The 54,573-nt window shown below is 65.6% G+C and carries 60 protein-coding genes (1 of these 60 only partly in view); 19 read left to right on the forward strand and 41 right to left on the reverse strand.

Annotated elements, in window-relative coordinates; genetic code table 11:
* The 6 genes from RBB31_RS12285 to RBB31_RS12310 all read right to left on the reverse strand — a co-directional run.
* Window positions 1-1,272, reverse strand: a 1,272-nt coding sequence (locus tag RBB31_RS12285; RefSeq protein ID WP_371931323.1) for an MATE family efflux transporter, incomplete at its 3' end; no start/stop codon positions are given.
* A 114-nt stretch (window positions 1,273-1,386) separates the two neighbouring features.
* On the reverse strand, window positions 1,387-2,304 hold the full coding sequence (locus RBB31_RS12290) for a nickel/cobalt transporter (RefSeq protein WP_371931324.1): 918 nt from the start codon (window positions 2,302-2,304) through the stop codon (window positions 1,387-1,389).
* Window positions 2,289-2,927, reverse strand: coding sequence for a DUF1007 family protein (locus tag RBB31_RS12295; RefSeq protein WP_306129596.1), 639 nt, complete (start codon window positions 2,925-2,927; stop codon window positions 2,289-2,291). Before RBB31_RS12295 ends, RBB31_RS12290 begins: the two co-directional genes overlap by 16 nt.
* Window positions 2,928-2,955: 28 nt before the next feature.
* The gene (locus RBB31_RS12300) at window positions 2,956-3,954 is read right to left on the reverse strand and encodes a Hint domain-containing protein (RefSeq protein ID WP_306129597.1); all 999 of its coding nucleotides are present in this window, start codon (window positions 3,952-3,954) and stop codon (window positions 2,956-2,958) included.
* Complete coding sequence (locus RBB31_RS12305; RefSeq protein WP_306129598.1) at window positions 3,954-4,451, reverse strand: toxin-activating lysine-acyltransferase; 498 nt, start codon at window positions 4,449-4,451, stop codon at window positions 3,954-3,956. Before RBB31_RS12305 ends, RBB31_RS12300 begins: the two co-directional genes overlap by 1 nt.
* 136 nt (window positions 4,452-4,587) lie before the next feature.
* Entirely contained in the window at window positions 4,588-4,899 is a 312-nt protein-coding gene (locus RBB31_RS12310; protein WP_306129599.1) for an ETC complex I subunit, read from the reverse strand.
* A 136-nt stretch (window positions 4,900-5,035) separates the two neighbouring features.
* Here RBB31_RS12310 and RBB31_RS12315 point away from each other — a divergent pair, with 136 nt between their 5' ends.
* The 3 genes from RBB31_RS12315 (at window position 5,036) to RBB31_RS12325 (ending at window position 8,128) form a co-directional block, all read left to right on the forward strand.
* Window positions 5,036-5,566, forward strand: a complete 531-nt coding sequence (locus RBB31_RS12315; RefSeq protein WP_306129600.1) for a superoxide dismutase family protein — start codon at window positions 5,036-5,038, stop codon at window positions 5,564-5,566.
* Window positions 5,567-5,641: 75 nt separating this feature from the next.
* On the forward strand, window positions 5,642-7,843 hold the full coding sequence (uvrB, locus tag RBB31_RS12320) for an excinuclease ABC subunit UvrB (RefSeq protein WP_306129601.1): 2,202 nt from the start codon (window positions 5,642-5,644) through the stop codon (window positions 7,841-7,843).
* 36 nt (window positions 7,844-7,879) lie between these two features.
* The gene (locus tag RBB31_RS12325) at window positions 7,880-8,128 is read left to right on the forward strand and encodes an aspartate aminotransferase (protein WP_306129602.1); all 249 of its coding nucleotides are present in this window, start codon (window positions 7,880-7,882) and stop codon (window positions 8,126-8,128) included.
* A 45-nt stretch (window positions 8,129-8,173) separates the two neighbouring features.
* Here the strand turns inward: RBB31_RS12325 and RBB31_RS12330 are convergent, their stop codons facing one another.
* Both RBB31_RS12330 and RBB31_RS12335 read right to left on the reverse strand, forming a co-directional pair.
* The gene (locus RBB31_RS12330) at window positions 8,174-8,491 is read right to left on the reverse strand and encodes an antibiotic biosynthesis monooxygenase (protein ID WP_306129603.1); all 318 of its coding nucleotides are present in this window, start codon (window positions 8,489-8,491) and stop codon (window positions 8,174-8,176) included.
* 39 nt (window positions 8,492-8,530) lie between these two features.
* On the reverse strand, window positions 8,531-9,271 hold the full coding sequence (locus RBB31_RS12335) for a hypothetical protein (protein ID WP_306129604.1): 741 nt from the start codon (window positions 9,269-9,271) through the stop codon (window positions 8,531-8,533).
* Window positions 9,272-9,397: 126 nt separating this feature from the next.
* Between RBB31_RS12335 and RBB31_RS12340 the strand changes: the two genes are divergently transcribed.
* Window positions 9,398-9,892 (forward strand): hypothetical protein, encoded by a 495-nt coding sequence (locus RBB31_RS12340; RefSeq protein ID WP_306129605.1) that lies wholly within the window; start codon window positions 9,398-9,400, stop codon window positions 9,890-9,892.
* A gap of 59 nt (window positions 9,893-9,951) precedes the next feature.
* On the opposite strand, the gene RBB31_RS12345 is transcribed toward RBB31_RS12340, so the two are convergent.
* From RBB31_RS12345 to RBB31_RS12370, 6 genes are all read right to left on the reverse strand, one after another.
* Entirely contained in the window at window positions 9,952-10,701 is a 750-nt protein-coding gene (locus tag RBB31_RS12345; protein WP_306129606.1) for a hypothetical protein, read from the reverse strand.
* A gap of 75 nt (window positions 10,702-10,776) precedes the next feature.
* The gene (locus tag RBB31_RS12350) at window positions 10,777-11,727 is read right to left on the reverse strand and encodes an SH3 domain-containing protein (protein ID WP_306129607.1); all 951 of its coding nucleotides are present in this window, start codon (window positions 11,725-11,727) and stop codon (window positions 10,777-10,779) included.
* A gap of 195 nt (window positions 11,728-11,922) precedes the next feature.
* The gene (locus RBB31_RS12355) at window positions 11,923-12,150 is read right to left on the reverse strand and encodes a zf-TFIIB domain-containing protein (RefSeq protein WP_306129608.1); all 228 of its coding nucleotides are present in this window, start codon (window positions 12,148-12,150) and stop codon (window positions 11,923-11,925) included.
* Between the two features lie 113 nt (window positions 12,151-12,263).
* Window positions 12,264-13,178, reverse strand: a complete 915-nt coding sequence (locus tag RBB31_RS12360; RefSeq protein ID WP_306129609.1) for a DMT family transporter — start codon at window positions 13,176-13,178, stop codon at window positions 12,264-12,266.
* Between the two features lie 52 nt (window positions 13,179-13,230).
* A complete protein-coding gene (locus tag RBB31_RS12365; protein ID WP_306129610.1) occupies window positions 13,231-13,629 on the reverse strand; it encodes a DUF4864 domain-containing protein in 399 nt (132 codons plus the stop codon).
* A 60-nt stretch (window positions 13,630-13,689) separates the two neighbouring features.
* The gene (locus RBB31_RS12370; RefSeq protein ID WP_306129611.1) at window positions 13,690-14,133 is read right to left on the reverse strand and encodes a c-type cytochrome; all 444 of its coding nucleotides are present in this window, start codon (window positions 14,131-14,133) and stop codon (window positions 13,690-13,692) included.
* 267 nt (window positions 14,134-14,400) lie between these two features.
* On the opposite strand from RBB31_RS12370, the gene RBB31_RS12375 reads away from it, so the two are divergent.
* Complete coding sequence (locus RBB31_RS12375) at window positions 14,401-14,586, forward strand: hypothetical protein (RefSeq protein ID WP_306129612.1); 186 nt, start codon at window positions 14,401-14,403, stop codon at window positions 14,584-14,586.
* Between the two features lie 63 nt (window positions 14,587-14,649).
* Entirely contained in the window at window positions 14,650-14,940 is a 291-nt protein-coding gene (locus RBB31_RS12380) for a hypothetical protein (protein ID WP_306129613.1), read from the forward strand.
* Here RBB31_RS12380 and RBB31_RS12385 read toward each other — a convergent pair.
* The 5 genes from RBB31_RS12385 to proS form a co-directional block, all read right to left on the reverse strand.
* Complete coding sequence (locus RBB31_RS12385) at window positions 14,937-15,920, reverse strand: Ldh family oxidoreductase (protein WP_306129614.1); 984 nt, start codon at window positions 15,918-15,920, stop codon at window positions 14,937-14,939. The two genes, RBB31_RS12380 and RBB31_RS12385, sit on opposite strands and share 4 nt — an antisense overlap.
* A 35-nt stretch (window positions 15,921-15,955) precedes the next feature.
* Complete coding sequence (locus RBB31_RS12390; RefSeq protein ID WP_306129615.1) at window positions 15,956-16,639, reverse strand: ABC transporter ATP-binding protein; 684 nt, start codon at window positions 16,637-16,639, stop codon at window positions 15,956-15,958.
* Entirely contained in the window at window positions 16,632-17,945 is a 1,314-nt protein-coding gene (locus tag RBB31_RS12395) for a lipoprotein-releasing ABC transporter permease subunit (protein WP_306129616.1), read from the reverse strand. The genes RBB31_RS12390 and RBB31_RS12395 overlap by 8 nt, the downstream gene beginning before the upstream one ends.
* 324 nt (window positions 17,946-18,269) lie before the next feature.
* The gene (locus RBB31_RS12400) at window positions 18,270-18,779 is read right to left on the reverse strand and encodes a DUF2937 family protein (RefSeq protein ID WP_306129617.1); all 510 of its coding nucleotides are present in this window, start codon (window positions 18,777-18,779) and stop codon (window positions 18,270-18,272) included.
* Window positions 18,780-18,900: 121 nt separating this feature from the next.
* Window positions 18,901-20,295, reverse strand: a complete 1,395-nt coding sequence (gene proS / locus RBB31_RS12405; protein WP_306129618.1) for a proline--tRNA ligase — start codon at window positions 20,293-20,295, stop codon at window positions 18,901-18,903.
* 133 nt (window positions 20,296-20,428) lie between these two features.
* Here proS and RBB31_RS12410 point away from each other — a divergent pair, with 133 nt between their 5' ends.
* Genes RBB31_RS12410 through RBB31_RS12425 form a run of 4 tightly spaced genes read left to right on the forward strand, consistent with a single transcriptional unit; the run spans window position 20,429 to window position 26,009 of the window.
* Window positions 20,429-21,496, forward strand: a complete 1,068-nt coding sequence (locus RBB31_RS12410) for an AI-2E family transporter (protein ID WP_306129619.1) — start codon at window positions 20,429-20,431, stop codon at window positions 21,494-21,496.
* On the forward strand, window positions 21,497-22,171 hold the full coding sequence (locus RBB31_RS12415) for a DnaA ATPase domain-containing protein (RefSeq protein WP_306129620.1): 675 nt from the start codon (window positions 21,497-21,499) through the stop codon (window positions 22,169-22,171). It abuts the gene before it with no gap.
* 48 nt (window positions 22,172-22,219) lie between these two features.
* A complete protein-coding gene (locus tag RBB31_RS12420) occupies window positions 22,220-24,394 on the forward strand; it encodes an RNA degradosome polyphosphate kinase (protein ID WP_306129621.1) in 2,175 nt (724 codons plus the stop codon).
* 52 nt (window positions 24,395-24,446) lie between these two features.
* A complete protein-coding gene (locus RBB31_RS12425) occupies window positions 24,447-26,009 on the forward strand; it encodes a Ppx/GppA family phosphatase (protein WP_306129622.1) in 1,563 nt (520 codons plus the stop codon).
* On the opposite strand, the gene RBB31_RS12430 is transcribed toward RBB31_RS12425, so the two are convergent.
* The 8 genes from RBB31_RS12430 to RBB31_RS12465 are packed head-to-tail and all read right to left on the reverse strand — an operon-like array spanning window position 26,006 to window position 32,785.
* Entirely contained in the window at window positions 26,006-26,380 is a 375-nt protein-coding gene (locus RBB31_RS12430; protein ID WP_306129623.1) for a hypothetical protein, read from the reverse strand. The two genes, RBB31_RS12425 and RBB31_RS12430, sit on opposite strands and share 4 nt — an antisense overlap.
* 36 nt (window positions 26,381-26,416) lie before the next feature.
* Window positions 26,417-27,448, reverse strand: coding sequence for an endonuclease/exonuclease/phosphatase family protein (locus tag RBB31_RS12435; RefSeq protein WP_306129624.1), 1,032 nt, complete (start codon window positions 27,446-27,448; stop codon window positions 26,417-26,419).
* Window positions 27,449-27,451: 3 nt separating this feature from the next.
* Entirely contained in the window at window positions 27,452-28,132 is a 681-nt protein-coding gene (locus RBB31_RS12440) for a molecular chaperone DjiA (RefSeq protein ID WP_306129625.1), read from the reverse strand.
* A gap of 10 nt (window positions 28,133-28,142) precedes the next feature.
* Window positions 28,143-28,652, reverse strand: a complete 510-nt coding sequence (locus tag RBB31_RS12445) for a GNAT family N-acetyltransferase (RefSeq protein ID WP_306129626.1) — start codon at window positions 28,650-28,652, stop codon at window positions 28,143-28,145.
* Window positions 28,649-29,260, reverse strand: a complete 612-nt coding sequence (locus tag RBB31_RS12450) for a VOC family protein (protein WP_306129627.1) — start codon at window positions 29,258-29,260, stop codon at window positions 28,649-28,651. Before RBB31_RS12450 ends, RBB31_RS12445 begins: the two co-directional genes overlap by 4 nt.
* Window positions 29,261-29,263: 3 nt before the next feature.
* The gene (locus RBB31_RS12455) at window positions 29,264-29,746 is read right to left on the reverse strand and encodes an MAPEG family protein (protein ID WP_306129628.1); all 483 of its coding nucleotides are present in this window, start codon (window positions 29,744-29,746) and stop codon (window positions 29,264-29,266) included.
* On the reverse strand, window positions 29,746-31,878 hold the full coding sequence (scpA, locus tag RBB31_RS12460) for a methylmalonyl-CoA mutase (protein ID WP_306129629.1): 2,133 nt from the start codon (window positions 31,876-31,878) through the stop codon (window positions 29,746-29,748). The genes RBB31_RS12455 and scpA overlap by 1 nt, the downstream gene beginning before the upstream one ends.
* Window positions 31,850-32,785: a hypothetical protein gene (locus RBB31_RS12465; protein ID WP_306129630.1), complete on the reverse strand. Its 936-nt coding sequence runs from the start codon at window positions 32,783-32,785 to the stop codon at window positions 31,850-31,852. The genes scpA and RBB31_RS12465 overlap by 29 nt, the downstream gene beginning before the upstream one ends.
* A gap of 175 nt (window positions 32,786-32,960) precedes the next feature.
* Between RBB31_RS12465 and RBB31_RS12470 the strand changes: the two genes are divergently transcribed.
* On the forward strand, window positions 32,961-33,416 hold the full coding sequence (locus tag RBB31_RS12470) for a DUF4174 domain-containing protein (protein WP_306129631.1): 456 nt from the start codon (window positions 32,961-32,963) through the stop codon (window positions 33,414-33,416).
* A 13-nt stretch (window positions 33,417-33,429) separates the two neighbouring features.
* Here the strand turns inward: RBB31_RS12470 and RBB31_RS12475 are convergent, their stop codons facing one another.
* From RBB31_RS12475 to RBB31_RS12510, 8 genes are all read right to left on the reverse strand, one after another.
* The gene (locus RBB31_RS12475) at window positions 33,430-33,945 is read right to left on the reverse strand and encodes a hypothetical protein (RefSeq protein WP_306129632.1); all 516 of its coding nucleotides are present in this window, start codon (window positions 33,943-33,945) and stop codon (window positions 33,430-33,432) included.
* A gap of 4 nt (window positions 33,946-33,949) precedes the next feature.
* Complete coding sequence (locus RBB31_RS12480; RefSeq protein WP_306129633.1) at window positions 33,950-35,995, reverse strand: acetyl/propionyl/methylcrotonyl-CoA carboxylase subunit alpha; 2,046 nt, start codon at window positions 35,993-35,995, stop codon at window positions 33,950-33,952.
* A 134-nt stretch (window positions 35,996-36,129) separates the two neighbouring features.
* Window positions 36,130-36,339: a hypothetical protein gene (locus tag RBB31_RS12485; protein ID WP_306129634.1), complete on the reverse strand. Its 210-nt coding sequence runs from the start codon at window positions 36,337-36,339 to the stop codon at window positions 36,130-36,132.
* Between the two features lie 373 nt (window positions 36,340-36,712).
* Window positions 36,713-37,072, reverse strand: a complete 360-nt coding sequence (locus tag RBB31_RS12490; protein WP_306129635.1) for a hypothetical protein — start codon at window positions 37,070-37,072, stop codon at window positions 36,713-36,715.
* A gap of 90 nt (window positions 37,073-37,162) precedes the next feature.
* Complete coding sequence (locus RBB31_RS12495; RefSeq protein WP_201455410.1) at window positions 37,163-37,309, reverse strand: hypothetical protein; 147 nt, start codon at window positions 37,307-37,309, stop codon at window positions 37,163-37,165.
* Window positions 37,310-37,523: 214 nt separating this feature from the next.
* Window positions 37,524-37,925 (reverse strand): DUF6497 family protein, encoded by a 402-nt coding sequence (locus tag RBB31_RS12500; RefSeq protein WP_306129636.1) that lies wholly within the window; start codon window positions 37,923-37,925, stop codon window positions 37,524-37,526.
* Complete coding sequence (locus RBB31_RS12505; RefSeq protein WP_306129637.1) at window positions 37,922-38,254, reverse strand: hypothetical protein; 333 nt, start codon at window positions 38,252-38,254, stop codon at window positions 37,922-37,924. The genes RBB31_RS12500 and RBB31_RS12505 overlap by 4 nt, the downstream gene beginning before the upstream one ends.
* 87 nt (window positions 38,255-38,341) lie before the next feature.
* On the reverse strand, window positions 38,342-39,874 hold the full coding sequence (locus RBB31_RS12510; protein WP_306129638.1) for an acyl-CoA carboxylase subunit beta: 1,533 nt from the start codon (window positions 39,872-39,874) through the stop codon (window positions 38,342-38,344).
* A 263-nt stretch (window positions 39,875-40,137) separates the two neighbouring features.
* Between RBB31_RS12510 and RBB31_RS12515 the strand changes: the two genes are divergently transcribed.
* The gene (locus tag RBB31_RS12515; RefSeq protein WP_306129639.1) at window positions 40,138-41,352 is read left to right on the forward strand and encodes a multidrug effflux MFS transporter; all 1,215 of its coding nucleotides are present in this window, start codon (window positions 40,138-40,140) and stop codon (window positions 41,350-41,352) included.
* 71 nt (window positions 41,353-41,423) lie between these two features.
* On the forward strand, window positions 41,424-42,824 hold the full coding sequence (locus tag RBB31_RS12520; RefSeq protein ID WP_306129640.1) for a short-chain fatty acyl-CoA regulator family protein: 1,401 nt from the start codon (window positions 41,424-41,426) through the stop codon (window positions 42,822-42,824).
* A gap of 140 nt (window positions 42,825-42,964) precedes the next feature.
* Here RBB31_RS12520 and RBB31_RS12525 read toward each other — a convergent pair whose 3' ends face one another.
* A complete protein-coding gene (locus tag RBB31_RS12525) occupies window positions 42,965-44,521 on the reverse strand; it encodes an ABC transporter substrate-binding protein (RefSeq protein ID WP_306129641.1) in 1,557 nt (518 codons plus the stop codon).
* 302 nt (window positions 44,522-44,823) lie between these two features.
* Here RBB31_RS12525 and betI point away from each other — a divergent pair, with 302 nt between their 5' ends.
* The 5 genes from betI (at window position 44,824) to RBB31_RS12550 (ending at window position 49,690) form a co-directional block, all read left to right on the forward strand.
* Entirely contained in the window at window positions 44,824-45,414 is a 591-nt protein-coding gene (gene betI, locus RBB31_RS12530; RefSeq protein ID WP_306129642.1) for a transcriptional regulator BetI, read from the forward strand.
* Window positions 45,411-46,925, forward strand: a complete 1,515-nt coding sequence (gene betC, locus RBB31_RS12535) for a choline-sulfatase (RefSeq protein ID WP_306129643.1) — start codon at window positions 45,411-45,413, stop codon at window positions 46,923-46,925. The genes betI and betC overlap by 4 nt, the downstream gene beginning before the upstream one ends.
* Window positions 46,926-47,573, forward strand: coding sequence for a glutathione S-transferase family protein (locus RBB31_RS12540; RefSeq protein ID WP_306129644.1), 648 nt, complete (start codon window positions 46,926-46,928; stop codon window positions 47,571-47,573).
* Window positions 47,574-47,706: 133 nt separating this feature from the next.
* Window positions 47,707-49,362 (forward strand): choline dehydrogenase, encoded by a 1,656-nt coding sequence (gene betA, locus RBB31_RS12545; RefSeq protein WP_306129645.1) that lies wholly within the window; start codon window positions 47,707-47,709, stop codon window positions 49,360-49,362.
* Window positions 49,363-49,453: 91 nt separating this feature from the next.
* Window positions 49,454-49,690, forward strand: coding sequence for a YdcH family protein (locus RBB31_RS12550; RefSeq protein ID WP_306129646.1), 237 nt, complete (start codon window positions 49,454-49,456; stop codon window positions 49,688-49,690).
* Between the two features lie 147 nt (window positions 49,691-49,837).
* On the opposite strand, the gene RBB31_RS12555 is transcribed toward RBB31_RS12550, so the two are convergent.
* The 5 genes from RBB31_RS12555 to RBB31_RS12575 form a co-directional block, all read right to left on the reverse strand.
* Window positions 49,838-50,743 (reverse strand): DMT family transporter, encoded by a 906-nt coding sequence (locus tag RBB31_RS12555; protein ID WP_306129647.1) that lies wholly within the window; start codon window positions 50,741-50,743, stop codon window positions 49,838-49,840.
* A 158-nt stretch (window positions 50,744-50,901) separates the two neighbouring features.
* Window positions 50,902-52,131, reverse strand: a complete 1,230-nt coding sequence (locus RBB31_RS12560) for an acyl-CoA dehydrogenase family protein (RefSeq protein ID WP_306129648.1) — start codon at window positions 52,129-52,131, stop codon at window positions 50,902-50,904.
* 205 nt (window positions 52,132-52,336) lie between these two features.
* On the reverse strand, window positions 52,337-52,786 hold the full coding sequence (locus RBB31_RS12565) for a CAP domain-containing protein (protein ID WP_306129649.1): 450 nt from the start codon (window positions 52,784-52,786) through the stop codon (window positions 52,337-52,339).
* Between the two features lie 41 nt (window positions 52,787-52,827).
* On the reverse strand, window positions 52,828-53,628 hold the full coding sequence (hisN, locus tag RBB31_RS12570; RefSeq protein WP_306129650.1) for a histidinol-phosphatase: 801 nt from the start codon (window positions 53,626-53,628) through the stop codon (window positions 52,828-52,830).
* 53 nt (window positions 53,629-53,681) lie between these two features.
* On the reverse strand, window positions 53,682-54,053 hold the full coding sequence (locus RBB31_RS12575; RefSeq protein ID WP_306129651.1) for a helix-turn-helix domain-containing protein: 372 nt from the start codon (window positions 54,051-54,053) through the stop codon (window positions 53,682-53,684).
* 305 nt (window positions 54,054-54,358) lie between these two features.
* Here RBB31_RS12575 and RBB31_RS12580 point away from each other — a divergent pair, with 305 nt between their 5' ends.
* Window positions 54,359-54,573 carry the 5' portion of an NADPH:quinone oxidoreductase family protein gene (locus RBB31_RS12580; protein WP_306129652.1) on the forward strand. It continues 748 nt past the right edge of the window, so the window shows 215 of its 963 coding nt (coding positions 1-215); the start codon lies at window positions 54,359-54,361; its stop codon lies beyond the right edge, outside the window.

The following is a 54,573-nucleotide window of genomic DNA, read 5'->3' on the forward strand; positions in this document are numbered from 1 at the left end:
CAGCCAGATGCCCACGCCGCCCCAGCCCAGCCAGAACCCCATGGCGTAACTGACCGGCACGCCGACGACCCAATAGCTGACGGCGGCGATCCACATCGGCACGCGCGTGTCCTGCACGCCCCGCAACAACCCCAGCGCCATCACCTGCGCGGCGTCCACCAGCTGAAACAGCGCCGCCGCCGCCAACAAACCGACCCCCACGGCGATCACCGCCGCCCGATCGGGCTCATCGGGGTTCAGGAACGCCGCGATCATCGGCTCCGGCAGCGCCAGGAACAGCACAACCGTCACCGCCGCAAAGGCGCCCGACAGCGCCAGCACCACCTTCGCGCCGTCGCGCAATCCCGGCCCGTCCCCGCGCCCGAACGCGTTGCCCGCCCGGATCGTGGCGGCGTTGCTCAGCCCCACATGCACCATGAAGGTCAGCGAACTCACCTGCAGCGCGATACCGTGCGCGGCCAGCGCGATCGTGCCCAGCCAGCCCATCATCACGGTCGAGGCGGCGAACAGCCCCACCTCCGCCAGGCTGGTGATCCCGATCGGCCATCCCAGGCGAAACACCTGCCCGAACGCTTCCCAATCCGGCCGCCACACCCGGGAAAACAGCGCGTGCTCGGGCGTCACCTTCGCGGCATAGACCGCCAGCGCCACGAAGCTCGCGCTCGTCACCACCAGCGACGCCACGGCGGCCCCGCGCACCCCCATCTCGGGCGCGCCCCAGTTGCCGAAGATCAGCGCGTAATTCACCACCACGTTCAGCCCCACGGCCGCTACAGTGACCCACAACACCACCTGCGTCCGTTCCTGCGCCGCCAGGTGCGATTTCAGCACCATCACCAGCAGGGCCGGGAACAACGCGAACCCAACGATCTCGGCATAATCCCCCGCCAGTGCCGCGGTCCCCGCCTCCTGCCCCGTGGCCAGGAACAGCGGCCCCGACCAGATCATCACCGGCAGCGCGCAGGCAGCGAACAGCACCGAGGCCCAGCCTCCCATCCGCGTCACCCGCCGCACCTGCGTCTCGTCTCCGGCGCCTTGCGCCGCCGCCACCAGCGGCATCACCGCCCAGGCAAAGCCCGACCCGAAAATGAACAGCACGAAAAACAGCGTGCCCCCCAGCACCTCGGCCGCCAGCGCCTCGACCGAGTACCAGCCAAGCATCAGCGCATCCGTGAGCGTGATCGCCATCTGCGCCAGGTGGCTGCCCACCAGCGGAAGCCCCAGCTTCAGCGCCGCCCGCCCGTGCTCGCGATATGTCATCTCCCCGCTCATGGCAAAGCCATTAGAGGGTTTCCCGCGCCGGCAAAACCCCTTTCACCCGGCCCGCACAACGCCGCGCGGCGTCCCACTTTTTCTTGCCCGAAATACTCATGGCGCAGTGGCGCCCTACGGCACCGCCGCCACCAGTTGCAGCGACACCACCGCGATCAGCGCACCGGCGGCAATCTCGATCACCGGCAGGGCCTTGGCCCCCGCCCCGCCCGTGGCCAACCGCGCCAGCACGCCTTGCCGCAGGCTGACAGCCGCCAGGGCCACCACCATGGTGACGCTCGCCGTACCCAGCCCCATGATGAACGCGCCCGCTATGCCCGCCAGATCGATCCCGAATCGCCATGTCAGGATCAGCAGGAACAGTGCCCCGGTGCAGGGCCGGATCGCCACCGCACCGACCAGCGCCACCGCCTCGCGCCAGCCATGCACGTTGGCCGCTTCCTGCACGCTCGGCCCGTGCCGGTGCCCGCAGGAGGAACACACCCCGTCGTCGTGATCATGTGCATGGTGATGATGATCGTGATCCTGGCTCCGCGCCCTGGCCCGCCACAGCTTCATCGCGCCGCGAAGCACCAGCCACAGCCCCACCAGCGCGATCGCGCCATAGCTTGCCGCAGTCAGCGTCCGGTCCGCCAGACCCGTCACCGCCTCGCGCCCCAGCCCCAGCGCGTAAACCCCCGCATAAACCAGACAAACCGCCGCCGCCGCCTGCGCCAGACTCGATGCCAGCGCAAGGCTTACCAACCGTTTGACCGGCACCGCCCGGCCCACGCCGTACCCGCCGATCAGCAGCTTGCCGTGCCCCGGCCCCGCCGCGTGAAAGAAACCATAGGCAAAACAGATCCCCCACAGACCCAGCAATGCCCCGGCCTCCCCGGCCCGCAACTTCTGCAGATAGCCCGCCATCGACTGCTGCACCTCGCGCTGGCCCTCCAGCGCCCAGGCCTGCAGGTCAGCGGCCCCGCCAAAACCCCACAGCCAGACCGCCAGCGCCGCCACGCCCAGCCCGAGTGCCGTCACGACCCCGCGCACGTCACCTCGGCGGTATAGGCAAAGTGGACACCCACCTTCGCCTCTTCAAAGAACATCTCGTCATCGCTATTGCCCATCTCGGCCACCCGCGCATCGGCGGCCTCCTTGTCCGGCGGCATGATCTGCGCCGCGCAGCCGTCGGGCAGGCCGTCCATTCCCACAAGGCTCAGCGCCGCGTAATAATAGGGGTCGTACGGCTGCAGCCGCAGCGTGTCGCCCGCGCCGATCTCTACCGCCTCGACCGGCCGACGATGCCGCGTGACCAGCGCCCCGTCCTGCATCCCCACCGACAGCGCCTTTGCCGGACCAAGCTCTACCGCCCGGCCCTCGTGAGTGGCAAAAAGCGCGCCGTCAAATCCCTCGGGCCAGTCCTGAAGGTCGAATCCCAGCAGCACCGTTTTCTCCTCGTCCGTCAGGCTCAGATCGGCGTCGGTATCGAGCCCCCGGTCACTCAGTACCAACATGGTGAACAGCGGGTCATACAGCCACGTCACCTCGATTGCATCGACACGCCCTTCCGCATCGGTCTCCAGGGTCAGCGTCACATCGACGAAGACATGCGGATGCGCCCGCGCCATCGGCGCGGCGATCAGGCAGAGAAGAAAGGTCGAGACACGCCACATGCGGACAAGCTCTAGGCCGAAGCGACCGTCACCGCAAGCACGGCTCGCCCGGCCAGCCGACAGGTAGCGGCAGGCTGCCAGCCCCCCGCCCCCGCAAGACATTCAGGAGTTCAGGCACGTCCGGCATCGCCTTGCGCATCAGCCGCGCCTCGTGCCGCTTCAGCACCGGCCGCGCCGTCGGGCCATAGCTCGTCGGCAGGCTCCGCAGCTCGGGGAACAGCGCCAGCACCTCCTGCCGCGTCTCGTCCCCGAACCCGTTCAGCCCCAGCTCGCCGGGAAAGAAGCTTTCGCTGGCGCAACCACTCGACTGCACCACCTGGTGATGGTCGAACAGCAGGTGATGATAGGACACGCGCGGCACCGTCTCCGTGCGCACCCCCTGCCCGTTCTCCAGCAGGCGCACCGGGCACAGCACCTCCTCCGCGCCGGTCAGCAGCGCCACCGACGGATCGCGGATCAGCAGTCGGTGCTGCGGCGATACCAGGATATCGCGCTCCGGCACCCCCGGCGCCAGCGCATCCTTGCAGATCCGCACCGGCCGGAACGCGGCCATTTCCGGTCCGGCGTAAAGGTCGATCTCCCGGTGCCCCGTCCAGGTCAGCGCCTGCGGCCCGTGATCGCGGGTCAGCACCATGTCGCCCGCTCTCAGGTCCTCCACCGGGCGCGGCCCCAGGGGCGTGTCGATCAGCGTCCCTTTCACGAAACAGGGCGGCTCGTCGGCGCCGTTGATGGTGATCGTTATGGTCGAGCTGCCCCGGGTGGAGTTGACCGTGAACACCTCAGTAAGGGTCTCGCCGCTGTCCAGGGCCTGGATCGCCGCGTTTGAATTGTCGGCGCGGTAGGTCCAGTTGCCGTTTCTGTCGATGACCAGCCGGCTGCCATAGGCGCCGTTGATCGTCGCCGGTGTCCACTGCCCCGCATCTCCCAGCAGCCCGCTGAAATCGATATCGCCGCTCGCGGTCAGGAACCCGCCGACAACGCCCTCGTCCTCGGTCACCTCGCCCGTATCCGGCACCGGAAATCCCATCAGGCCACCGATTTTCCGTCGGCGGCTATGCCGAAGGCGCGCACGCGGTCCCGTGCCCCTGCCCGCAAATCGCCGCGTACCACCTTCCGCGCCGCGCCCGCCTTGCCCAGACGGGCATAATAGAAAGGCTCCTGTGGCGGATCGCGGGCGATATGGCGCGCCACGATCCGTCCGTGATCGAACGGCGCCAGAATATCCAGGAACCACAGGTTTCGCCCGGCGGTCCACTCGGCGGCCTCCGGCGGCGTCTGGTCGAACAGCATCCGCTCGCTGACCTCGTCGCTCAGCCGCGCCCAGATCACCGCGGCACAGACCTGCCCCGCGTCATTGTCGAAAAACCGCACGCAATCCGCGTTCACCGCCGGCACGAAGATCCGCGCCAGCCCCGCACCGGGAAACCGACGGTGGAGCGGGCAGAAGCCCGCAAGGAAATGCAACTTGCCCAGCGCCAGCAACTGCCGGTCGAATTCAGTCGATTCGCCTGAGAGACCGCCCATGCGCGGCCTTGCCTGTTCGTTCCTGCCCATTCCGCCGTTTTTCTGTTTATGTCCGGAATGACAAAACCCTAGGCCAAGGCCGCGAATCGCACAACTACAGATTTATTTTGGACACCCCTGCTCGGCGAATGCGTGCTCAGTGCGTCCACGCCCCGCGCCGGTTGGTCGCAAAGTTCTCGCCATATCCGCCCTTGCGGATGTTGGGCTTGCGCTTGTGCGGCTCGGCGACGACCACGTCGATCCCGTGCTCCTTGGCATAGTCCAGCGCGGCCTCCTTGCTGGCGAACCGCAGCTTGACCTGCGCCTGGGTGTCCGATGAACTGGTCCAGCCCATCAGCGGGTCCACGTCGCGCCCGGTCTCGTTGACATGCTCCAGCACCCAGGTGTTGGTCTTGGCCTGCCCCGACTGTGTCGCGGTGCGCGCTGGCTGGTAGATACGTGCTGGCATGGCGTCCCTCCTGAAATGCGCGCCCGTTATCCCAAAATCAACGTCGCGCGGCAAGGCCACAAATTGGCCCGGCCGCGCGATGGAACCACGCACCGCCGCCACTCGTTTGCAACCCATGTGAACCTAGGAGGACACAATGCGATTTCACCCCATAGCGCACACCACTTTCTTCATGGCGGCAACTGCGCTCGCCACCGCTCCGGCCCTCGCCGACACCGATCAGGGCAATGGCTTCACGGCCCAGGTCGAAGGACAGGATGATGCGATCACCGGCACCGTGCGGATCACCCCTACCGCCTCGGGCGTGATGCTCGTCAGCGTCGACCTCGAAGGCGTCCCGGCCGGAACCCACGGCATCCATATCCACGAGACCGGTGATTGTTCGGCGTCCGATTTCAAATCCGCCGGCGGGCATCTTGCCGGCGATGCCAAGCACGGCGTCCTTGTCGAAGGCGGCCCGCACCCGGGCGATCTGCCCAATGCCGAAGTGGGCGATGACGGCAGGCTCGTGGTCAACCACTTCAATGAACGCCTGACGGCAGAGCAACTCACCGACGACGACGGGGCCGCGTTCATCGTGCATTCGGGCGCCGATGATTACGAGTCGCAGCCCTCGGGAGATGCCGGCTCGCGGATCGCCTGTGGCGTCTTCGAACCCGCCAGCTGAGGCACCGTTCCAGGTGGGGTTGAACTGCCCTGCCGACACATCAAGTATGGGGCGTTAACGAAAGGACCTTCGTTCATGCCCTATGCCCACTCCGACAAGACCACGCCGATGCTGCACGCCCCCGCGCCGGACGTTAAGTCCCGCGAGAAACTGGAGGGTGGCAAGCGCTTCGAAATGGTGACGGAGTTCCTGCCCGCAGGCGACCAGCCCACCGCCATCGCCGAGCTGTCGACGGGTGTCAAAGACGGCGAGCGGGATCAGGTTCTGCTGGGCGCCACCGGCACCGGCAAGACCTACACCATGGCATCGGTGATCGAGCAGACCCAACGCCCCGCCATCATCCTCGCCCCGAACAAGACCCTCGCGGCCCAGCTCTACGGCGAGTTCAAGAACTTCTTTCCCAACAACGCGGTCGAGTATTTCGTCAGCTATTACGACTACTACCAGCCCGAGGCCTACGTGCCGCGCTCGGACACCTATATCGAGAAGGAATCCCAGATCAACGAACAGATCGACCGGATGCGCCACTCCGCCACCCGCGCGCTGCTTGAGCGCGACGACGTGATCATCGTGGCCTCGGTCTCCTGCATCTACGGCATCGGGTCGGTCGAGACCTACGGCGCCATGACGCAGGACCTCAAGGTGGGGTCCGAATACGACCAGCGCTCGGTCATGGCCGATCTCGTCGCCCAGCAATACCGCCGCAACGACCAGGCCTTTCAACGCGGTTCGTTCCGCGTACGCGGCGACTCCCTCGAGATTTTCCCCGCCCACCTCGAAGACCGCGCCTGGAGGCTGAGCTTCTTCGGAGAAGAACTTGAATCCATTACGGAGTTCGACCCCCTGACGGGCGAGAAGACCGATTCTTTCGACCAGATCCGCGTCTACGCCAATTCGCACTACGTGACGCCCAAACCGACGATGCAGCAGGCGATCATCGGCATCAAGAAAGAGTTGCGCACCCGCCTCGACCAACTCGTCGGCGAAGGCAAACTGCTCGAGGCCCAACGCCTCGAGCAACGCACCAATTTCGACATCGAAATGCTCGAGGCAACGGGCGTCTGCAACGGCATCGAGAACTATTCGCGCTATCTGACCGGCCGCGCCCCGGGCGAGCCGCCCCCCACGCTGTTCGAGTTCATCCCGGACAATGCCATTGTTTTCGCCGACGAATCCCACGTCTCCGTCCCGCAGATCGGCGGCATGTACAAGGGCGACTACCGGCGCAAGTTCACCCTGGCTGAGCACGGCTTCCGCCTGCCCAGTTGCATGGACAACCGCCCCCTGAAGTTCGAGGAATGGGACGCCATGCGCCCGCAATCGGTCTTCGTCTCCGCCACGCCCGCCAAGTGGGAGATCGAGCAGACGGGCGGCGTCTTCACCGAACAGGTCATCCGCCCCACCGGCCTTCTGGATCCGCAGGTCGAAATCCGCCCGGTTGAGATGCAGGTGGATGATTTGCTCGACGAAGTGCGGAAGGTCTCTCAGGCCGGCTACCGCACGCTGGTGACCACGCTGACCAAGCGCATGGCCGAGGACCTGACAGAGTACCTGCACGAACAGGGCATCCGCGTGCGCTACATGCACTCCGACATCGATACCATTGAAAGAATTGAGATTCTTCGTGACCTGCGCCTCGGTGCCTTCGACGTTCTGATCGGCATCAACCTCTTGCGCGAGGGGCTCGATATCCCCGAATGCGGCCTCGTCGCCATTCTGGACGCGGACAAGGAAGGCTTCCTGCGCTCCGAAACCTCGCTGATCCAGACCATCGGCCGCGCCGCGCGCAACGCCGAGGGCCGCGTGATCATGTATGCCGACCGCATGACCGGCAGCATGGAACGCGCCATAGGCGAGACCAACCGCCGCCGCGAAAAGCAGATCGCCTATAATGAAGAACACGGCATAACCCCCGAAACTATCAGGAAAAATGTCGAGGACATCCTGCAAGGTCTCTACAAGGGCGACGTCGATATGAACCGCGTGACGGCCAAGGTCGACAAGCCCCTCGTCGGCGCCAACCTTCAGGCCCATCTGGACGGTCTGCGCACCGAGATGCGCAAGGCGGCCGAGAACCTGGAATTCGAGGAAGCCGCCCGCCTGCGCGACGAGGTCAAACGCCTCGAGGCCGTCGACCTCGCCGTCCACGACGACCCCCTGGCGCGCCAGTCCGCCGTCGAGGCCGCGTCGGACGCCGCCACGAAGTCACAGGGCCGGTCGACGGCGGGCCGACCGGGGCAACGGGGTGGGAATGTGAAGCGGAAGAAGCGAAGTTAACTTTGTGATAATCTTGCCTATGGCATTGTTCTTTTGATGCACAATCGAAACTCGCCTTTGTCGCCGGAAATATGGCTGAACGACCTGTTTGCGTCCAAAGCCGTACAGCAAGGCGGTGTCATCCGGCGCAAAGCGCGGGATATCGAGCGATTCGCTGGAATGGACAAGTTCCTGCGTGAAATTGATAGGCGTGGTTACCAAGTGGCAGAAAACGCTGGTCAGATTATTATTTTTTGCAATCGCGCGCCAATCAGGTGGATGACCGGAAAAGATCCGCTTTCTTGAAAAGAAAGCGGACCGAAATCTTTTCAAGATTTCGTTCGCCGCCCCTCAAAACACCCCCGCCACCTCGTACATCACCGGCTCGAACCGCGAGCACATGGCCGCAAATTCCCGGTTCCGCCGCCGCATCTCCTCGCTCCGCAGCATCGCCTGGAAATCCTCCCGCCGTTCCCATTGCGAGTAATTGGCGATCCGCGTCTGGGCGTCGTTCACATGCAGCGCGGCGGCGATGAACCCCTTCTGTTTCGAGATGAACTCCGCATAGGCCGCCTCCAGCGCCTCCAGCAAATCCGCGCAGGTTCCGGGCGAGCATTCGAACGTGGTCAAAACGGTCTGGCACGTGGCCCCGGCTTCGATCTTCAACATGGCACATCCTCCTCGACCCAAGCCTAGCACAAAGCGTCTTCAAAACGAGATCGTATCCACCAACCGCACCCGCACACCCTCGATCACCTGCTCCTGCCCCGGCACGCGGGCCGTCCTCAGCGTCTTCTGCTGCTGCAGGATCCGGTTCACCACCGCCTGATCCCGCGCCGACAGCCGGTTCTCGTGGCAGGCATCCGTCCGCGCCCACAGGTTGCGCGAGATCGGCCCCGCGATCGCGCTGGCCACCGTCTCCTGGCTGAAATCGCGCGCCACGATCCGCCGGTCGCGCTCCAGCGTCTTCAGCGTCTCGACGAAAATATCCACTGTCTCCTGAAAGCTCATGTCGCGGGTCTTGAGCTGTTCCGGCGTCGCGCCTGGGTCGTCCACACACCGCCGCGCCGCGAACAACCAGTCATGCACGATATAGACCGGGCCATAGCTCCACGGGGAAAACCCCCGGAACGCCTGCGCCACGCGCGGGATCGACCCGCCATCGGTGTACATCACACCCGGCGCGATCACTGCGGGCACCTCACCCTCGGGTCGGGTGAAGCGCAGTTCGAACCCTGGCACCGGCACATAGACGAACCGGCCGCCGCTGCCCGAAGCGGACGTGCTCTGCTCCAGCCAATAGACCGACACCGCGCCGTCGAACTGCCCCGCGCGGGCGCCTTCGAAATCCACCTCGGCACAGCCCGCGAGCGCTGCCAACGCGAACAATATCGCTCCCATCCGCCCCATCCAGACCCCTTCATTCCAACCGTCGCGCCACGTCAGCATGGCACGTTTCCGCCGATTGCCCAAACGCATCGGAACCTTTCCGGCCCGGACGCGGTTCATTCGCCGACCGCCACGGGGGGTGCGCCATGGGGCCACCCGGCGTTCGCCAAGAAAAGGAGTATAATGATGAAATCGTTTCTCAGAACCACCGCGCTGGCAGCGGTGCTTTCCCTGCCGCTCGCCGCGACCGCCGACGAAACCGCCGTCTCCGACATTTCCGTCGAGGCAGACCTGAGTTCCATCCAGAACGCCACCGCCGCCGGTGTCTGGGCCAACCTGCCCGCCGATCTCGAAAGCACCCTGGCCGTACAACTGGCCGACCAGATCGCTGCCGATGGCGAGGACGGGGCCCAGATCATGATCGACATCACCTCGGTCGAACTTGCCTCGTCGTTCGAGAGTGTCGCCGATCTGGCCGATTCGAGGATCTCCGGCGACGTGGTCATCGAACGGCCCGGCGACGAGTACGACCAGGCCTACAGCCTGACCGTCAGCGCCGAACAGGCCGCCGTGTTGCTTCCGGCCGGCGCGGACATCATGCTGCTCGCCCCCGGCAGCATGGAATTCTACAACGCGATGGTCGGCGCATTCGCCAACAACATCGTCGAGAAGATGCAGTAAAGACCGCCCCGCGTGATGCATCGCCCGCGCCGGTTCCGACCGGGGCGGGCTTTTTCGTGTCAGACCCGCAGCGCGCGCTCCGACAGCTTGCGGAAATAGGGGGCGTGATGGTGCAGGTAGTCCTGCAGATGCGGCACCCGTTCGACCAGCGCCTCGAATTCCATCTCCTTTCGCAGCATCTCCTCGGGGTCGGCCGTGCGAATGCCCGATGACGTGCTGGCCTCCTCGTGCCACGCGCTGACATGCTCCCAATCCTCGGGCGGCGCCTGCCAGTCGAACGCGGCCTCGGTATAGTTCAGCCCGATCCGCGCCCAGAGCGCGCGCATGATCCCCTTGGGATCGGCCCGCACCGCCTCGGCCTCGATCACCACGGGCGACAGCCCTTCGGCCTCCGCCGCCTGGTATAGCTGCCATTGCGCCTCTATGCCAACTTCCTCTCGCGTGAAATCCGGGTCCAGCTTGTGATAGCTCAGAAGCGACGCCACCGGCGGTCGCACCAGGAACACATGCGTGATCCGGCGCAGCATTTCGCGGTCCCCGAGCATCCGTGGCACCACGTAGAACGCCATGTCCTTGAAAAAGACCGGGCCAGCCTCGGCCCGCTCCTGCAGCATGTCGCAGATGCCTTCATAGGTGGTGGGATGCCCCGGCACCGGCTCGAAGCCGGGAAAATCACGGCCCTGGCCCACGTAATAGTCATACATGAACGGCTCGTGCAGCACGTCCAGATCGCCGCGCTCGCGCATGATCCGCTCCGTCGCCGTGGACATCGACCGGGGATGCGCCCAAAGCGCGATGATCTTGTGCATGCGACAGCCCTCCTGCCCCGAGCCTACGTCGCGCGCGGCAGAGTTGCTAGGTCTTTGTCACATCAGGATTTCCCGCTACAGCGCCCCCTCGTCGGTCAGCGACATGGGCCGTGTTGTGGACCCGTCCCTGTAGGCGATGCATTGCCAGGGCGCCTGCCCCGACCCCACGCCCACGATCACCTCTGTGCCAGCCTCGGAAAAGCTCGAACTCAGCACGACGACCTCCGCGTTGCCCGTCTCTTCGGTCACCGCCCGCAGGCAGGCCTGCCCGGCGGCATCCGGCGTGTCTGCCGATGTTGCGGTCGTCCCGGCCGCAGGATCATTGCTGCCTTCCACCAGGTAGTCGCCGGCGGCCCAGCCCTCGCCCCCCGGGTCGGCCAATGTCGCCACCCTGCACCAGCGTCGCGCCTCCTCCATCCGGCAGCCCAGGTTGCGAACGTTCTGCCCGTTGGCCAGCGTCGTCACCACAACCGCGCCGCCCGACGGGGCCGCGCGCAGGTTCAGCACGCCGCCGCCCGAGGTCGCCACGCGCAAGAAATCCGGCCCGCCCTGCAGCCCGTCGGCATAATCGTTCTGGACCGTGTCACCGGTTGCACCGTCGATGCTGATGGAAAGCTCGTAATCCGAGACCTCCGCGCGCCGCGCCGCGCTGCGCATCATGTAGACCGAGATCGTGTATTCTCCCGACCCCGGCAGCACTCCGTCAAACCGGTTCAGGTCGGGCACCATCTCGCCCATCATTCCGGCATTGGCCAACGCTTCGTCACCCGGTCCCTTGCCGGGCGCATAAACGTTGAAATACGTGGCCAGGTTGGACGGCTCCAGCCTCACCTGCATCCGCTGCCCGGCCTCTGCGCCCAGGGTGTAAAGCACGGTTTCATATCCGGTGATCCTGTCGGAGATCGTCGTGCCGTTGGTGCCAGCGGCAAAGCGGACTTCCTCCGTCCGCATTTCATCCTGCGCCCAAAGGACCGCCGATGTTCCGAAGGTCATCGCGATCGCAACGGCTAGAACTCGTCCGTTCATCCGGGGTCTCCCTCATCCCATAACTGTGCAGTCAAAGGCCCTGAAAACCGGAGAAAAACACCTTTTGAAAACCAAGGAGCCCGCACGCCGGACGGCGTGCAGGCCCACTATAGCACATCTCATGCACCAGCGGCCAGAATCCGGGTCGCTGATCGTTGCTGATCCTATCCCGCCCGAAGGCGGCGCCCCGAAGCTTCAGAAATCGAACAGATCTTCCAAAAAGCCGCCACGCTTCTTGCGCTTCTGCGGGCGGCCATCGGCCTGCCAGACGCGGGCGTCGGGCGCCTCGGGGGTGGTCCGCTCGATGATCTTGTCCAGTTCGCCACGGTCCAGCCACACCCCGCGGCATTGTGGGCAATAGTCGATCTCGACACCGGCGCGGTCGGTGATCACCAGCGTTTCTCCGTCAACCGGACATTTCATCGGGCAGTCCTCCTGTAATCCTACTCATGGCGTTTCAGATGGGCATCACCCGCCGGTTTCTCAAGCCTCGGCACCATGCATCGCCCGCACCGGCGGTCCGCCGCACACCCGGATCACCCTCGCCGCAGCACACGTCCGTCCGTCACCAACAGCCCCAGCGCAATCAGGCCGAAGCCGCCCCAGGCCACCGCTCCCAGCCGCTCGTCCAGAAAAGCCGCGCCAAGCCCGGCGGCAAAGGGCGGGATCATCAGCGTCACCAGCATCAGGTTCGCCGCCCCCGCGCGCCGCAGGATGGCGAAGTACAACAGGTAGGCCAGCGCCGTCGACAGCGCCGCAAGCGACAACAGCGCCGCCCAGACATGCACCGGCAAGTCGAACCGTGGCACCCCGTCCACCCACAGGGCCACCGGCAGCATCAGCAGGCTCGACCCCGCCAGCATTCCCAGCGCGTTCATCTGCGGCGGCTGCCCCGCCAGCGCCCGCTTGGCCCAGACGCTGGCCAGCGCATAGCTCAGCGCCGCGCCCAACACCGCAAGCTGCGCAAGGTTTCGCAGGTCCACGCCGCGCAACAGGTCCGGCCCCATGATCGCAGCCACCCCCGCCAGCCCCAGCAAGGCGCCCACGATCTTGCGCGGCAACAACGGCTCGTCACGCAACAAGACCCCCGCCACCACCGCGCCGAACACCGCCGTCGTGCCATTGAGGATCGAGGCCAGGCCGCTCTGAAGCTCCACTTGCGCCCAGAAGATCAGCGAGAACGGAATCGCGTTGTTCAGCGCCCCCATCACCAGATACGCGCCCCAGACCCGCGGCTCACGCGGCAGGCGCAGTCCCAGCGTCCGCACCACCACCCACAGGATCGGGACGGCCCAGACCACCCGGTGCAGGGTGATGGTCAGCGGCGGCACTTCGGTCAGCGCAATTTCCGCAAAGAAAAAGGACCCGCCCCAGACAGCGGCAAGTGCCAGCAGCATGAACGCGGAGACGGACGATATCGACGGGCTGACCTGCATGCCCCTTGCTGACATGAAGGCTGTTCATGCACGACCCGTTTCTTGCGGCAAACGCCACGCGGCCGGCTCAGACCACGCCGTCGCCGGTGCGCTTCAGCTGCACACCGTTGATCTTCCAGCCGCCGGGGCCCTGGATCATCTCGTATTCCAGCTCGTAATAGACCCCGTCCGCGCCCCGGATCAGCACGTCCTGCATCAGCGCATCGCCCTCGTCCCGCTCGCCCAGGAACTCGACCTCCGCAGGGCGCCAGACCATCGGATAGCCGTTGCGCACCATCTGTCCGAACCGTTCGGACGAGCCGAAGATGCCTTGAATCATCGGGCTGGCATAGGTGAAGGCGGTTTCGAAATCATCCTGTTGAAACGCCTCCATCTGGTCCGAGATCACCTGCCGCGCCGCATCGTCCGCGCGCGCCGGCAGGGCCAAAAGGAAAATCAGTACGAGAAAAGACAGAAAGCGGGTCATGAGAAAACTCCTTTGGCCACCAGATAGCCCGCCCCGCCCGCGCATCAAATACCGCCGCGTCTACTCCGCCTGGATCGACTGCAGGAACATCACGAGGTCCGCCACCGGCTGCGACATCATCACCGGCTGACCTGCCTCGGTGCGCACCGCCACCTGCGCGGTCGTGTCGAAGAATTCGCCGTAGACCGGCATGCTCGACCCGTGCGACACCAGCGGGTCGCGCCCGTCAATCCGCCGTGCCACGCGCGCCACCGGAAAGGTGCCGCCATGGCGGGCGGTCAGCGACGTCAGGTCCGACGGCTGCACCAGCAGCACCTCGCGCATCGGGCCGTGGCCATCCGCCTCGACCCCGTGGCAACTGACACAGTGCCGCGCGTACAGCGCGGCGCCGGCTCCGGCATCCCCTTCTGCCAGAACCGGCCCCGCGCCAAGGACCAGACTTGCAACCACCCTCGCCAGCCGCGGGCGTCCGGCCCCTCTCCCTTGCGAACTGACTGCGCTCATGTGCTCCTCCGGGCGTGCAACGATACCGCGTTCCGCAGTCCGGCATCTGTTCCGGTTGGGCTCAAGCGGCATCGCGGGACCAATCTGCACCGTCCCGGCCAGCCGCGCCTTGATCTGGATCATGTCGGCGCAGACGATATCCGCGCCGGGATCGTGCTGTCGGTGTCATCGTTGTCGCCCGACACTCTCGCTTCGGGCATGATTGAACGCCTCCGCCTGCCGCGCCGACGTATCTGCATCCCACACGAGATCAAAGGATGCTGACCCATGCCGCCGCTTCTAGCCGTTTCCTGGAAACCCGCCCTGCGCCTCGGAGCCGGCCTGCTGGTCATGGCGCTCACCACCCCACAGGCCGGCGGCGCCGCCATGTCCTGCGATCCGCGATTCGACCGGCTGCCGCCCCCGGCCCACGCGGTGCCGCCAACCATCGCAGCCTGCGCTCAAGCGCGCTGACATCACTCTTCAGTTTCCGCCCGAACGTCCTATATCTTTTCTGTCAGACAACAGGAGGTTCCGATGTACCGAGCTTTAACCGTGACAGCCCTCTGCGCCGCGCTGGCCACCCCGGCCCTTGCCCTCGACTTCGAGGAGCCCGATCCGGCCGATCTGGTGCCGGCCCACTTCAGCGCCGCCGATTTCGCGCGGCTCGACCAATACGACCTCTACGACGTGACGCTGGCGCTCAAGCGGGGCCGCAACATCCGGCTGGCCGACTGCACCCCGTCGCAAAGCCGCGCCATCTTCGAGGCGTCCTACGACCAGCGCGCCCCGGCCTTGGACATGTTGCGCACGACCTGTGCGGGTTAACCCGCCCCCGCCAGTCGCCGCGCCAGATCCCAGGCCTCGGGGTCGACCGTCGCCGGGTCGCTGACCGCCCGCGCCTGTCCCGGCATCCGTGCGCCTTCGTCCCGCTGCACGGCCTCCGAGACTTGGGCGAGCCTGTCAAAGAACGCCCCACCGGATACGTCAGGGTCCATGATCAGGTAGAAATCGCCGATGTCGTGCGGCGCCCCCTCGGGCGCCTTCAGCGGCCCAAGGTCCACACCCGCCCGGCTGCCCGTCATCCCAGCCGCCAGCATCTCCGCCATCAAGCCGAATCCCCAGCCCTTGTAGCCCCCCATGCTGACAAGCGAGCCCTTGAGGGCCGCCTCGGGGTCGGTCGTCGGCCTGCCATCCGCATCGACGGCCCAGCCTTCTGGGATGGCCGCTCCGGCGGCCTTGGCCATGGTGATCTTGCCCAGCGCCACGGTGGTGGTGGACTGGTCGAACAGCATCGCCACGCCGCCCTCGCCATCCGGCACGGCAAAAGAGATCGGGTTGGTCCCGATCACGCGGGATTTTCCTCCCGGCGGCGCCACCACCGGTGTCGCATTGGTCATGCCCAGCACGATGAACCCTTCCCGCGCGATTTGCGCCGTGAAGTACCCCAAACTGGTGCAGGTATGCGCATGACAGACCGCCAGGCTGATCGTGCCCATCTCGCGCGCCGCGCGCACAGCCTCCGGCAGCGCCCTGGAGAACGCCGCCTGCGCGAAACCGAACTTCGCGTCGACCTCCACCACACCGGGCCGCGGCTTGCTGACCTCCGGCACCGCGTCGCCCTTCACCCGGCCGGTCTGCAATTGCTGACAATAGCTTTCAAGGTAATACAGCCCGCAGATCCGGTTCCCCAGGCCTTCCGCCTCGCGCACCGCCGCCGCAACCTCAGCCGCGATCCAGTCCTCGGCACCATGCATTACCAGCGCCGCCTTCGCCGTCGCCTCGATCTCGTCCAACGTCACCTGCATGGCACCCCCCGTTTTCGCTCGCGTAGGGTGGGGTTTCACCCCACCACGATCCGCCCGGCTTCCAACTTCACCACCCGGTCCATCCGCGCCGCCAGCTCCATGTTATGCGTCGCGATCAGCGCCGCCAGCCCGGTGCCCCGCACCAGCTCCATCAGCGCCGCGAAGACTTGATCCGACGTGCCTGGGTCCAGGTTCCCCGTCGGCTCGTCCGCCAGCAGCAAGCGCGGCGAATTGGCCAGCGCCCGGCAGAACGCCACCCGCTGCTGCTCGCCGCCCGACATCGCGCTCGGTCGATGCCCCGCCCGGTCGGCAATACCGACCTGCGTCAGCAACTCGGTCGCCCGCGCCTCGGCCACCTTGCGGCCGATCCCGTCCGCCAGCTGCGGCAGCACGATGTTCTCCTTCGCGGTGAACTCCGGCAACAGGTGATGAAACTGGTAGACGAACCCCACTTCCTGCCGCCGCGTGATCGTGCGCCGCCGGTCCGAGCGGCCCACCATGTCCTCGCCGCCGATCTCGACCGTACCGGCATCGGCCGTGTCCAGCAGCCCCGCGATATGCAACAGCGTCGACTTGCCCGCCCCCGAGGGCGCCACCAGCGCCACCATCTCACCCGCGCCGATCGTCAGGTCCACGCCCGACAAAACCGTCACCGCGTTGGAGCGGCCCTTGTTATAGGTCTTTTCGACCCCCGCCAGCCTCAGCATCGCTTCACTCATAGCGCAGCGCCTCCACCGGGTTCATCCGTGCCGCCCGCCGGGCGGGGAAAATCGTCACCACGAAGCTCAGGAAGAGCGACAGGCCCACCGCACTCATCACATCCCAGAACTCCAGCTTGGCGGGCAGGAAATAGATCCCCCGCGTGTCGGGCGTCCAGATCGGCTGATCGCTGAAACTGTCCAGAATGGCAAAGATCTGGTCGATATAAATGGCAAAGAGACACCCCAGCACCGTGCCCATCACCGTGCCGATGATCCCTATAAAGGCCCCGCACATGAAGAACACGCGCAGCACCGACCCTTCGGTCAGCCCCATGGTGCGCAGGATGCCGATGTCCCGCCCCTTGTTCTTGACCAGCATGATCAGGCCACTGGTAATGTTCATCGCCGCGATCAGCACGAGGATCGACAGGATGATGAACATCACGTTGTCCTCCACCTCCAGCGCCCGCAGAAACCCGCTGCTGGAATCCCGCCAGGTCCAGATCTGCGTATTCTCCCCGGCGGCGTTGAGCAGCTCCAGCGCCATGTCGTTCACCCGCTCCGGCTCCTCGATCATCACCTCGATCTCGTCCGCCTTGCCCTCGCTGTTGAAGAAGCTCTGCGCCTCTTCGAACGGCAGGTACACGCGCACCCGATCGATATCGTACCGACCCGCGCTGAAGACATAGACCACGTCATAAGCGTTCACCCGCGGACTGGTGCCCAAGGCGGTGCGATTGCCGGTGGGGTTGATCACCCTGATCTTGTCGCCCACGCCGATGCCCAGAGTGCTGGCCACACCAGACCCGATAGCGATGGGAAAGACCCCTGTCTCGGCTGCGTCCTGCGCGAAATCCTCGATGCTCCCCTGCGCCGTTTCCGGGTCCGCGATCCGTGGCAGGCCCTTGAGGTCCTCCAGCGTGATCCCCCGCACCTCGACGCCCGCATTCCGGTCGCCCACGGTAGCCAGAACCTGGTTCTTGATCAACGGCGCGGCGCGCGTGACGCCCTCGACCTGCCGCAACCGCTCGGCCATCGCCTCGTAATCCGTGATCTGCCGGTCGATGCGGCCGGTCTGCTGATCCACCGTGCCTGCGTTGTAGACCGTCACATGCGCGTTCGACCCCAGGATCGTGTCCACGAACTCGGCCCGAAAGCCGGCCCGCACAGCCAGCGTGGCAATCAGCGCGAACACCGCCAGCGTGATGCCGATCAGGCTGATCCACGTCATCACGCTGACCCCGCCCTCGGCCCGCTTGGCCCGCAGGTAGCGCCACGCGATCATCGTCTCGAAGGCGGAAAACGGCTTGGGCTGAACTGCCACGATGGGGACCTCGGGGTACGTTATGCGTCTCTGCGGTGTATCCGGTGCCGGGATAAGGTCAACCCCGGTTTCGCAAACGAACCCAACGGAGGAACCAAGCCCCGCGCGGAATCAAGGCCGAAGGCCGCCGCGCGATCGCCAGACCGCCCCCCGGGCTGGCGATTGGGTGACGTTAGTGCTTCGATCCGAGGTTTTCTGGATGTGGCAACAATAAAGTGCATTGAGCACCACTCGGGTCGCCAGCCCGCGGTCTGGCAATCGCGCGGCTCGTGTTCGTCTTGGCCGCACCGTTCCCGGACTAATCCGTCAGAGTTTTCGCCCAACCTACTCCGCCGGTGTCGCCACCGGCCTGCGCCGCACGATCCGGCCCAGGCCGCCCAGCAGCATCCCAATCAGCGTATACCCCGCCAGGAAACCGCCCAGGCCAAAGCCCGCTCCCGCCACCGTCGCCGGCACCGCAGGCTCGAAATCGCCCCAGGTCTTCTGCGCCAGTTCCGGGTCCAGGTACTGCCACCCGATCAGCGCCGCGCTGACCGAATTGGTCGTGCGCAGATGCTCCAGATGCGCAGACAACCGCTCATGCCGGATCAGGACCTGCCCCATGCTCTCGCTGCGCGCCCGCGCCATGGCGGTTCCGCGCGCCAGATCGCTCAGCGCCGCGTCGCGGCTCAGGCCAAGCGCCGCGGCATCCGCATCGAACCGCTCCACCACCCATGCCAATTCATCCACAGCGCCCGACAGGCGCTGCTTGTACTGTTGGGAAAACTCGGGAAATTGCGACGCGGCCAGTGCACAGCACAGCCCGCCCGCCAGGGCCAGTCCCTTGATGATCATTGCTCTGCCTCGTTTTGTCGTCTTTTGTTTTGAGGCAAGTATAGCGCGTTTCGCGCAAATCCAGAAACAAGATTATCGTGACCGGGCGCGGCACCGGCTCAGGCCCCGCGCCGCAGGCCCGTCACATCCAGGTATGGAACGCCCGATCCGCCATCGGCTCCACCGTGCCGGCCTCACCGCGATGCGACGCGTAGATCTCCGCGATCTTCTCCACGGCGGCCTCGGGCGCCATCTCCTCGCTCTCACCGGTGCGGCGGCTGGTCAGTTCCACCACGCCATTCTTCAGCCCGCGCGGCCCCACGGTGATCCGCCACGGCAACCCGATCAGGTCCATCGTGGCGAACTTGCCGCCCGCCCGCTCGTCCCGGTCATCGTAAAGCGGGTCCAGCCCCTTGCCCTTCAGCGCCGCATAGAGCTTTTCACAGGCCGCATCCGCCTCGCCGTCGCCCTGTTTCAGGTTCACGATCCCGGCATGGAAAGGCGTCACGCCCTCGGGCCAGATGATGCCCTTGTCGTCATGGCTGGCCTCGATGATCGCGCCCACCAGACGGCTCACGCCGATCCCGTGGCTGCCCATATGCACCGGCACCGGCTTGCCGTCCGGCCCCTGCACCGTGGCGCCCATCGGCTCGGAATACTTGGTCCCGAAATAGAAGATCTGCCCCACCTCGATCCCCCGCGCCACGCGGCGGCGGTCCTCGGGGATCTGGTTGAAGACCGCTTCGTCGTGCGTTTCATCCGTCCGCGCGTAGCGGCTCGTGAACTCCTCCAGCACCGCCTGGCACTGCGCCTTGTCACTGTAATCGATCTCGCGCGCGCCAAACTTCAGGTCGGTGATCTCGCTGTCATAGAACACCTCCGACTCGCCCGTTTCGGCCAGCACCAGGAATTCATGCGTGTCGTCGCCCCCGATCGGGCCACTATCCGCCCGCATCGGAATCGCCTGCAAACCCATCCGCTCGTAGGTCCGCAGGTAGCTCACCAGGTGGCGGTTATAGGCGTGCAGCGCGTCTTCCTTCGTCAGGTCGAAATTGTACCCGTCCTTCATGAAGAACTCGCGCCCCCGCATCACGCCAAAGCGCGGCCGGATCTCGTCGCGGAACTTCCACTGGATGTGATACAGCGTCAGAGGCAAATCCCGGTAGCTGCCCACATGGGCGCGGAAGATATCCGTGATCAGCTCCTCGTTCGTCGGACCGTAAAGCATGTCCCGGTCCTGCCGGTCGCGGATGCGCAGCATCTCGGGGCCATAGGCGTCGTAGCGCCCGCTTTCGCGCCACAAATCCGCCGATTGCAGCGTCGGCATCAGCATCGGGATATGACCGGCGCGCACCTGCTCCTCGTGGACGATATTCTCCAGCTTGCGCAACACCTTGAAGCCCAGGGGCAGCCACGAATAGATCCCCGCGCTGGCCTGCTTGATCATCCCCGCCCGCAGCATCAGGCGGTGGCTGGCGATCTGCGCCTCCGAGGGCGTCTCCTTCAGGACCGGCAGGAAATACTTGGACAGGCGCATGGGGAACCTCTGGTCATTGCGTGCTCCCGCCCCGTTTATGGCCTCAACGCCCGCCAGACAAGCCGGAAGGCGCTTGCAACGCTGCCCCCCTTGCGCGAAAAGCAGGTGACGCATTTCGTTCTCCCGAGGTGGCATGGCCCTTCCCGTCCGGACACAAATTCAATTCTGGGGCATCGCCATCGCGATGTTCCTCGTTGTCATGTGGTTCCTGGGCGACGTGATCCTGCCCTTCGTGCTGGGCGGAGCGGTGGCCTATTTCCTCGACCCCGTGGCCGACCGTATAGAAAGCATGGGCGCCTCGCGGGCGGTGGCGGTCGCGCTCATCACGCTGGTGGCAATCTGCATCTTCGTGATCATGGCGCTCTTGGTCATTCCAACCCTGGTGAACCAGACCGCCAACCTGATCGACATCGCGCCACAGCTCTTCAACGATCTGCAAAACTTCCTCACCGCCCGTTTTCCGGATCTCGTCGACCAGGATTCCACCCTGCGCCAGTCGCTGGCCACCATCGGCACCACCATCCAGGAACGCGGCGGACAGGTGGTCGAAACCGTGCTCGCCTCCCTTGGCTCGCTCGTCAACGTGGCCGTCCTGCTGGTCATCGTTCCGGTCGTGGCCTTCTACCTGCTCTACGACTGGGACCGCATGATCGCCGAGATCGACCGCCTGCTTCCGCGCGAGCACGCGCCGATCATTCGCCACCTGGCCCGCGACATCGACGCCACGCTTGCCAGCTTCATCCGCGGCATGGGCACCGTCTGCCTGATCCTCGGCACCTACTATGCCGTCGCTCTCATGCTGGTGGGCCTGCAATTCGGCCTCGTCGTGGGGGCCATCGCCGGCCTCATCACCTTCATTCCCTATGTCGGCGCCCTGATCGGCGGAGTGCTGGCCATCGGCCTCGCGCTCTTCCAGTTCTGGGGAGACTGGCTGTCCATCGGACTCGTCGCCGGCATCTTCGTGCTGGGCCAGGTGGTCGAGGGCAACATTCTCACGCCCAAGCTGGTGGGCGACTCCGTCGGCCTGCACCCGGTCTGGCTGCTCTTCGCGCTGTCGGTCTTCGGCGCGCTCTTCGGCTTCGTGGGCATGCTCGTGGCCGTGCCCGTGGCTGCGGCCATCGGTGTGCTGATGCGCTTTGCCGTGCGGCAATATCTCGACAGTGCCCTATATCAAGGGCAGGAGTCACGGGACACTGAATAAATGGCACAGCAGCTCAGCTTCGACCTGCCCGCCAAACCGGCACACGGGCGGGAGGACTTCTTCGTTTCCGCCGCCAACGCCCAGGCCGTGGCCCTGATCGACACGTGGCAGGCATGGCCCGCCCGCAAGCTGGTCCTGCACGGCCCGCCCGGCTCGGGCAAGACCCATCTCGCCCATGTCTGGTCGGCGCAAAGCGGCGCCACCATCGTGCCCGCGGGCGACCTCGCGCAGGCCGACATCCCCGCCCTCGCCCGCACCCATGTCGCGGTCGAGGATTGCGAGACCATCGCCGGCGATGACACCGCCGAAACCGCGCTCTTTCACCTGCACAACCTGACGCTGGCCGAGGGGCATTTCCTGCTGCTGACGGCCCATGCCGCGCCCAAGTACTGGAACCTCGCGCTGCCCGACCTTGCCAGCCGGATGCAGGGCACGCCCGCGGTCGAACTCGACCTGCCGGACGACCGCCTGCTGACCGCGATCCTCGCCAAGCTCTTCGACGACCGCCAGCTCACCCCTGCGCCGGACGTCATCCCCTACCTCGTGAGCCACATCGACCGCTCCTTCGAAGCCGCCCGCCAGGTCGTCGCACTGCTCGATTCCGCCGCACTTTCCCGCAAACGAGCCATCACCCGCCCCTTTGCCCGCGACGTGCTGGACAAGGCAGGTCTCTGACGGCACAGTCGTCACCTTATCGTTACGTCGCAATCGCATAAGGGCCCTATGACAAACGCCGATTTCCTCAAGTCAACTGCCCCGGCCCCCGTGACGATCGACGGCCTCGACATCACCGGCCCCGGGCGATTCTTCAACCGAGAGCTCAGCTGGCTGGGCTTCAACTGGCGCGTCCTCGAAGAGGCGCAGAACCCCCGCGTGCCTCTGTTGGAACGCCTGCGCTTTCTGTCGATCTCGGCCAACAACCTCGACGAATTCTACAACGTCCGCGTCGCGGGCCTGCGCGAACTGGCCCACGCCGGCAACACCACCCCCGCCGCCGATGGCCTCACCCCCGCCGAACAGCTTGTCCTGATCGACGAGGACGCGCGCAAGCTGTTGGCCCAGCAACAGGGCACGCTCGAAGACCTGCGGCAAGAGATGGAGGCCGAGGGCATCATCATCCTCGACATCGACAGCCTCACGAAAGAGGACCGCGCCCATCTCAGCGAGATCTTCCTCGAACAGGTTTTCCCGGTCCTGTCGCCGCTGGCCGTCGACCCCGCGCACCCGTTCCCGTTCATCCCCAATCTCGGCTATTCTCTGGCGCTCCAGATGCAGCGCAAGTCCGACAAGCGCCCGCTTCAGGCACTGCTGCCCATCCCCAACCAGATCGACCGCTTCGTCACCGTCCCGTCCGAGCCGGGCCAGTACCGCGCCCTCCCGCTCGAAGACCTGCTGCTTTTGAACCTCGATCACCTCTTCCCGGGCTACACCTACAAGGCCCACTGCAACTTCCGCGTCCTGCGCGACAGCGACCTCGAGGTCGAGGAAGAGGCCGAGGACCTCGTGCGCGAGTTCGAGGTGGCCCTGAAACGCCGCCGCCGCGGCGAGGTTGTGCGCCTGAAAATCTCCTCCGGCGCGCCCGAGGAATTGCGCCGCACCATCATGCACAAACTGGAGGTCCGCCCCGAGGAGGTGGTCGAGGTCGACGGCATGATCGGGCTTGCCGATCTCAAGGAAATGGTGCTCGACAGCCGCCCCGACCTGCTGTGGCCCAGCTTCACGCCCCGCGTGCCGGAACGGGTGCAGGACCATGACGGCGACATGTTCGCCGCCATCCGGCAAAAGGACATGCTGCTGCACCACCCCTACGAGACCTTCGACATGGTCATCCGCTTCCTGACGCAGGCGGCCCGCGACCCCGACGTGGTGGCGATCAAGCAGACGCTCTACCGCACCTCCAAGGACAGCCCCATCGTCGAGGCGCTGTGCGAGGCTGCCGAGGACGGCAAGTCCGTGACCGCGCTGGTCGAACTTAAGGCCCGCTTTGACGAGGCCGCCAACATCCGCCAGTCGCGCCGGCTGGAACGCGCGGGCGCCCACGTGGTCTATGGCTTTCTCGATCTCAAGACCCACGCCAAGATCTCCACCGTGGTCCGGCGCGAGGGCGACAAGCTGGTGACCTACACTCATTACGGCACCGGCAACTATCATCCCATCACCGCCAAGATCTACACCGACCTCAGCCTTTTCACCTGCGATTCCTCGCTGGGCCGCGATGCCACCAAGGTATTCAACTACCTTTCCGGCTACGCCCAGCCCGAAAAGCTGGAAAACCTCGCCATCTCGCCCACCACGCTGAAACCTCGCCTGCTGGAAATGATCGAGGCCGAGTGCGAGCACGCCAAATCCGGCAAACCGGCCGAGATCTGGGCCAAGATGAATTCCATCATCGAACCCGATGTCATCGACGCGCTCTATGCCGCCTCGCAGGCCGGCGTGAAGATCTGCCTTGTCGTGCGCGGCATCTGCGGCATCCGCCCGGGGATAAAGGGGCTTTCGGAAAACATCCGCGTCAAGTCCATCGTCGGGCGCTTTCTGGAACATTCCCGCATCGTCTGCTTCGGCAACGGCGCCGGCCTGCCCTCGAAAAAGGCCAAGGTCTACATGTCCTCCGCCGACTGGATGGGCCGCAACCTCAACCGCCGGGTCGAGACCCTGGTCGAGATCACCAACCCCACCGTCAAGGCCCAGATCGTGGGCCAGGTCATGGCCGCCAACCTCGCTGATGTGGCACAAACCTGGGTGATGTCCCCCGACGGCAGCTTCCACCGCGAGTTGACCGAGGAAGGCACCTTCGCCTTCAACTGCCACCGCTTCTTCATGGAAAACCCGTCGCTATCGGGCCGTGGCTCCGCCGGGGCGGCGGACGTGCCCAAACTCACCCATACCGACGATTGACCCTTGCGGCCCCCTGTCGCATATAAAGGGTCGTTACCAAGCCGGGGATGTCATGGACGGCACGACCGATCCTGAACACAGCGAATGGGGCCCCTTCGGGCGCCCGCTCTTCGACAAGGACGCGGCCAAGGCGCTCAGCCGTGTGGGCGTGGTCGACGTGGGCTCGAACTCGGTCCGCATGGTGGTGTTCGACGGCGCCGCCCGCAGCCCGGCCTATTTCTATAACGAGAAAATCATGTGCGGGCTGGGCCAGGGCCTGTCGGAAACCGGCCGGCTGAACCCCGAGGGGCGCGAACGCGCGCTGGCCGCCATGAAACGCTTTTCCCGTCTGGCCGAGAACATGGGCACCGGCCCGCTCACCGCCGTCGCCACCGCCGCCGTGCGCGAGGCCACCGACGGCGACGCCTTCCGCGAGGAAATCGAGCGCGAGACCGGCGTCCATCTCTGGGTCATCGACGGCCCCGAGGAGGCGCGCCTCTCGGCCCAGGGCGTGCTTCTGGGCTGGCCCGGCTCTTACGGCCTCGTCTGCGACATCGGCGGCTCCTCCATGGAACTGGCCGAAATCAACGGCGGCCAGGTCGGCCGCCGCCTGACCTCCCGCCTCGGCCCCTTCTCCCTGCAGGAGGTCAAGGGCGGCAAGAAGGCCCGCAAGGCTTTCATCAAGGACACGCTGGAGCGGATGCACGACGAACTGGGCGAGCAGAAGAACCGCCTCTTTCTCGTCGGCGGCTCGTGGCGGGCCATCGCCAAGATCGACATGGAACGCCGCGGCTATCCGCTGCACGTCCTGCACGAATACCGCATGACGCCCAAGGACGTGCGCAAGACCGCAGACTACATCGCCGACAGCGACCCCGAGGATCTGCGCAACCGCGCCGGCGTTTCCTCGCAACGTATGGCGCTTGTGCCCGACGCCGCCGAGGTGCTGCGCCGCCTGGTCAAGACCTTCGGCCCCCGCGACATCGCCATCTCCAGCTACGGCATCCGCGAGGGGCTCTTGTACGAACAGATGCCCCAGCAGCTACGCGACCGCGATCCCCTGATCGAGGCGTGCCGCTTTGCCGAGGCCAAGGATGCCCGCCTGCCCGGCTATGGCCGCGCCATCTATCACTTCGTCGAGCCGCTTTTCCGCAGCGCCCGCCCCGACAAGCTGCGCATCATCCGCGCCGCCTGCCTGCTGCACGACGTCAGCTGGCGCTCGCATCCCGACTACCGCGCCGAGGATTGCTTCGACAACGCCACCCGCGCCAATCTCGGCGGGCTCAAGCATTCCGAACGGGTGTTCCTGGGTCTCGCCCTCCTGCACCGCTATTCCAACAAGCGCGAGGGCACCCGGTTCGAGAAATTGGCCGGACTTCTGGACGAGCGCGGCCAGCATCAGGCCGAGGTTCTGGGCAAGGCGATGCGCTTTGCCGCGATGTTCTGGCTGCGCAAGGACACCCAGCTGGGCGAGTTGACATGGCATCCCAAGAAGAAACAGCTGGTCCTGCGCCTGACCGAAGAGGCCGTGCCGCTCTACGGCGAGGTGGCGCAGACGCGCCTCGCCTCGCTGGCCGACACGCTTCAGGCCGAGTTCGAGGTCAAGCTGCTGCGCCCGCGCCGCGCCCGGACCTAAATCTCGATCTCGCCGTCGCCATCCGGATCGACGTCATCTTCCAAAGGCATCTTGCGCCGGATGATGATGTCACCGTTATCAAGGATTTCGGGCGCATGATAATTGCTCAGGTCGTCGATCTCGCCCAGCAGGTCGGCAAAGGCCGGGCCCATCTCCTGCACGAAATTGCGCACGGCGGGCTCCATGTCCTGCGCCAGCCCTTCCAGGTCGCGCAACGCCGGCTCCATCTCGCGCATGATGCCTTCCATGAACATCTGCGCACCGCGTTCCATCAGGTTCATGCCCTCACTCTCGCCCTCTTCCTGCGCCAGAACGGGCGAGGCAGTGGCAAGGGTCAGCGACAGGGCGGCAATGGACAGAGTCTGTTTCATACTCCCAATATAGCGCGTTCGGTGACAATTTTAAGATCATAGGTCGATATCCAGCGTGACCGGAAAGTGATCGGACGCCGCCAGCAGCGCATCGCGCAGCTCCGGCACCTTCCAGCATTCGGGATCCTCGAACGGATGCCAGATGCGCCATATCGGCGCCTTCGCCCGCAACCCCCTGGAAATCATAATGTAATCCAGCAACGCCTGAAGGTAACGCCCCTCGTCCTTCAGATAGAACCGCGCCGAACTGTGCTGCGCGCCAATCCGCTGGTTCAACGCCCGCCGCGCGTGCGGATCGTAAAGCCGCAACTCGCCCGCCTCGGCGCTCCCCATGATCACCTCGATCGACGAGCGGCCAAACACGTTCTCGTACTCGTCCAGCCCCGGACCGTCGTTCAGGTCCCCAAGGAGCATCAGGTGCTCGCCCTCTTCCAGATGTGCCCGCACCCGCTTGCGCAACCACACCGCCTGCGCCTGCTGCTTGCGCCGGTTTGCGATGGCCAGCCGCATCACCTCGTCCCGCGTGGTGGCCCCGTGCGGTGCCTTCGATTTCAGATGCGCCCCGATCATGCGAAAGCTGAACCCGCCCCGCACCTCCACCGCAACCTCCAGCGGCGGCTTCGAGAACACCACCAGATCCTCGGTCGCGTCGATATCCAGGTCGATCCGGAACACGCCGTCGAACCGCGGCGCCTCGCTCGACCCTTTCTTGCCGGTCTCCTCGCCCCGGGGATCATGCCGGCACGTCATCACGTCCGGGTCATAGAGCAGCGCGATCTCCTGCTGCGTGTCGTTCACGAACCCCATCAGCGCCTTGCGTGCCCGCAGGTCCATCATCTCGGCGAACGCTTCAAGCGCCTTGACGGTATCGCGCTTGCGGCCACTGTCCGGCGCCTCGATCACCATCACCGCATCGGCATCCATAGCCGCGAACACCATCCCCAGCGCCGCCAGCTGATCGCCCCGCGTCACGCCATACCGCGCCGAGGGGCCGTCATCGTCCAGCACCGCGTCATGCGCATCGAACAGCGCATTGAACCACTCGACGTTATACGTCGCGAACCGCATCGCTCAGGCCGCCTCGCGCTGGATCTGCTCCCACGCGTCGTTCACGTCCGTCAGCCGCTTCTCGGCCAGCTTGATCGCCTCCTGCGGCACGCCGCGTGCCACCATCCGGTCGGGATGCATCTCGCGCACCTTGTTGCGCCAGACCTTGCGGATCTCGGGCAGCGGCGTCTCGGGTGTCACCCCCAGCACGGCATAGGGGTCAGGCTTGGCATCCGGTACGAAACGGCTGCGCAGCGTGCTGAACTCCCGCTCCGGCAGGCCGAATATCGTCGCAACCTCCGACAGGAACACGTCCTCGTTCGGATGATACACCCCGTCCGCCACCGCGATGTGGAACAGCCCTTCCAGAAGATCGTTCAGGGTCGCTTCATCTCCGCCGAACATCGCCTTGATCCGGCGCGCATACTCCTCGAACCCCGCCACGTCCTGCCGCGCCAGGTTGAACACCTTCGCCGCGCCCGCCTCGTCGTCTCGGGCGATCTGGAACACCTCACGGAACGCCGTCACCTCGTCGCGCGTCACCTGCCCGTCCGCCTTGGCCATCTTGGCCCCCAGCGCGATCACGGCAATCGCGAAGGCCACCGTCCGCTCGGGTGGCGTGCGCAGACGGTCGAACACGCTGGCCAGCGTCTCGCCACTGGCCAGCGCCGACAGCGCCTCGGATATGCGACTCCAGATCGACATGGCGATCAACCTAAGCCGCGCGGCCTTCGGGGGACAGGAGTTTCTGCATCAGGACAAGGTCGATGCGCCGCCCGAATTTCAGCCCGGCCTGCGCCACACGCCCCACCTCGGTGAACCCGATCTTGCGGTGAAAGGCGATCGCACCTTCGTTCTCCGCACTGATCCCGCCGATCAGGGAATGCACACCGCCCCTGACCGCGTGATCCTCCAGCGCTTCCATCAGCGTCCGGCCCACGCCCCGGCGCTCGGCTCCGGGGTGCAGCAGCACCGTATGCTCCAGCGTCTCGCGATAGCCCGACCCGCTGCGAAACGGCCCGTAGGTGGCATAGCCCAGCAACCCGCCCGCGTCCTCGGCCACCAGAAACCCGTGCCCCGCCTCGTCGCGCGTCTTCACGGCCAGCGCAACTTCCAGAATGGTCTTTTCATCTTCGGTAAAGCTGACGGTGGTCTCACGAATGTAGTGATTGACGATCCCGGCCAACGCCTTGGCGTCGCCGGCTTCCGCCGCCCGCACCTTCATGCCAGCACGCACGCCCCGCGCGGCGTGGTCAGCTCGGCCACAAGCGCCGCGGCCCCCGTCTCATAGACGACGCGGCCGTCGCTCAGCACCGGCGCCAGCGCGTCCTCCAACGCCCTCGCTTCGGGGTGCGTCACCACCAGCCGGTCCAGCCGGCATCCCGAGGCCGGCAACATCTGCGCCGGATGCTGCTCGCATTGCCATTCGATCACCGCCGGAAAGAGGTTGTCCCACGGCAGCCGCCCATCCTGTGGCACCGCCATCTGCCAGCGCAGATCTCCTCGCGCCAGCGGCACCGGTACGCCCGCCTGCGGAAAGCGCTCCACCACAGCGCCAAGGTCCGGCGTGTTGCAGATCCAGTTCGTCGGCCTCGGCCGCCCCACGAACCGGTCCAGATCGAACCACCGCGCGTACCCCGGCTTGGGCGCGTCGGGGTCGATCGCGATGACCTCCAGGTAGAGCCCCTCCTCCAGCCCCAGCAGCATGTTATGCGTGCCGAAATGCGCGTGTTGCCCGCCGGGCCGCAACGCCACGCCCAGCGCCTCCTCGGCATAGGCGCGGCCCTCGTCCAGCGTCTCGGCCGCCACCGCGAAATGATCCAGTCTCAGCATGTCCTACCCCAATGTCAGCCGGTACAGCACCCAGAGCGCCGCCAGCACCGTCGGATAGAACGTCGCCGCAAATCCAAAGGCCCGCAAGGCCGGCGCGACATGATACCCCACCCAGAACGCCAGCCGCGCCACGGCAAAGCCGATCCCCAACGCCAGCACCGTGCCCGCGCCCAGGAAGAACCCCACCAGCGGCCAGATGCACAAGGCCAGCACGACCTGCTCGACCGTGTTCTGCAACACCTTCGCATCCACCGCCGCCCCGCCGGTCAACGGCTGCCCGTCAATCGACTCGCCATCGAAGAACCGCCGCTGCGCCAGCCGGCCGATCATCATCGCCAACACCACGCCGGGGCCGAACGCGGCGCCCATCAGCGTCGGCTGCATCATCGCCATCGGCACAGGGATCTGGCGGCCGATCCACAGCACCGCAACCGCCCAGACCAGCCCTGCCGCCATGCCGACCAGGATCTTGGAGCGCTTTTGCATCAGCCCGCCCGCGCCTCGCGGATCAGCCGCAGGATATCCTGCGCCGCCTCGGGGATGTTGGTGCCGGGACCGAAGATGGCCTTCACGCCCGCCTTGGTCAGGAACTCGTAATCCTGCTGCGGAATCACCCCGCCGCAGATCACGATGATGTCGCCCGCGTCCTTCTCCTTCAGCGCGTCAATGAGTTGCGGCGCCAGCGTCTTGTGCCCCGCCGCCTGGCTGGAGATACCGATCACGTGCACGTCGTTGTCGATGGCGTCCTGCGCCGCCTCGTCCGGCGTCTGGAAAAGCGGGCCCACGTCGACGTCAAACCCGATATCGGCGAATGCCGTGGCGATCACCTTGGCGCCCCGGTCATGCCCGTCCTGCCCCATCTTTACGACCAGCATCCGCGGCCGCCGCCCCTCCTCCTCGGCAAAGGCCTCCACCGATTTCTGGATCGCGGCAAAGCCCTCGTCCCCCTCGTAGGCCTTGCCATAGACCCCCGCCAGCGTCTTCACCTCGGCGCGGTGCCGCCCGAATTCCTTTTCCATGGCCATGCTGATTTCCCCCACAGTAGCCCTTGCGCGGGCCGCTTCCACCGCGGCCTCCAGCAGATTGCCGCCGTCCTTGGCGCGGCGCGTCAATTCATCCAGCGCTTTCGTGCAGGCATCCTCGTCGCGTTCCGCGCGAATGCGCTCCAGCGCCTCGACCTGCCCATTGCGCACCTTGACGTTGTCCACGTCCAGGATGTCGATCGGGTCTTCGCGGTCCTTGCGGTACTTGTTGACGCCGACGATCACCTCGTCGCCCCGGTCGATCATCGCCTGCCGCGTGGCGGCGCTTTCCTCGATCCTGAGCTTGGGCATCCCGCTGGCCACGGCCTTGGTCATGCCGCCCATCTCCTCGACCTCTTCCATGAGCTCCCACGCCTTTTCGGCCAACTCTGCGGTCAGGCTCTCGACGTAATAGGACCCCGCCAACGGATCGACCACCGCCGTCACGCCGGTCTCTTCCTGCAGGATCAACTGCGTGTTCCGCGCGATCCGCGCGCTGAAATCCGTGGGCAGCGCAATCGCCTCGTCCAGCGCGTTGGTGTGCAGGCTCTGCGTTCCCCCCAGAACCGCGCTCATCGCCTCGTAGGCGGTGCGCACCACGTTGTTGTAGGGATCCTGCTCCTGCAAGCTGACGCCGCTGGTCTGACAATGCGTCCGCAGCATCTTCGAGCGGTCGTTCTTCGCCCCGAACTCCGTCATGATCCGGTGCCAGAGCAGGCGCGCGGCCCGCAGCTTCGCCGCCTCCATGAAGAAATTCATGCCAATGGCGAAAAAGAACGACAGCCGCCCGGCAAATCGGTCCACGTCCATCCCCGCCTCGATCGCGGCCTTCACGTATTCGCGCCCATCGGCCAGCGTATAGGCCAGCTCCTGCACCAGGTTCGCGCCGGCCTCCTGCATGTGATAGCCGGAAATACTGATCGAGTTGAAGCGCGGCATCTCGTTGGCGGTGAACTCGATGATGTCGCTGACGATCCGCATGCTGGGTTCGGGCGGATAGATATAGGTGTTGCGCACCATGAACTCTTTCAGAATGTCGTTCTGGATCGTGCCCGACAGGGCGCTGCGGTCGTGCCCCTGCTCCTCGCCCGCGACGATGAAACTGGCCAGCACGGGGATCACCGCGCCGTTCATCGTCATGCTGACACTCACCTGGTCCAGCGGGATGCCGTCGAACAGCACCTTCATGTCCTCGACGCTGTCGATCGCGACGCCGGCCTTGCCCACATCGCCCACCACGCGCGGGTGGTCGCTGTCGTAACCGCGATGCGTCGCCAAGTCGAAAGCCACCGAGACGCCCTGCTGCCCGGCCGCCAGGTTGCGGCGATAAAACGCGTTCGATTCCTCGGCTGTCGAGAACCCGGCATATTGCCGGATCGTCCAGGGCCGCCCGGCATACATCGTCGCCTTCACACCCCGCGTGAACGGCGCCTGCCCGGGGATGGTGCCAAGGTGCTCCATCCCCTCGACATCTTCCTCGGTATAAAGCGGTTTGACGTCGATCCCCTCAAGGGTCTTCCACGTCAGGTCCTCCAGCTTGCGGCCCTTCAGCTCGCCTTCCGCGATCTTACGCCAATCGTCGGTTTTCGATCCCATCGTCTTGTCCTCTTTTCCTCTGGTCCGGGCGCGGGTTTGTCCCCGTCTTCACCGGTCCGGTTTCCTCTGTCAGCTGCGCCAATCCCTCCGCCCCGGCACGCAGCCAGTAGAGGTCGTCGGCATAGGCCTCGCGCATGTCGCGCAGGGCGGTGTCGTCGAACGGCTGCCACTTGCCCGGCCCCTCGGGCAGGCCGGCCGGTGCGCCGCCGCGGTCCTTCACGATCCGGCGCAGCTGCGGCAGGTTGGGCGCCTGGTTCATCCATTCCCGCGCGTGGGCACGCGGCATCGGGCCAAGACCGGTCATGTGTTCCAGCATCCGCTCCGGAAGTCTGCCGAAAATTTCGTAAGGCATCACGGTCAACTTCACCCCCGGCAGTGCGCAGGCCACGTCCAGAACCACATCGCGCCACAGCCGCGGAGACGCGGCCAGCGCCTCCAGCGTCGCGGTGTCCGGAACGCGGTGGCCGCGTGCCACGCCATAGGACAGAACCGAGGCCCAGAAACTCTCGTGGCTGCGGATCGACAGGTAGGCCCGCGTCACCTGTCCGTCCAACGCATGAGCGAACCGCGCCATGCGCTGCCCGATATCGGGATAGAGCCGCCCCTGCCGCAAGCACCGGCGCGGCGCGCCGATCATGTTCTCGTCGGTGATCACCAGCACCTTGGCGCCGGCCCTGCGTTCGCGGGCGATGTTGATCGCCACGCGCGCCCGGGCGCGGTCCAGCTGTTCCTGCGGCGGGCGCGGGCTGTCCACCGGGATCACACCGGTCAAGAGCCCGTCGCGGGTCTCTTTCGGCCCCCAGACGATGACGCCCGTACGCTTCAACGCGCCCCGGTTTTCGGCCAGGTAGGCCTGAAACGTGGTGGTGGCCGTGCGGTGGGCCCCGATATGCAGAACAACGTCCATGATCCCGCGCCTTTCCCGTCTGGCCCGCGTCATGCGGGCGGTCGACCTTGCGTCGCGCCACCCTGCAGCGTGGGACCTGACCATGGGATTAACGGTAAAATTTTCGCGGCCCTGCGGCCAAACGGCCTTCGCATTCGGCGCATTCGCGCCTATATCTGGTCCAGCAGGAGGCCCGATGCGAAAGCTGTTATTCATTACTTTTCTGGCACTTACCGCGTCGGCACTGACGTGGAGCGCGGCCCGTGCGACCGACGGAACCCCGCTCGACGGCATCATCCTGCCGGGCGAAAATGCGGATTTGAGTGAATTTCTCTGGATAAAGCGGCCCGTCGTGGTCTTCGCCGACAACGCCTCGGACCCGCGCTTCGTCGAACAGATGAACTTCCTCACCGCCCGGCTCGAGGATCTCGAGCGCCGCGACGTGGTCGTCCTGACCGACACCGATCCGGCCGCTTCCAGCGCGCTGCGCCGGCAGTTGCGCCCGCGCGGCTTCATGCTTGTGCTGATCGGCAAGGACGGCGAGGTCGAACTGCGCAAGCCCGCCCCGTGGAGCGTACGCGAGTTGTCCCGCGTGATCGACAAGATGCCCATCCGCCAGCAGGAGATCCGCGACCGGCTGGGCGAGAACTGATCCCCCGCGCGGCTCATGCCCGTTCCCCCGCCGCGACCACCAGAACCCGGTTGGCGCGGTCCATCAGCATCAGCGTGCCCTCGGTCGTCTCATAGGCCAGCACGGTCTCGGGGCGCATCAGCAGGCGGCGGAACTCCACCCCCACCTTGCCGTCCATGCAGGGCCGGGCCTCCAGCCCGGCGCGACGCATCTGCATCCCGAACGTGCGCTGCATGTTGACCGCGTCGACCATCGCCGCATCCGGCGTCATCTCCGGGTCGTCCAGCGCCGCCACGCCCCTCAACGGCAGCGCGCGCAGCATGTCGGGCACGTTGCGTTCCACCGGCACCGCGGCGCCGATATCCGCACTTACCAGCCGAAACGCCGCCGCAGCGCAGTGCGCCCTGGACGAAAACGCCAGCGTCTCGCCCAGGCTGAACCACGGCGCCAGCCGCGCCCGCATCGACGCCTCGTCATCGCGCGCGCAGGCCCCCAGCAGGACCGCGCCCGCCATGGCCGCGGGCAGGATATGAGATCCGCGCAGGGTCACCGCGTCATTCGAACTCCATGATCACGTCATCCACCGCCAGGCTGTCGCCCGGTCCGGCGTTGATCTTGGTCACCACGGCTTTTCTCTCGGCCCGCAGGATGTTTTCCATCTTCATCGCCTCCACGGTGCACAGCGCCTGGCCTTCCTGCACCTCGTCGCCCTCCTGAACGTTCACGCTGACGATCAGGCCCGGCATCGGGCACAGCAGCATCTTCGATGTATCAGCGGCGAGTTTCTCGGGCATTAACAGCGCCAGTTCCGCCTGACGCGGCGTGCGCACATGCACCTTCAGATCCGCGCCCCGGTTGCGGATGCGGAAACCGCCCGAGACCTTGCCGACCTTCAGCACCAGCGTCTCGTCATCCACGTTCAGCACCGCCAGCGCATCGCCCGGAGTCCAGCCGCTGGACACCCGGTGGCTGCCGCCATCCGCGAAGATCACGGTCGCGCCGTCGCGATCCGCATCGATGCTGACCTCGAAACTGATGCCTTGCAGGCTGACGACCCAGTCCTCGCCCACGCGGCGCTCGTGGTTATCCATCCGGCCCGACACCCGCGTGCGCCGGATTTCGGCCACCCGGTGCATCGCAGCACAGCTGGCCGCGATCCGCCGCAGCGCCGCCTCGTCCAATTCCACGCCCTCGAACCCGTCCGGGTACTCCTCGGCGATGAACGCCGTGGTCATGTCGCCCGACACGAACTTCGGGTGATCCATCACCGCGCTCAGGAACGGCAGGTTATGCCCGATCCCTTCCAATTCGAAACTGTCCAGCGCCACGCGCATCGCCTCGATCGCCGCGCCCCGGCTGGGCGCCCATGTGCACAGCTTGGCGATCATCGGGTCGTAATACATGGAAATCTCGCCGCCCTCATAGACGCCGGTATCATTGCGCACCGCCGTCTCGCCGGCCTCGGCCTCGTCCTGCCACTTGCCCTTGTCCAGCAAGGGGCCAGCCGCCACCTCCACCGGCGGACGATAGCGCACCAGCCGTCCGATGGAGGGCAGGAAATTGCGATACGGGTCCTCGGCATAAAGCCGGCTTTCCATCGCCCAGCCCGTCAGCGTGATGTCGTCCTGGCTCAGCGACAGCTTTTCGCCCGCCGCCACGCGGATCATCTGCTCCACCAGGTCCACGCCGGTGATCAGCTCCGTCACCGGATGCTCCACCTGAAGCCGCGTGTTCATCTCCAGGAAATAGAAGTTCTTGTCGCCATCGACGATGAACTCCACCGTGCCCGCGCTGGAATAGCCCACAGCATGGGCCAGCGCCAATGCCTGCTCGCCCATCGCCTTGCGCGTCGCCTCGTCCAGGAACGGGCTCGGCGCCTCTTCGATCACCTTCTGGTTCCGCCGCTGGATCGAGCATTCCCGCTCGCCCAGATACACGCCGTTGCCGTGGCTGTCGCACAGCACCTGGATCTCGATATGGCGCGGCTGGGTCACGAATTTCTCGATGAACATACGGTCGTCACCAAAGCTGCTGGCGGCCTCGTTCTTCGACGCCTGAAAGCCCTCACGCACTTCCTCGGCATTCCACGCGATCCGCATCCCCTTGCCGCCGCCGCCAGCGGACGCCTTCAGCATCACCGGAAAGCCGATCTCTTCCGAAATCTTCAGCGCCTCGTCGGCATCCTCGATCAGGCCCATATGGCCCGGCACGGTGTTCACATCCGCCTCGGCGGCGATCTTCTTCGAGGTGATCTTGTCTCCCATCGCCTCGATGGCCTTTTTCGGCGGCCCGATAAAGGCCACGCCCGCAGCCTCCAGCGCCTCGGCGAACTTCGGGTTCTCGGACAGAAAACCATAGCCCGGATGCACCGCCTCGGCGCCGGTCTGCTTGATCGCCTCCATCACCTTGTCGATGACGATATAGCTCTCGGATGCGGGCGACGGCCCGATATGCACCGCCTCGTCGGCCATCTCCACGTGCAGCGCGTTGCGGTCGGCGTCCGAATAGATCGCCACCGTCTGAATGCCCATCTTGCGCGCCGTCTTGATGACCCGGCAGGCGATCTCGCCCCGGTTGGCGATCAGGATTTTCTTGAACATCTCACGTCCCCTTTTTTCTTGCCCGCCCCGGCGCGGCCGCCGAACGGGGTGATACGAAAAAGACCACCGCCCCGCTGCCGCGAGGGGTGGTCTCATACAGGTTGAACCGCCCGTGGCCGGGCGCTGAATTCAGGTTACAGGCATTTGTTCGGATAGACCTGGCAGAACGCCACGTTGCCCGCGGCCCCGACGGCCGCGCCCGTGACAAGCGATCCGCCGACGACCGCCGCGGTGCCCAGCCCCGCGGCCCCGCCGAACAGGGCCTGTTCGGGCACGGTGTCGCCGCAGGCCGCAAGCGGACTCGAAAGCCCAAGCAGAAGAAGCGTGGATTTGAAGAACTGCATCGGATTTTGCCTCGCGCGCGATTGTTATGACTGCGCGCACTCAAAGCGATGACGGGGTCGGCGTCAAAGCCGTCTTTGATCCGCCCCCGAATTTGGGCGACCTCTCGCCTATCTCTCGAAGGCCTTGATGTCGCGGCAAAAAAGGGCGGCCTTTGCGTCGCTGCAAAAGGCCGCCCATCAGGGGAAGGGTAACGGTTTAGACGGTATGTCTCGGCCCATTGGGGGAAGGCCGCCACTACGAAGTTCACGCTGCCCGCAATCTGCCGTTGCGCCAAGTGGCTTTGCTCATCTTTCGCTTGATCGGCTGTAATTTGCGTGAATTCGCAAGGCGTCGGCGGAAACGTGCCTAAATAAGGGACCGAAAAACAGGCACTCATCCTCGTCCTCCCTCGTCGAAGGCGTCGGGAAAGGCGCGCTGTGCCGCCGCGACGTCCAGAACCAGCAGGGCCTCGTAACTTTCCGAATCGAAAGGATCTTCGGCCGGCAGCACTTCGCGGCCGAAAAGCCAGCTCAGCCGTCCCGCGTCCAGGTTGCCCCGCTCGAACGGCTGATCCCCGAAATGCTCCCACAACGCGCGGACAAAGGCCGTGTCCGCCCGCTTGTCGGCCGGGCGCCGGTCGCGATAGCGCTCGCGCCGCACGATGGCGGTGGCGCCCTTCGGATTGGCGCGGCGAATGGTGAACTGGAAATCGCTGCCCGGCAGTCGACCCGGGAACCCGCGGTGCTTGATCATGACCCGCCTCCGCAACCGCGCAGGGACCGCCGGGTCTCGTTCTTGGTCAGGACAGGCCCGAAGGCCTGTCCCTGTCGTGTCTCCGGGCTCTTACTTGAGCTTGCCGGTGTAGGTCGGCTCGGTCGAGATCGGCTCGGGATCGACCACGACGAATTCTTCTTCCTGTTGCTGCTGGCCGCAGGCTGCCACGAGGGCAACCAGACCAACCGCGAGGATGCTCTTGATGCTGTTCGACATTCTAGTCTCCTGTCTCTGTACTCCAACAGATGACGCGTATTACGCCCCATCTGTCCCTCGTTCAAGGGATGGGTCACGGGGTTGTAACCAATGCCGAACATAGCCGAATCCGCAGGACATTCATACGTGGCCGGCGCAATCCCGCCCGCCTGTGTCTGGAAAGCCTCAAACCGCTCAAGCCCCGAGCTTTGATCCGCAAGATATTGTGCTTCCATCAGAACAGCTCCAAGATACAGGCGTCGTCATCGACCGAGAAACTCTCGAAAATCTGCGCCACATCGGGGTCGAACCGGCCGAATTCCGAAGGCCTGTCGGCCAGCGAAATCACCACGCGATCGGGGGCCTTTTCCGCCAGGTCGATCCGTCCCAGGGCGAAATCGTTGCACAGGTATTCCAGGTCGGCGGTCTGGGTCTCGAAATCCTCGGCCCCGGTGAACCCTTTCGCGACAAAGCGAAAGCGCACGGTCAGCCCGAGCGCCGCGTCGCCCACGATGACCTCCTGCAACTGGGCCTCCAGCCCCGACGGCAGGACAAGGCGCTCCTCCTGCGCCTCGCCCTGCACTGGGGCGGCCTGCGCCATCAGCGCGGCCAGCAAACCTGCGATCATCCCTCTCATCGCGCCCACCTCGTCCAGCGCGCCACGTGGCGCGGATCGGCCAGCAGCGACGCGATGATTTCCTCCAGCCGGGCGCGGTCATGCCGCCCCTCGATCTGCCCGCCCGCGGTAACGGTCACCCCCTCGCCGGTCTCGGCGACCCGCACCACGGGCGCAAAGCCGCGCACGTTCTGCAGCGCGCGCCACAGGTCCTGCCGCACCTGGCTCGCCAGCGCCAGCTTGCGCACAGGGCCAAAGCGCGCCTCGGCACTCACGTCCATCCGCACCGGCACCCGCCGCGCCACCGTCACCACGCCCGCTTCGCGCAGGATGTGAAATCGCTTGCTCATTCCTTTTCGCCGCATCGACCGTCCTCGTAGGGTGGGTGAAAACCCACCATCCGCGCCCCGTGGGCTTTCGCCCACCCTACGCCATCCTCAAAGCGGAATATTGTCGTGCTTCTTCCACGGCAGCTTGCGCTTCTTGTTGCGCAGCGCTGCAAAGGCCCGGCTCACCCGTTTGCGCGTGCTGCGCGGCTGGATCACCTCGTCGATGAACCCGCGTTCCGCCGCCACGAACGGGTTGGCAAACCGTGCCTCGTAATCCGCCGTGTGCTTGGCGATCTTCTCGTCATCGCCCAGATCCGCGCGGTGGATGATCTCGGTGGCCCCCTTGGCGCCCATCACCGCGATCTCCGACGTGGGCCAGGCATAGTTGATGTCCCCCCGCAGATGCTTGGACGACATCACCACGTAAGCCCCGCCATAGGCCTTGCGCGTGATCACCGTCACCTTCGGCACCGTCGCCTCGCCATAGGCGAACAGAAGCTTCGCGCCGTGCTTGATCACGCCGTTGTGCTCCTGGCTGGTGCCGGGCAGAAAGCCGGGCACGTCCACGAAGGTCAGGATCGGGATCTCGAAACAATCGCAGAACCGCACGAACCGCGCCGCCTTGCGGGAACTGTCGATGTCCAGGCAGCCGGCCAGCACCATCGGCTGGTTCGCCACCACGCCCACCGTGCGCCCCTCAAGGCGGATGAACCCCGTGACCATGTTCTTGGCGAAATCCTCCTGGATCTCGTAGAAATCGCCCTCGTCGGCGACCTTCACGATCAACTCCTTCATGTCATAGGGCATGTTGGGGTTGTCTGGGATCAGCGTATCAAGGCTCGTCTCCGCCCGGTCCGGGTCGTCGAAGAACGGGCGCACCGGCACCGGCTCGCGGTTGTTCAGCGGCAGGAAATCCACCAGCCGCCGGACCTCGGCCATCGCCTCCACGTCGTTCTCGAAGGCCGCATCGGCGACCGAGGACTTTTTCGTGTGGGTCGAGGCTCCGCCCAACTCCTCCGCCGTCACCTGCTCGTTGGTGACGGTCTTGACGACGTCCGGGCCGGTCACGAACATGTAGGAACTGTCGCGCACCATGAAGATGAAGTCGGTCATCGCGGGGCTATACACCGCCCCGCCCGCGCAAGGCCCGGTGATCACGCTGATCTGCGGCACCACGCCCGACGCCTCGATATTGCGCTGGAACACCTCGCCATAGCCCGCAAGGCTGTCCACGCCTTCCTGGATCCGCGCGCCGCCCGAGTCGTTGATGCCGATCACCGGCGCGCCGTTCTGCATCGCCATGTCCATGATCTTGCAGATCTTCATCGCGTGGGTATGCGACACCGACCCGCCCAGCACGGTGAAATCCTGGCTGAAGACGTAAACCTGCCGGCCATTGATGGTGCCCCAGCCGGTCACCACGCCATCGCCATAGGGCCGGTTTTTCTCCATCCCGAAATCGGTACAGCGATGGGCCACGAACATGTCGAACTCTTCGAAACTGTCCTCGTCCAGCAGAAGGTCGATCCGCTCCCGCGCGGTCAGCTTGCCCTTCTCGTGCTGCCCGTCGATCCGCTTCTGCCCGCCGCCCAGCCGCGCGTTGCCGCGGCGCGTGTCCAATTCCTGCAGGATATCTTTCATCGAGGCCCCCTTGGTTGACTGGCGCGACCCTACTGGTTGGGCGCACCCCATCCAAGACAATTTCCGCAAATTTGCCAAATCTCGCGAAGTCCGGCCTGCTAAATTGCAAATCTGCAAATCCTGCTTCGTGAGAACTGACCATATAGCACGGGTCGCTGTCGCCTGCGCGTCCGAACAAGCCTTGCACGCAACTCGGCCAGCATGACCGGCGTCGGAAGTTCGCATATCTGGACATCCCCCGCCCGCCGGGATAGCGCAATTGCATGCCCACAGTCCGCTTCCTCGACCGCACCACCCCGCCGCACATCTTCACCCTGATCGTTCTGGCCGGGATCTCGACGCTGGCGCTCAATATCTTCCTGCCGTCCCTGCCCGGCATGACCGCCTATTTCGAGACGGACTACGGCGTGATGCAACTCGCCGTGGCGGGCTATCTCGGCATCAACGCCATCCTGCAACTGCTGATCGGACCAATCTCCGACCGTGTCGGGCGCCGCCCGGTGATCCTCGGCGGGCTGGTGATCTTCCTGCTGGCGACGCTGGGCTGCCTGATGTCGACCAACATCTGGGTCTTCCTGATCTTCCGCATGTTCCAGGGCGGCATCGTCGCCGCCATGGTCCTGTCGCGCGCCGTGGTGCGCGACATGGTGCCGGCCAACCAGGCGGCCTCGATGATCGGCTACGTCACCATGGGCATGTCCGTCGTGCCGATGACCGGCCCGGCCATCGGCGGCGCGCTCGACGCGGGCTTTGGCTGGCACGGCAGCTTCTGGGCGCTCATTGCCATGGGCGCGGCCGTCCTCTGGTTGGTCTGGCGCGACCTGGGCGAAACCGCCCCCTTGGAAGGCCGCACCTTCCGCGACCAGTTCGCCGAATACCCCGAGCTTTTCTCCTCCTACCGCTTCTGGGGCTACGCGCTGGCCGCCGCGCTCTCCTCCGGCGCGTTCTTCGCCTATCTCGGCGGCGCGCCCTTCGTCGGCGCACAGGTCTTCGGCCTCACGCCATCGGAACTCGGTCTCTTCTTCGGCGCCCCCGCCGTGGGCTACTTCACCGGCAATTTCCTGTCGGGCCGCTTCTCTACCCGGATCGGCATCAACCGCATGGTGTTCTACGGCTCGGTGGCCAACGCCATCGGCCACGCCATCAACCTCGCCACGCTCTATGCCGGGATAAGCACGCCCTACACATTCTTCGGCCTGATGACGCTGATGGGCTTGGGCAACGGCATGACCATCCCCAACGCCACCGCCGGCGCGCTTTCCGTCCGCCCCAGCCTCGCCGGCACCGCCAGCGGCCTTGCCGGCTTCCTGATGATCGGCGGCGGCGCGGGGCTTTCGGCTCTGGCGGGCGCCCTTCTCGGCCCCGGCACCGGCGCCTTCCCGCTGGTCTGGCTGATGTTCCTGACGGCGCTTGGCGGCATTCTCGCCATCACCCTTGTCATCCTGCGCGAGCGACAAGTGGGCGTATCCTCGATCTGAACGCCGCCCTTGCGCGGATCGCTTTGCAAACCTAAACCTGTGCAGACGCAAACCTGCAAAGCGAGCCGCCCATGGCCACCCAGAAACTCTATGCCGGCGCCAAGCTGCGCGAAACGCGCCAGCGCCTCGCCCTGACGCAAAAGGATTTCGCCGCCAAGCTCGGCATTTCCCTGCCCTACCTGAACCAGATGGAGAACAACAACCGCCCGGTCTCCACCACGGTGATCCTCGCCCTGGCGCAGGAATTCGGCTTCGATGTGACCGAGCTTGCCACCGGCGACGCCGAACGGCTGGTGACCGACATGCGCGAGGCGCTGGCCGACGCCGTCTTCGCCGACGACACGCCCAGCCTCAGCGATTTGCGCCTCACGGCCTCCAACGCCCCCGCCATGGCCCGCGCCTTTCTCGAACTGCACCGCGCCTACCGCGACACCCATGAACGCCTCGCGTCGCTGGACGAGGCCCTGGGGCGCGAGGATTCCCGCCCCCAGACCTCCCCCTGGGACGAGGTGCGCGACTTCTTCCATTACTGCGACAACTACATCGACGCCGTCGACCGCGCGGCGGAACACTTCGCCGGCCCCGCCTCCGGCCCCCGCCGCATCACCGATCTGGCCGAGTCCCGTCTCGACGCACTTGGCATCAAGGTGGTGGACAGCGACGACGCGCGCCTGCGCCACTACGACCGCAACGCGCGCATCCTCTACCTGTCCAATCACGCCGAACCCGAAACCCGCCGCTTTCAACTCCTCCTGCAAGTGGCTCTTCTCACTCAGGAAAAGCTGATCGAGGCCACGCTCGATTTCGCCCGCTTCCAGTCACCGGCGGCGCGCGACATCGCCAAGATCGGCCTTGCCAATTATTTCGCCGGAGCGGCCCTCATGCCCTACACCGCCTTCCTGCAAGCGGCCCAACACCACCGCCACGACCTCGAACGCCTCGCCACCCGCTTCGGTGCCTCCATCGAGCAGGTCTGCCACCGGCTTTCCACGCTGCAGCGCCCCGGCGCCAAGGGCGTGCCCTTCTTCTTCGTCCGCGTCGATCAGGCCGGCACGATCACCAAGCGCCACTCCGCCACCCGCCTGCAATTCGCCCGCTTCGGCGGCGCCTGCCCGCTCTGGAACGTCCACCGCGCGTTCGAGACGCCCGGCCGCTTCCTGCGCCAACTGGCCGAAACCCCCGACGGCGTGCGCTACATCTCCCTCGCCCGGGACGTCTCCAAACGCGGCGGGCACTATGGCGCCCCCGTCCGCCGCTTCGCCATCGCCCTGGGCTGCGAGGTGAAACACGCCGATGCCCTGGTCTATGCCGACGACCTCGACCTGACGCGCACGCAAGCCTTCGAGCCCATCGGCATCTCCTGCCGCATCTGCGAGCGCACGCATTGTCACCAGAGGTCTGTGCCTCCGCTGGAACGCCGGTTGCAAGTCACGCCCGACGAACGCGGGGTCTTGCCCTACAAGGTAGGATAGCCGCGCGGCAGCCCTAACATACGTCCGTCCCGGACTTGATCCGGGACCTCGTAGGGTGGGTGTCCAACCCACCCGCCGCACAAAAGAAAACCCCCGGCCGAAACCGGGGGTCCTCCGTTTCAAACGCAAGGGCCGGGCTATCAGGCCATCCACCAGCGCTCCATCCAGCGCTCGCCGTCCATGTCCCAGTTCGACGCCATCTCGCCATGCGCGACGTTTTCGCTCAGCGCAAAGACATAGTTGGCGAACATCGGGATCACGACACCGCCCTGGTTCGCCACCAGGTCCTGCATCTCGTAATACATCTCCCGGCGCTTGTCCTCGTCCAGCTCCGCGCGGGCCTTGACCAGCAACTCCTCGAACCGGTCATTGCACCAGAAGCTGTCGTTCCACGCCGCCCCGCACTTGTAGGCGGTCGCGAACATCTGGTCCTCGACCGGACGACCGCCCCAGTAGACGGCGGAGAAAGGCTTCTTCATCCACACGTCCGACCAGTAGCCGTCCTTGGGCTCGCGCACCACGTTGATGTTGATGCCCGCTTCCTTGGCCGACGCCTGGAAGAGGATCGCCGCATCCACGGCCCCGCTGAACGCCGCGTCCGACGACGACAGGTTGATGTCGATGCTGTCCATCCCCGCTTCCTTGAGGAAGAACTTCGCCTTGTCGGGGTCATAGGTCTTCTGCTCCAGCTCGGAGTTGTAGAACCGCTGCCCCTGCCCGATCGGATGGTCGTTCCCGACCGAGCCATAGCCGAACAGGATCTTCTCCACCAGTTCCTCGCGGTTGATCCCCCATTTCAGGGCCTGCCGGATGTTGTTGTCCGTATAAGGATCGGTGTTGGTCGACATCGCAAAGGTATAGTGCTGCGTGCCTGCGACCGACTCGATGCTCACGCTCGGGTTGCGGCCCAGCAGGCCCGCGGCCTTCAGATCGACCCGGTCGATCGCCTGCACGTCGCCCGACACCAGCGCCGTCGTCCGCGCGTTCTGGTCCACGACCGCCAGCATCTCGATCGTGTCGAACCATGCCACGTCGTCGCGCCAGTGGTTGGGGTTGCGCTCGAACTGGCTGCTGACCCCGGCGTTGAAGTTCTTCAGGATGTAGCTGCCGCAGCCATTGCCCGACTGCCAGTCGATGCCGTCCTCCGTCGCCGGGCAGATCACCAGGTGGTAATCCGACAGGATGAACGGAAAGTCGGCGTTGCCGCCATCCAGGGTGAACACGACCGTGTCGTCGCCCTCGGTCGCGATGTCGGTGATCGGCGCCACGATCGGCCCCGCGGCCGAGGTCGAATCCTCGCCCCGGTGATGGTTGATCGAGGCCACCACGTCGTCCACGGTCAGCGACTTGCCGTCATGGAACGTCACGCCCTGGCGGATCTTGAACCGCCATTCGCTGGCGTCCTCGGACGCTTCCCAGCTTTCGGCCAGTTCCGGCACCAGCGATCCGTCGGCGGCCACTTCGGTCAGACGACCGTGGACGCCAAAGGACAGCGCGATCATGTAGCCGTTCTCCCACTGGCCCGGGTCCAGCGTGTCCGTCGTCTGGCCGTGGCCCTTGGCCACGCGCAGGTCGCCCCCGCGCTTCGGCGTGCTCTGGGCGAAGGCGCCCATCGGCAGGGCCGCCGCGGCACCCGCCGCAACGGTGGTTTTCAGAAATCCGCGACGGTCCAGAAGTCCGCCCTTGATCAATGACATGTCATGTTCTCCCTTGTTGACACTATCCTGTAATACGTTCTGCGCATGACGCGCATATGTCCCTGAGGATCCGATGCGTATCGGCGCACGCAACTCCCCTGCGCCGCGCCGCGCGTCGTTCCGGATCGCCCGAAAACGACATTGCATCAATCTTAGACGCCACGTGCGGCCACGTGCAACGCGAAAGGTCCGGACCTTTTCTTCTCATTCCCCGTCTCCTGTCGATGCAGACAATACGTTTCTTGATTGACGAGTCAATTAAAACTCAATACCCGTTCCCGCCACCACCTGCGGAGGACCAAATGCCCAAGATCGGAATGGAACCGATTCGCCGCTCGGCCCTGGTCGAGGCCACGATCGTCGAGATCGGCGCCCGCGGCTCGCTCGACGTCACGGTCAGCCAGATCGCGCGGCGCGCCGGCATGTCCTCGGCACTCGCGCATCACTATTTCGGCTCCAAGGAACAGATCTTCGCCGCCGCCATGCGCCACATCCTCACCCTCTACGGGGCCGAGGTGCGCGGCGCGCTCATCATGGCCAAAACGCCCCGCCAGCGGCTCGAGGCCATCGTCCGTGCCAGCTTCGCGCCCGGCCAGTTCCGCGACGAGATGATCGCCGCCTGGCTCAACTTCTACGTCCAGGCCCAGAAATCCGACGCGGCGCGGCGCCTTCTGCATGTCTACCAGCGCCGCCTGCGATCCAACCTCCATCACGCCTTCCGACAGCTTGCCCCGGCGGACGAGGCCCGCACCCTCACACGTGGGCTGGCCGCGATGATCGACGGTCTTTATATCCGGCAGGCGCTGCACAGCGCACCGCTTTCGGGCGAGAACGCCATCGGTGTGCTGTTGCACTACATCGACACCTCACTTGCCAAAGGCGCACCCGAATGACACGTCCCAACATCCTCATCTTCATGGTCGATCAGCTGAACGGCACGTTCTTCCCGGACGGCCCCGCCGACTGGCTGCACGCCCCCAACCTCAAGGCGCTGGCCGAGCGGTCCACGCGCTTCAAGAACGCCTACACCGCCTCTCCGCTCTGCGCGCCGGGCCGCGCCAGCTACATGTCCGGCCTCCTGCCCTCTCGCTCGCGCGTCTACGACAACGCCGCCGAGTTCGCGGCCGACATTCCCACCTATGCCCACCACCTGCGCCGCGCCGGCTACCAGACCTGCCTCTCGGGCAAGATGCATTTCGTCGGTCCCGACCAGCTTCACGGCTTCGAGGAACGCCTCACGACCGACATCTACCCCGCCGATTTCGGCTGGACGCCCGATTACCGCAAACCGGGCGAACGGATCGACTGGTGGTACCACAACATGGGCTCGGTCACCGGCTCCGGCGTGGCCGAGATTTCCAACCAGATGGAATATGACGACGAGGTCGCCTACCACGCCACCCGCAAGGTCTATGACTACGGGCGCGGCCATGACGACCGCCCCTGGTGCCTGACGGTCAGCTTCACCCACCCGCACGACCCTTACGTCGCGCGCCGCAAATACTGGGACCTCTACGAGGGCTGCGAACACCTCCTTCCGCAGGTCCCCGCGATGGATTACGAAGACCACGACCCCCACTCGCAGCGCATTTTTGATGCCAACGACTGGCGCAGCTTCACCATCACCGATGAGGACATAAGCCGCTCCCGCCGCGCCTATTTCGCCAACATCTCCTATCTCGACGACAAGATCGGCGAGGTGATGGAGGCCCTGCGCGGCACGCGGCAAGAGGACAACACCATCATCCTCTTCGTCTCCGATCACGGCGACATGCTGGGCGAGCGTGGCCTGTGGTTCAAGATGTCCTTCTTCGAAGGCTCGTCGCGCGTGCCCCTGATGATCTCCGCCCCCGCGATGAAACCCGGCCTCGTCACCGAGCCGGTCAGCAATATCGACGTCTGCCCCACGCTCTGCGATCTTGCCGGCGTCGACATGTCCGAGGTCATGCCCTGGGTCGCCGGCGAAAGCCTTGTGCCCTCCGGCCAGGGCGCGGCCCGCAAAAGCCCCGTTGCAATGGAATACGCCGCCGAGGCCTCCTACTCCCCGCTCGTCTGCCTGCGCCACGAGCACTGGAAATACACCAACTGCGCCCTCGACCCCGAACAGCTCTTCGACCTCGACGCCGACCCCCATGAACTCACCAACCTGGCCGAGGATCCCGCGCACAAATCCACCCTGGAGCGGTTTCGCGTCGAGGCCGCCGCCCGCTGGGATCTCGAGGCCTTCGACGCCCAGGTCCGTGAAAGCCAGGCCCGCCGCTGGGTCGTCTACGAGGCGCTGCGCCAGGGCGGCTACTACCCGTGGGACTACCAGCCCCTGCAACTGGCCTCGGAACGCTACATGCGCAACCACATGGACCTCAACGTGGTCGAGGAGAAACAGCGCTACCCGAGGGGGGAATAGATGCTCACCGTCTATGGCCGCGCCACCTCCTCCAACGTGCAACTCGTCATGTGGACCCTCGCCGAGCTTGGCCTCGGCTGCGAGCGGCTCGATTACGGCCACGTCCACGGCGGCCTCGACACGCCCGAATTCGGCGCCATGAACCCGCACCGCAAGGTCCCCGTCCTGCGCGACGGCGACCTCACCGTCTGGGAAAGCACCGCCATCCTGCGCTACCTCGCGTCCCGCTACGGCGGCGGCGGTGCCTTCTGGCCCGCCGATCCCGCCGCCCGCGCGCCCGTCGACATGTGGGCCGAATGGGCCAAGACCACGCTGGCCGCAGGCTTCACCCATCCCATCTTCTGGCCCCGCGTCCGTACACCCGCGAACCAGCGCGACGAGGCGGCCCTCGCCGCCGCCATCACCGCCTTCGATGGCCACCTCGCACGCCTCGCCGACCAACTCGCCGACCGCGATTACATCTGCGGCGATCACCTCACTGCCGCCGACATCGTCGCGGGCCACCTGCTCTACCGCTGGTTCACCATCGACGTCCCCCGCGCGTCCAACCCGACGGTCGAGGCCTATTACGAACGCCTCAGCCGGCGCCCCGCCTACCAAACCCACATCATGGTTCCCTACGACGCCCTGCGGGTGGAAGGCGCCTGATGCCTCTTCTTCTGGCCATAAATATCCCGGGGGGAGCGGCGAACCAAAGGCTCGACGCCGGGGGCAGCGCCCCCCTCCATCCCGCAGCGGGCAGCGCCCCCCTCTCCCGCACCCCAAGCTTCGGAGGTCCCTGATGCAAGCCGATTACGTCATCGTCGGTGCCGGCAGCGCCGGCTGCGCAATGGCCTACCGCCTCTCCGAGGCCGGCCATTCCGTGCTCGTCATCGAACATGGCGGCACCGATGCCGGCCCCTTCATCCAGATGCCCGGCGCGCTCAGCTACCCGATGAACATGAAGATGTACGACTGGGGCTACCGCACCGAGCCCGAGCCGCATCTGGGGGGCCGCCGCCTCGCCGCCCCGCGCGGCAAGGTCATCGGCGGGTCGTCCTCGATCAACGGGATGGTCTACGTGCGCGGCCACGCCCGTGACTTCGACCACTGGCGCGACGAGGGCGCCACCGGCTGGGGCTATGCCGACGTGCTGCCCTATTACAAGCGCCTGGAAAACTGGACGGACGCAGGCCATGGCGGCGACCCCGACTGGCGCGGGCACGATGGCCCCCTGCACGTCACCCGCGGCCAGATGGCCAACCCCCTCACCCGCGCCTTCATCGAGGCCGGGCGGCAAGCGGGCTATCCCGTCACGCCCGACTATAACGGCGAACAGCAGGAAGGTTTCGCGCCCTTCGAGATGACCGTCCACCGCGGCCAGCGCTGGTCGGCGGCAAACGCCTATCTCAAGCCCGCGCTCAAGACCGGCAAATGCGACGTCGTCCGCGGCCTCGCGTCACGCGTGGTCTTCGAGGACGGCCGCGCCACAGGTGTCGAGGTCACCCGCAAGGGCCGGCAGGAGATCATCCGCGCGAATGCCGAGGTGATCCTCTCCGCCTCCGCCTTCAACTCGCCCAAGCTCCTGATGCTGTCGGGCATCGGCCCTGGCGCGCATCTGCAAGAGCACGGCATCGACGTCATCGCCGATCGCCCCGGCGTCGGCGCCAACCTGCAAGACCATCTCGAGGTCTACGTCCAGATGGCCGCCTCCCAGCCGGTCAGCCTCTACAAGTACTGGAACCTGCCCGGCAAGGCGCTCGTCGGCCTCACCTGGCTATTGGGCCGCACTGGCCCCGGCGCCTCGAACCAGTTCGAATCCTGTGGCTTCATCCGCTCGGCGGCGGGCATCGACTATCCCGACCTGCAATTCCACTTCCTGCCCATCGCCGTGCGCTACGACGGACAGGCGGCGGCCGAGGGACACGGCTACCAGGCCCATGTCGGCCCCATGCGCAGCGAAAGCCGCGGCACCGTGACGCTCAACTCCGCCGATCCCGCCGCGCCGCCCAGGATCTTCTTCAACTACATGAGCTGCGACAGCGACTGGCGCGATTTCCGCCGCGCCATCCGCCTCACGCGCGAGGTGTTCGCCCAGGACGCCTTCGCCCCCTTCTCCAAGCACGAGATCCAGCCCGGCGCGGATGTCCAGTCCGACGACCAGATCGACGGCTTCATCCGCGAACATGCCGAAAGCGCCTATCACCCATGCGGCACCTGCCGCATGGGCCGCGCCGACGACCCGCGCAGCGTCGTCGATCCCGAGGGCCGCGTCATTGGCGTCACGGGCCTGCGCGTCGCCGACAGCTCGGTCTTCCCGCGCATCCCGAACGGCAATCTCAACGCGCCCTCGATCATGGTGGGCGAGAAGATGGCCGATCACGTCCTCGACCGCTCGCTTCCGGCAGACAACGCCCAGGCCTGGATCCACCCCGACTGGCAGACCGCACAGCGCTGATCGTGACTTTCGTTTGATCCGCATCAAGGTGCGTGCCCCGGCGCGCGCCTAAGCTCTGCGTCGACACACGAACACCAAGGAGGACCCCCTGATGTCACACACCCCGCACGAGCTGCACGAGGAATTTCCCGACATGGCCGACCGCATCACCGCGCTCAAGACCTCGGACGCCCACTTCGCGCGGCTGATGGACGAATACCATTCCGTCAACCGGCAGGTCCACGCGGCCGAAACCAACGTGACCCCGGTCTCGCCCGCCGCCGAGACGGACATGCGCAAAAAGCGCGCCCGGCTGAAGGATGAGCTCTACGTGATTCTCACCGCCTGACACACCCGGGTTAACCACCCCTTGCCGCGCCGCCCGGTGCGGTAAGGCCGCCGCGCGCGAAAAAATGCACCGTCGCGATACCACCCGGATACCGACGCGATACCGACATGCCGTTTTGGGGCTTCCTGTCGAAATTAGCCAAGTGATTCAATACTTGGTCTGATGCGCAGCCGGCGTCACCTCCCGGCGCTTCAGCACCGCCTCGCGCCAGCTGATGAAACTGACCGATCCCACGATCACCAGTCCGCCCAGAATCACCCACGGATCAAAGGGTTCCGCGAAAAAGGTCACGCCCAGCAGCACCGCCCAGACCAGTTGCAGGAAGGTCACAGGCTGGGTCACCGCCAGCGGCGCCGCCCGAAAGGCCAGCGTCATGGTGTAATGCCCGCCCGTGGCAAAGGCCGCCACCCCCATCAGTATGGCCAACTCCCACAGCGTCGGCGTCACCCAATTGCTCAGCGCCACGGGTGCCAGCCCGATCGTCACCGTGATCGACAGCATCGCCACGACCAACCCCGGACTGCACCTGTCCGACAACAGCTTGGCCAACAGGTAGGACCCGCCAAAGGCGACCGCCGTGAACAGCATGGCGAAATGCCCTGGGCCAAGGTCGCGAAACCCCGGTCGCAGAATGATCACCGCCCCGATCAGCGCCACCACGATGGCCAGAACCCGCCGAAGCGCCAGCCTTTCGCCCAGGAAAAGCGCCGCGCCCAGGGTCACGTAGATCGGCGACAGATAGTTCATTGCCGTCACGTCCGCCAGCGGGATCCGCGCCATGGCAAAGAACCACAAGCCCACCCCGGCCGAATGCGCGATGCCCCGCAAAGCAAAAAGACCCCACGTCCCGCGATCCAGCCGCAGCCGGCTCAGCGTCCCCAGCATCGGAACCAGAAAGATCAGCCCCAGCAAGTAGCGCAGGAACGCCGCCTCCGTGGCGGGAATCCGCGTCCCCAGAAGCTTCACCATGGCGGTCACGCCGACGAACAGCACACCGGTCACGACCATCCAGAAAACACCCCAGCCGGGCCGCGCATTCAACTCTGAACTCATGGCCGCATAAAGCCTCCGCCCCGCCGGGATGTCGAGCGCAAAAGCACGGGTTTTTCAGAGCTTGTTAACCACCGCCTGCGAGGATTGCGCCAAGGCACGCCTTGTCGCGGTGGCAAAATTTTTTCGAAGAATTTTGCGCCCGGCGGCGCGGCAGGCGCTCAGATCTTCTCCTGCGTATATTTGCGCAGTTCCGCCCGCGCCACCTGCCGCCGATGCACCGCGTCCGGCCCGTCCGCCAGCCGCAGGGTGCGCAAATGCGTCCACATCGCCGCCAGCGGCGTGTCCTGGCTGATGCCCTGCGCACCGAACATCTGCACGGCCTCGTCCACGACCTTCAGCGCCACCTTGGGCGCCACCACCTTGATCTGGCTGATCCAGGGCGCCGCGGCCCGCACATCGCCCTGGTCCATCATCCACGCGGCCTTCAGGCACAACAGCCGCGCCTGCTCGATCTCCATCCGGGCCTCGGCGATGTAGTCGAAATTCGCCCCCAGCTGCGCCAGCGGCTTGCCAAAGGCTTCACGCTGCAAGGCCCGGCGGCACATCAGTTCCAGCGCCGCCTCGGCCTGCCCGATCGCGCGCATGCAATGATGGATCCGCCCCGGCCCCAGCCGGTTCTGCGCGATCTCGAACCCGCGCCCTTCGCCCAGCAGCATGTTTTCCGCCGGCACGCGCACATTGGCAAAGCGAAAATGCATGTGCCCATGCGGCGCGTCATCCGCGCCATAAACCTTCATCGGCCTAAGCTTTTCAATGCCTTGGCTGTCGGCCGGCACCACGATCATCGAATGCCGCCGGTGCTTGGGCGCGTCGTCACCGCCGGTCTTGACCATCACGATATAAACCGCACAGCGCGGGTCGCCCGCCCCCGTGGCCCACCATTTCTCACCGTTCAGAACATACGCGTCCCCGTCCCGCTCACAGCGCAGCGAGATGTTCGTCGCGTCGGAACTCGCCACATCGGGCTCCGTCATCAGGTAGGCCGACCGGATGTCCCCCTCCAGCAGCGGCTGCAGCCACCGCGCCTTCATCTCCGGGGTGCCGTATTTCTGGAACACTTCCATGTTCCCGGTATCCGGCGCATTGCAGTTGAAGACCTCTGCCGCCATGGGCGTCTTGCCGATCTCCTCAGCGAAATAAGCGTACTCGACGGTGCTCAGCCCCGCCCCACCGTCGCCGTCGGTCAGCCAGAAGTTCCACAGCCCCGCCGCCTTGGCCTGCGCCTTCAACCCCTCCAGGATCTCGGCCTGCCGCTCGGTATAGGTCCAGCGATCCCCCTTCTCGATCTCCTCTTGATAGGGGGCCTCCATCGGCATGATCTCGTCGCGCACCATGGTCCGCACCCGCTCCAGCAGGTCGGCAATATGCGGTCGCATCTCGAAGTTCATCGTGGTCCCTCCCCGGTGGTGGCGCCATTGCGCTGGCGGTGTGATGCCACGCGACCCCGGCCTCGTCCAGACTCGTACGCCATATGCGCATGAAACCGGCACGTTCCCTGTGTATGTCCAGCCAGGCTGACCGACCGCCCGCCCGTGTTTGGGTGTGTTTCAGAGTGCTCGTGAGGCTCCGGCGCCACCCGCCCCGGGGGCCGCGCTAGCACCCGTCGCGGCCCAGCACCATCACCCAGATCCGCCCCGGCGCCTCGACCAATGCGACGCTTTCGGCCTCGGGCGCCAGCATGTTCTTGCGATGACCGGGCGAGTCGGCCCAGCCGGTCAGGACAGCGTCCAGCCCCTGCTGACCCTCGGCGATATTTTCCGCAATGAAACAAAACCCATAGCCGACGCGGCGGGCGCGGTCCGCGACGCTGCTCCCGTCCGAGCCGGTATGGCTGAAATAGTCCTTGCGCGCCATGTCTTTCGCATGCGCCGCCGCAACCCGCGTCAGCGTGCTGGAGACATTCAACGGCGCGCGGCCCTCCTCGGCGCGGAAGTCGTTGATCCAGTCCAGAGCGTCCCGGCCACGGTCGGTCACGTCCTGCCCTGCCGCCGCCTGGGCGACCAGGGAGACAAAACTTGCCAAAAGTATCGCACGCAATCGCATGGCGCGATCCTAGCGCCGTGTTCCGTCCCGCGCCAGAGCCATTAGACAGATCGGGCAAGGATCTCCAGTGCCGCCTCGTGCTGTTGTCGTCCCGCCGCGGCCACGACGCGCCCGCCGTCATGCGCCGGGTCGCCAGTCCAGTCGGTGACGAACCCGCCCGCGGCCTCGATCACGGCGATGGGGGCCTGGATGTCATAGGCGTTCAGACCCGCCTCGATCACCAGGTCCACCTGGCCGCTGGCCACCAGCGCATAGGCATAGCAATCCAGCCCGTAGCGCGTCAGCCTCACCTGGTTCGAGACCGCGCGAAAGGCCGCGCCCTCGGCCTCGGTGCCCACTTCGGGAAAGGTGGTCAAGAGCGTGGCGTCGGCCAGTGCGCGGTTGCCCCGCGTCTTCAGCAGGCGCTCGCCTCGCGGCCCGGTCATGATTGCGCGGCCGAAACCGCCTTCGAACCGCTCGCCGATATAGGGCTGGTCAATCAGGCCGTAGATCGGGCCGGTCTCATCCGACACTGCAATCAGCACGCCCCAGGTCGGCGCCCCCGCCACGAAAGCGCGGGTACCATCGATCGGGTCCAGCACCCAGGTCAGACCGCTGCTGCCCGGTTGCGTGCCGAACTCCTCGCCCAGAATGCCGTCGTCCGGCCTCAGGTCGGCAAGCACGCCGCGCATCGCCTGCTCAGCCGCCTTGTCGGCAAGCGTGACCGGGTCGTACGCATCCTGGGAACCCGCCTTGTTCTCGACCCCGATCCTGTCGCCACGAAACAACGGCAAGATCGCACGCCCCGCGGCGTCGGCCAGCGCGTGCGCGGTGTTAACGATGTTTGAACTTCTGAACGCCATCCTGCCCTCGCCGCGTGTTTACACGGCATGGATAGACGGCTTGTCAGATCGGCTCAAGCGACGTCGCTCAGAACCCTGGCAAGGTCGAACAGGCGGCGGCGCTGGTTTTCCGGAATGGCATAGTAGGAGCGGATCAGGTCCAGCGCTTCCTTGTCGCCCAAAAGGTCAGCCGGTATCATGTCGCCGACTTCCTTGTCGCCATTCTCGTGATCAAGACCTTCGAAGAAAAAGCTGACCTCGACGTCCAGAGCATCCGCGATATCCCAAAGCCGCGATGCGCTGACGCGGTTGGCGCCAGTTTCATATTTCTGAATTTGCTGAAATTTGATGCCCACGCTTTGAGCCAATTGCTGTTGCGTCATACCGACGAGCCAGCGGCGGTGGCGAATACGTTTCCCGACATGCACGTCTACGGGGTGCGGCATGGGTAATCCTTTCCTCATATGCCCTGCCGGACGTCAACAACAATATCTCCGACAGGCGTTCCATAAAATTCGGCCGCGCATCCCAGCGACACTGGGCAGAAAGTAAGCGGAGCGAGTATGCATAGCAAGAAGTATTGCACCCCGAATAAGGGATCGGTCCCTTATACCTACAATCTAAGCGAGCAGATACTTCTTTCGTATAGTATGCGCACAACCACAAGGGGCAATTTGACTTCTTTTCGGCTTATCGTTTATTCGGTCGAAGTGCCGGGCACGCCCCGGTTTTTTGTCCGGGGAGACTTGCCATGCGCGCGTTCAGGATCGATTCGCACGATACAACCGCAACCCTGCAAGACATCGCGCGCCCGGTTCCCGGCGCGGGCGAAATCGCCATCCGGATCAGCGCCTGCGGCCTGAACTTCGCTGATCTTCTTATGCTCAAGGGCGAGTATCAGGACACGCCCCCTACGCCGTTCACCCTCGGAATGGAGGTGGCCGGCACGGTCGAGGCGCTTGGCGA

The sequence above is a fragment of the Roseovarius sp. MMSF_3350 genome, assembly GCF_030733425.1.
Classification (GTDB): Bacteria; Pseudomonadota; Alphaproteobacteria; order Rhodobacterales; family Rhodobacteraceae; genus Roseovarius.

What these genes read in the sequence shown, in the direction of transcription:
- RBB31_RS12295 (WP_306129596.1), bottom strand. Translation starts at nt 2,927, where the DNA reads ATGTGGCGTGTCTCGACCTTTCTTCTCTGCCTGATCGCCGCGCCGATG.
- RBB31_RS12300 (WP_306129597.1), bottom strand. Translation starts at nt 3,954, where the DNA reads ATGGGATTTCCGGTGCCGGATACGGGCGAGGTGACCGAGGACGAGGGC.
- RBB31_RS12305 (WP_306129598.1), bottom strand. Translation starts at nt 4,451, where the DNA reads ATGGGCGGTCTCTCAGGCGAATCGACTGAATTCGACCGGCAGTTGCTG.
- RBB31_RS12310 (WP_306129599.1), bottom strand. Translation starts at nt 4,899, where the DNA reads ATGCCAGCACGTATCTACCAGCCAGCGCGCACCGCGACACAGTCGGGG.
- RBB31_RS12315 (WP_306129600.1), top strand. Translation starts at nt 5,036, where the DNA reads ATGCGATTTCACCCCATAGCGCACACCACTTTCTTCATGGCGGCAACT.
- uvrB (WP_306129601.1), top strand. Translation starts at nt 5,642, where the DNA reads ATGCCCTATGCCCACTCCGACAAGACCACGCCGATGCTGCACGCCCCC.
- RBB31_RS12325 (WP_306129602.1), top strand. Translation starts at nt 7,880, where the DNA reads ATGCACAATCGAAACTCGCCTTTGTCGCCGGAAATATGGCTGAACGAC.
- RBB31_RS12330 (WP_306129603.1), bottom strand. Translation starts at nt 8,491, where the DNA reads ATGTTGAAGATCGAAGCCGGGGCCACGTGCCAGACCGTTTTGACCACG.
- RBB31_RS12335 (WP_306129604.1), bottom strand. Translation starts at nt 9,271, where the DNA reads ATGCTGACGTGGCGCGACGGTTGGAATGAAGGGGTCTGGATGGGGCGG.
- RBB31_RS12340 (WP_306129605.1), top strand. Translation starts at nt 9,398, where the DNA reads ATGAAATCGTTTCTCAGAACCACCGCGCTGGCAGCGGTGCTTTCCCTG.
- RBB31_RS12345 (WP_306129606.1), bottom strand. Translation starts at nt 10,701, where the DNA reads ATGCACAAGATCATCGCGCTTTGGGCGCATCCCCGGTCGATGTCCACG.
- RBB31_RS12350 (WP_306129607.1), bottom strand. Translation starts at nt 11,727, where the DNA reads ATGAACGGACGAGTTCTAGCCGTTGCGATCGCGATGACCTTCGGAACA.
- RBB31_RS12355 (WP_306129608.1), bottom strand. Translation starts at nt 12,150, where the DNA reads ATGAAATGTCCGGTTGACGGAGAAACGCTGGTGATCACCGACCGCGCC.
- RBB31_RS12360 (WP_306129609.1), bottom strand. Translation starts at nt 13,178, where the DNA reads ATGTCAGCAAGGGGCATGCAGGTCAGCCCGTCGATATCGTCCGTCTCC.
- RBB31_RS12365 (WP_306129610.1), bottom strand. Translation starts at nt 13,629, where the DNA reads ATGACCCGCTTTCTGTCTTTTCTCGTACTGATTTTCCTTTTGGCCCTG.
- RBB31_RS12370 (WP_306129611.1), bottom strand. Translation starts at nt 14,133, where the DNA reads ATGAGCGCAGTCAGTTCGCAAGGGAGAGGGGCCGGACGCCCGCGGCTG.
- RBB31_RS12375 (WP_306129612.1), top strand. Translation starts at nt 14,401, where the DNA reads ATGCCGCCGCTTCTAGCCGTTTCCTGGAAACCCGCCCTGCGCCTCGGA.
- RBB31_RS12380 (WP_306129613.1), top strand. Translation starts at nt 14,650, where the DNA reads ATGTACCGAGCTTTAACCGTGACAGCCCTCTGCGCCGCGCTGGCCACC.
- RBB31_RS12385 (WP_306129614.1), bottom strand. Translation starts at nt 15,920, where the DNA reads ATGCAGGTGACGTTGGACGAGATCGAGGCGACGGCGAAGGCGGCGCTG.
- RBB31_RS12390 (WP_306129615.1), bottom strand. Translation starts at nt 16,639, where the DNA reads ATGAGTGAAGCGATGCTGAGGCTGGCGGGGGTCGAAAAGACCTATAAC.
- RBB31_RS12400 (WP_306129617.1), bottom strand. Translation starts at nt 18,779, where the DNA reads ATGATCATCAAGGGACTGGCCCTGGCGGGCGGGCTGTGCTGTGCACTG.
- proS (WP_306129618.1), bottom strand. Translation starts at nt 20,295, where the DNA reads ATGCGCCTGTCCAAGTATTTCCTGCCGGTCCTGAAGGAGACGCCCTCG.
- RBB31_RS12410 (WP_306129619.1), top strand. Translation starts at nt 20,429, where the DNA reads ATGGCCCTTCCCGTCCGGACACAAATTCAATTCTGGGGCATCGCCATC.
- RBB31_RS12415 (WP_306129620.1), top strand. Translation starts at nt 21,497, where the DNA reads ATGGCACAGCAGCTCAGCTTCGACCTGCCCGCCAAACCGGCACACGGG.
- RBB31_RS12420 (WP_306129621.1), top strand. Translation starts at nt 22,220, where the DNA reads ATGACAAACGCCGATTTCCTCAAGTCAACTGCCCCGGCCCCCGTGACG.
- RBB31_RS12425 (WP_306129622.1), top strand. Translation starts at nt 24,447, where the DNA reads ATGGACGGCACGACCGATCCTGAACACAGCGAATGGGGCCCCTTCGGG.
- RBB31_RS12430 (WP_306129623.1), bottom strand. Translation starts at nt 26,380, where the DNA reads ATGAAACAGACTCTGTCCATTGCCGCCCTGTCGCTGACCCTTGCCACT.
- RBB31_RS12435 (WP_306129624.1), bottom strand. Translation starts at nt 27,448, where the DNA reads ATGCGGTTCGCGACGTATAACGTCGAGTGGTTCAATGCGCTGTTCGAT.
- RBB31_RS12440 (WP_306129625.1), bottom strand. Translation starts at nt 28,132, where the DNA reads ATGTCGATCTGGAGTCGCATATCCGAGGCGCTGTCGGCGCTGGCCAGT.
- RBB31_RS12445 (WP_306129626.1), bottom strand. Translation starts at nt 28,652, where the DNA reads ATGAAGGTGCGGGCGGCGGAAGCCGGCGACGCCAAGGCGTTGGCCGGG.
- RBB31_RS12450 (WP_306129627.1), bottom strand. Translation starts at nt 29,260, where the DNA reads ATGCTGAGACTGGATCATTTCGCGGTGGCGGCCGAGACGCTGGACGAG.
- RBB31_RS12455 (WP_306129628.1), bottom strand. Translation starts at nt 29,746, where the DNA reads ATGCAAAAGCGCTCCAAGATCCTGGTCGGCATGGCGGCAGGGCTGGTC.
- scpA (WP_306129629.1), bottom strand. Translation starts at nt 31,878, where the DNA reads ATGGGATCGAAAACCGACGATTGGCGTAAGATCGCGGAAGGCGAGCTG.
- RBB31_RS12465 (WP_306129630.1), bottom strand. Translation starts at nt 32,785, where the DNA reads ATGGACGTTGTTCTGCATATCGGGGCCCACCGCACGGCCACCACCACG.
- RBB31_RS12470 (WP_306129631.1), top strand. Translation starts at nt 32,961, where the DNA reads ATGCGAAAGCTGTTATTCATTACTTTTCTGGCACTTACCGCGTCGGCA.
- RBB31_RS12480 (WP_306129633.1), bottom strand. Translation starts at nt 35,995, where the DNA reads ATGTTCAAGAAAATCCTGATCGCCAACCGGGGCGAGATCGCCTGCCGG.
- RBB31_RS12485 (WP_306129634.1), bottom strand. Translation starts at nt 36,339, where the DNA reads ATGCAGTTCTTCAAATCCACGCTTCTTCTGCTTGGGCTTTCGAGTCCG.
- RBB31_RS12490 (WP_306129635.1), bottom strand. Translation starts at nt 37,072, where the DNA reads ATGATCAAGCACCGCGGGTTCCCGGGTCGACTGCCGGGCAGCGATTTC.
- RBB31_RS12495 (WP_201455410.1), bottom strand. Translation starts at nt 37,309, where the DNA reads ATGTCGAACAGCATCAAGAGCATCCTCGCGGTTGGTCTGGTTGCCCTC.
- RBB31_RS12500 (WP_306129636.1), bottom strand. Translation starts at nt 37,925, where the DNA reads ATGAGAGGGATGATCGCAGGTTTGCTGGCCGCGCTGATGGCGCAGGCC.
- RBB31_RS12505 (WP_306129637.1), bottom strand. Translation starts at nt 38,254, where the DNA reads ATGAGCAAGCGATTTCACATCCTGCGCGAAGCGGGCGTGGTGACGGTG.
- RBB31_RS12510 (WP_306129638.1), bottom strand. Translation starts at nt 39,874, where the DNA reads ATGAAAGATATCCTGCAGGAATTGGACACGCGCCGCGGCAACGCGCGG.
- RBB31_RS12515 (WP_306129639.1), top strand. Translation starts at nt 40,138, where the DNA reads ATGCCCACAGTCCGCTTCCTCGACCGCACCACCCCGCCGCACATCTTC.
- RBB31_RS12520 (WP_306129640.1), top strand. Translation starts at nt 41,424, where the DNA reads ATGGCCACCCAGAAACTCTATGCCGGCGCCAAGCTGCGCGAAACGCGC.
- RBB31_RS12525 (WP_306129641.1), bottom strand. Translation starts at nt 44,521, where the DNA reads ATGTCATTGATCAAGGGCGGACTTCTGGACCGTCGCGGATTTCTGAAA.
- betI (WP_306129642.1), top strand. Translation starts at nt 44,824, where the DNA reads ATGCCCAAGATCGGAATGGAACCGATTCGCCGCTCGGCCCTGGTCGAG.
- betC (WP_306129643.1), top strand. Translation starts at nt 45,411, where the DNA reads ATGACACGTCCCAACATCCTCATCTTCATGGTCGATCAGCTGAACGGC.
- RBB31_RS12540 (WP_306129644.1), top strand. Translation starts at nt 46,926, where the DNA reads ATGCTCACCGTCTATGGCCGCGCCACCTCCTCCAACGTGCAACTCGTC.
- betA (WP_306129645.1), top strand. Translation starts at nt 47,707, where the DNA reads ATGCAAGCCGATTACGTCATCGTCGGTGCCGGCAGCGCCGGCTGCGCA.
- RBB31_RS12550 (WP_306129646.1), top strand. Translation starts at nt 49,454, where the DNA reads ATGTCACACACCCCGCACGAGCTGCACGAGGAATTTCCCGACATGGCC.
- RBB31_RS12555 (WP_306129647.1), bottom strand. Translation starts at nt 50,743, where the DNA reads ATGAGTTCAGAGTTGAATGCGCGGCCCGGCTGGGGTGTTTTCTGGATG.
- RBB31_RS12560 (WP_306129648.1), bottom strand. Translation starts at nt 52,131, where the DNA reads ATGAACTTCGAGATGCGACCGCATATTGCCGACCTGCTGGAGCGGGTG.
- RBB31_RS12565 (WP_306129649.1), bottom strand. Translation starts at nt 52,786, where the DNA reads ATGCGATTGCGTGCGATACTTTTGGCAAGTTTTGTCTCCCTGGTCGCC.
- hisN (WP_306129650.1), bottom strand. Translation starts at nt 53,628, where the DNA reads ATGGCGTTCAGAAGTTCAAACATCGTTAACACCGCGCACGCGCTGGCC.
- RBB31_RS12575 (WP_306129651.1), bottom strand. Translation starts at nt 54,053, where the DNA reads ATGCCGCACCCCGTAGACGTGCATGTCGGGAAACGTATTCGCCACCGC.